Source organism: Streptomyces sp. NPDC054047 (assembly GCF_055585065.1).
Genome location: NZ_JBVJKV010000002.1, coordinates 202,116 through 259,786, shown reverse-complemented (window position 1 = coordinate 259,786; position 57,671 = coordinate 202,116). Strand labels below are relative to the sequence as shown.

Annotated in this window: 39 protein-coding genes (2 of these 39 cut by a window edge); 27 read left to right on the top strand and 12 right to left on the bottom strand. The window is 73.3% G+C overall.

The genetic code is table 11. The features are described 5' to 3' along the window. A protein-coding gene (gene glgX / locus ACZ6ZP_RS07825; RefSeq protein ID WP_351158511.1) for a glycogen debranching protein GlgX crosses the window boundary here: on the top strand, window positions 1-506 show its 3' portion. Its footprint begins 1,603 nt before the window's first position; only the last 506 of its 2,109 coding nucleotides appear in the window; its start codon lies off the left edge, out of view; its stop codon occupies window positions 504-506. Here glgX and ACZ6ZP_RS07820 read toward each other — a convergent pair. Continuing rightward, a complete protein-coding gene (locus ACZ6ZP_RS07820; protein WP_469405988.1) occupies window positions 481-1,788 on the bottom strand; it encodes an MFS transporter in 1,308 nt (435 codons plus the stop codon). The two genes, glgX and ACZ6ZP_RS07820, sit on opposite strands and share 26 nt — an antisense overlap. An 81-nt stretch (window positions 1,789-1,869) precedes the next feature. On the opposite strand from ACZ6ZP_RS07820, the gene treY reads away from it, so the two are divergent. Next, complete coding sequence (gene treY / locus ACZ6ZP_RS07815) at window positions 1,870-4,308, top strand: malto-oligosyltrehalose synthase (protein WP_469405986.1); 2,439 nt, start codon at window positions 1,870-1,872, stop codon at window positions 4,306-4,308. On the opposite strand, the gene ACZ6ZP_RS07810 is transcribed toward treY, so the two are convergent. Further along, window positions 4,276-5,307, bottom strand: coding sequence for a cytochrome P450 (locus tag ACZ6ZP_RS07810; protein WP_366463902.1), 1,032 nt, complete (start codon window positions 5,305-5,307; stop codon window positions 4,276-4,278). The genes treY and ACZ6ZP_RS07810 overlap by 33 nt on opposite strands. A gap of 379 nt (window positions 5,308-5,686) precedes the next feature. Between ACZ6ZP_RS07810 and ACZ6ZP_RS07805 the strand changes: the two genes are divergently transcribed. Beyond that, window positions 5,687-6,937: a M14 family zinc carboxypeptidase gene (locus ACZ6ZP_RS07805; protein WP_469405984.1), complete on the top strand. Its 1,251-nt coding sequence runs from the start codon at window positions 5,687-5,689 to the stop codon at window positions 6,935-6,937. 50 nt (window positions 6,938-6,987) lie between these two features. On the opposite strand, the gene ACZ6ZP_RS07800 is transcribed toward ACZ6ZP_RS07805, so the two are convergent. Then, complete coding sequence (locus tag ACZ6ZP_RS07800; protein ID WP_351158500.1) at window positions 6,988-7,539, bottom strand: DUF1707 and FHA domain-containing protein; 552 nt, start codon at window positions 7,537-7,539, stop codon at window positions 6,988-6,990. A 157-nt stretch (window positions 7,540-7,696) separates the two neighbouring features. On the opposite strand from ACZ6ZP_RS07800, the gene treZ reads away from it, so the two are divergent. Then, window positions 7,697-9,442: a malto-oligosyltrehalose trehalohydrolase gene (gene treZ, locus ACZ6ZP_RS07795; RefSeq protein WP_468612625.1), complete on the top strand. Its 1,746-nt coding sequence runs from the start codon at window positions 7,697-7,699 to the stop codon at window positions 9,440-9,442. A 15-nt stretch (window positions 9,443-9,457) separates the two neighbouring features. Here treZ and ACZ6ZP_RS07790 read toward each other — a convergent pair whose 3' ends face one another. The 3 genes from ACZ6ZP_RS07790 to phsA form a co-directional block, all read right to left on the bottom strand. Beyond that, entirely contained in the window at window positions 9,458-10,594 is a 1,137-nt protein-coding gene (locus tag ACZ6ZP_RS07790) for an aminopeptidase P family protein (protein WP_469405982.1), read from the bottom strand. 107 nt (window positions 10,595-10,701) lie between these two features. Next, on the bottom strand, window positions 10,702-11,526 hold the full coding sequence (locus ACZ6ZP_RS07785) for a PDZ domain-containing protein (protein ID WP_469405981.1): 825 nt from the start codon (window positions 11,524-11,526) through the stop codon (window positions 10,702-10,704). A gap of 117 nt (window positions 11,527-11,643) precedes the next feature. Beyond that, on the bottom strand, window positions 11,644-13,590 hold the full coding sequence (phsA, locus tag ACZ6ZP_RS07780) for an O-aminophenol oxidase PhsA (RefSeq protein WP_469405980.1): 1,947 nt from the start codon (window positions 13,588-13,590) through the stop codon (window positions 11,644-11,646). Window positions 13,591-13,826: 236 nt separating this feature from the next. Between phsA and ACZ6ZP_RS07775 the strand changes: the two genes are divergently transcribed. From ACZ6ZP_RS07775 to ACZ6ZP_RS07725, 11 genes are all read left to right on the top strand, one after another. After that, a complete protein-coding gene (locus ACZ6ZP_RS07775) occupies window positions 13,827-15,047 on the top strand; it encodes a hypothetical protein (protein ID WP_361470731.1) in 1,221 nt (406 codons plus the stop codon). Window positions 15,048-15,119: 72 nt separating this feature from the next. After that, a complete protein-coding gene (locus tag ACZ6ZP_RS07770) occupies window positions 15,120-15,596 on the top strand; it encodes a hypothetical protein (RefSeq protein ID WP_469405978.1) in 477 nt (158 codons plus the stop codon). 25 nt (window positions 15,597-15,621) lie between these two features. Next, window positions 15,622-18,156: a hypothetical protein gene (locus ACZ6ZP_RS07765; protein ID WP_469405976.1), complete on the top strand. Its 2,535-nt coding sequence runs from the start codon at window positions 15,622-15,624 to the stop codon at window positions 18,154-18,156. 9 nt (window positions 18,157-18,165) lie between these two features. Next, complete coding sequence (locus ACZ6ZP_RS07760) at window positions 18,166-23,961, top strand: CHAT domain-containing protein (protein WP_469405974.1); 5,796 nt, start codon at window positions 18,166-18,168, stop codon at window positions 23,959-23,961. Continuing rightward, window positions 23,958-24,326: a hypothetical protein gene (locus ACZ6ZP_RS07755; RefSeq protein ID WP_351158477.1), complete on the top strand. Its 369-nt coding sequence runs from the start codon at window positions 23,958-23,960 to the stop codon at window positions 24,324-24,326. Before ACZ6ZP_RS07760 ends, ACZ6ZP_RS07755 begins: the two co-directional genes overlap by 4 nt. 66 nt (window positions 24,327-24,392) lie before the next feature. Further along, on the top strand, window positions 24,393-24,848 hold the full coding sequence (locus tag ACZ6ZP_RS07750; protein ID WP_351158474.1) for a nucleotide exchange factor GrpE: 456 nt from the start codon (window positions 24,393-24,395) through the stop codon (window positions 24,846-24,848). Continuing rightward, complete coding sequence (locus ACZ6ZP_RS07745; RefSeq protein WP_351158472.1) at window positions 24,845-26,986, top strand: Hsp70 family protein; 2,142 nt, start codon at window positions 24,845-24,847, stop codon at window positions 26,984-26,986. Before ACZ6ZP_RS07750 ends, ACZ6ZP_RS07745 begins: the two co-directional genes overlap by 4 nt. After that, window positions 26,983-28,785 carry an Hsp70 family protein gene (locus ACZ6ZP_RS07740; protein ID WP_469405972.1) on the top strand — a complete coding sequence of 601 codons (1,803 nt, stop codon included), beginning with the start codon at window positions 26,983-26,985 and terminating at the stop codon, window positions 28,783-28,785. The genes ACZ6ZP_RS07745 and ACZ6ZP_RS07740 overlap by 4 nt, the downstream gene beginning before the upstream one ends. After that, the gene (locus ACZ6ZP_RS07735; RefSeq protein WP_469405971.1) at window positions 28,782-30,275 is read left to right on the top strand and encodes a hypothetical protein; all 1,494 of its coding nucleotides are present in this window, start codon (window positions 28,782-28,784) and stop codon (window positions 30,273-30,275) included. Before ACZ6ZP_RS07740 ends, ACZ6ZP_RS07735 begins: the two co-directional genes overlap by 4 nt. Further along, window positions 30,272-30,754, top strand: coding sequence for a hypothetical protein (locus ACZ6ZP_RS07730; protein WP_351158465.1), 483 nt, complete (start codon window positions 30,272-30,274; stop codon window positions 30,752-30,754). Before ACZ6ZP_RS07735 ends, ACZ6ZP_RS07730 begins: the two co-directional genes overlap by 4 nt. 3 nt (window positions 30,755-30,757) lie before the next feature. Further along, a complete protein-coding gene (locus tag ACZ6ZP_RS07725; RefSeq protein WP_469405970.1) occupies window positions 30,758-32,866 on the top strand; it encodes a hypothetical protein in 2,109 nt (702 codons plus the stop codon). Window positions 32,867-32,911: 45 nt separating this feature from the next. Here the strand turns inward: ACZ6ZP_RS07725 and ACZ6ZP_RS07720 are convergent, their stop codons facing one another. From ACZ6ZP_RS07720 to ACZ6ZP_RS07705, 4 genes are all read right to left on the bottom strand, one after another. Next, window positions 32,912-34,270, bottom strand: coding sequence for a protein kinase domain-containing protein (locus ACZ6ZP_RS07720; RefSeq protein ID WP_351158460.1), 1,359 nt, complete (start codon window positions 34,268-34,270; stop codon window positions 32,912-32,914). After that, window positions 34,264-35,193, bottom strand: a complete 930-nt coding sequence (locus ACZ6ZP_RS07715) for a PP2C family serine/threonine-protein phosphatase (RefSeq protein WP_361470746.1) — start codon at window positions 35,191-35,193, stop codon at window positions 34,264-34,266. Before ACZ6ZP_RS07715 ends, ACZ6ZP_RS07720 begins: the two co-directional genes overlap by 7 nt. Further along, window positions 35,190-35,849: a vWA domain-containing protein gene (locus ACZ6ZP_RS07710; protein WP_351159337.1), complete on the bottom strand. Its 660-nt coding sequence runs from the start codon at window positions 35,847-35,849 to the stop codon at window positions 35,190-35,192. The genes ACZ6ZP_RS07715 and ACZ6ZP_RS07710 overlap by 4 nt, the downstream gene beginning before the upstream one ends. 126 nt (window positions 35,850-35,975) lie before the next feature. Continuing rightward, window positions 35,976-38,318, bottom strand: a complete 2,343-nt coding sequence (locus ACZ6ZP_RS07705) for a GTPase-associated protein 1-related protein (protein ID WP_469405969.1) — start codon at window positions 38,316-38,318, stop codon at window positions 35,976-35,978. A 204-nt stretch (window positions 38,319-38,522) separates the two neighbouring features. Between ACZ6ZP_RS07705 and ACZ6ZP_RS07700 the strand changes: the two genes are divergently transcribed. The 9 genes from ACZ6ZP_RS07700 to ACZ6ZP_RS07660 all read left to right on the top strand — a co-directional run bounded on the left by ACZ6ZP_RS07700 (window position 38,523) and on the right by ACZ6ZP_RS07660 (window position 49,558). Continuing rightward, window positions 38,523-39,314, top strand: a complete 792-nt coding sequence (locus tag ACZ6ZP_RS07700) for an alpha/beta fold hydrolase (RefSeq protein WP_351159335.1) — start codon at window positions 38,523-38,525, stop codon at window positions 39,312-39,314. A gap of 76 nt (window positions 39,315-39,390) precedes the next feature. Continuing rightward, entirely contained in the window at window positions 39,391-40,656 is a 1,266-nt protein-coding gene (locus ACZ6ZP_RS07695; RefSeq protein ID WP_361470761.1) for a cytochrome P450, read from the top strand. A gap of 108 nt (window positions 40,657-40,764) precedes the next feature. Continuing rightward, window positions 40,765-42,039 carry a DUF1266 domain-containing protein gene (locus ACZ6ZP_RS07690; RefSeq protein ID WP_469405968.1) on the top strand — a complete coding sequence of 425 codons (1,275 nt, stop codon included), beginning with the start codon at window positions 40,765-40,767 and terminating at the stop codon, window positions 42,037-42,039. A gap of 169 nt (window positions 42,040-42,208) precedes the next feature. Then, window positions 42,209-43,225, top strand: a complete 1,017-nt coding sequence (locus ACZ6ZP_RS07685; RefSeq protein ID WP_351158449.1) for a LacI family DNA-binding transcriptional regulator — start codon at window positions 42,209-42,211, stop codon at window positions 43,223-43,225. Next, complete coding sequence (locus ACZ6ZP_RS07680) at window positions 43,222-44,838, top strand: sugar ABC transporter ATP-binding protein (protein WP_469405966.1); 1,617 nt, start codon at window positions 43,222-43,224, stop codon at window positions 44,836-44,838. Before ACZ6ZP_RS07685 ends, ACZ6ZP_RS07680 begins: the two co-directional genes overlap by 4 nt. Further along, entirely contained in the window at window positions 44,828-46,777 is a 1,950-nt protein-coding gene (locus ACZ6ZP_RS07675; RefSeq protein ID WP_469405964.1) for an ABC transporter permease/substrate-binding protein, read from the top strand. The genes ACZ6ZP_RS07680 and ACZ6ZP_RS07675 overlap by 11 nt, the downstream gene beginning before the upstream one ends. Before the next feature lie 55 nt (window positions 46,778-46,832). Further along, window positions 46,833-47,825 (top strand): ribokinase, encoded by a 993-nt coding sequence (locus ACZ6ZP_RS07670; RefSeq protein ID WP_469405962.1) that lies wholly within the window; start codon window positions 46,833-46,835, stop codon window positions 47,823-47,825. Then, the gene (gene rbsD / locus ACZ6ZP_RS07665; protein ID WP_361467874.1) at window positions 47,822-48,211 is read left to right on the top strand and encodes a D-ribose pyranase; all 390 of its coding nucleotides are present in this window, start codon (window positions 47,822-47,824) and stop codon (window positions 48,209-48,211) included. The genes ACZ6ZP_RS07670 and rbsD overlap by 4 nt, the downstream gene beginning before the upstream one ends. A gap of 114 nt (window positions 48,212-48,325) precedes the next feature. After that, the gene (locus tag ACZ6ZP_RS07660) at window positions 48,326-49,558 is read left to right on the top strand and encodes a hypothetical protein (RefSeq protein ID WP_469405960.1); all 1,233 of its coding nucleotides are present in this window, start codon (window positions 48,326-48,328) and stop codon (window positions 49,556-49,558) included. A gap of 375 nt (window positions 49,559-49,933) precedes the next feature. Here the strand turns inward: ACZ6ZP_RS07660 and ACZ6ZP_RS07655 are convergent, their stop codons facing one another. Continuing rightward, a complete protein-coding gene (locus ACZ6ZP_RS07655) occupies window positions 49,934-52,408 on the bottom strand; it encodes an ATP-binding protein (protein ID WP_469405958.1) in 2,475 nt (824 codons plus the stop codon). A 240-nt stretch (window positions 52,409-52,648) separates the two neighbouring features. Between ACZ6ZP_RS07655 and ACZ6ZP_RS07650 the strand changes: the two genes are divergently transcribed. Together ACZ6ZP_RS07650 and ACZ6ZP_RS07645 are read left to right on the top strand one after the other, a co-directional pair. Further along, a complete protein-coding gene (locus ACZ6ZP_RS07650) occupies window positions 52,649-55,666 on the top strand; it encodes an AfsR/SARP family transcriptional regulator (RefSeq protein ID WP_351158431.1) in 3,018 nt (1,005 codons plus the stop codon). Between the two features lie 168 nt (window positions 55,667-55,834). Continuing rightward, complete coding sequence (locus ACZ6ZP_RS07645) at window positions 55,835-56,002, top strand: hypothetical protein (RefSeq protein ID WP_361467885.1); 168 nt, start codon at window positions 55,835-55,837, stop codon at window positions 56,000-56,002. Between the two features lie 42 nt (window positions 56,003-56,044). Here the strand turns inward: ACZ6ZP_RS07645 and ACZ6ZP_RS07640 are convergent, their stop codons facing one another. Further along, on the bottom strand, window positions 56,045-56,929 hold the full coding sequence (locus tag ACZ6ZP_RS07640; RefSeq protein ID WP_351158429.1) for a GHMP family kinase ATP-binding protein: 885 nt from the start codon (window positions 56,927-56,929) through the stop codon (window positions 56,045-56,047). Window positions 56,930-57,161: 232 nt separating this feature from the next. Here ACZ6ZP_RS07640 and ACZ6ZP_RS07635 point away from each other — a divergent pair, with 232 nt between their 5' ends. Further along, window positions 57,162-57,671, top strand: partial view of a pyridoxal-phosphate dependent enzyme gene (locus ACZ6ZP_RS07635; protein ID WP_469405956.1) — the 5' portion only. 480 nt of this gene lie beyond the right edge of the window; only the first 510 of its 990 coding nucleotides appear in the window; its start codon is at window positions 57,162-57,164; the stop codon falls past the right edge of the window.

Genomic DNA, 57,671 nt, shown 5'->3' with positions numbered 1-57,671 from the left:
CCTACTGCCAGGACAACGAGATCGCCTGGGTGCGCTGGCCCGAGGGCGAGAGCACGCAGCTGGAGTTCACGCGCGCGATGGCCTGGCTGCGGCGCGACCACCCCGTCTTCCGCAGGCGGCGGTTCTTCCACGGCCGCCCGGTCGAGGGCACGCACGACGAACTCTCGGACATCGCCTGGTTCACGCCGGAGGGCGAGGAGATGACGCAGGAGGACTGGGACGCGTCGCAGGCACGGGCGCTGACGGTGTTCCTGAACGGCAACGCGATCTCCGAGCCGGGCACGCGCGGCGAGCGGATCACGGACGACTCGTTCCTGTTGATGTTCAACGCGTCGGCGGAGCCGCTGGAGTTCGTGGTTCCGGTCAATCACGGCCGCCAGTGGCAGGTGGTCGTGGACACCGCGCGGACGGAGGGCGTGCCGCCGGACACCGGGCCGAAGGCGGGGGCGGGCGAGCGTCTGACGCTCGCCGACCGGAGCCTCACGGTCCTGCAGCGCCCGGCGTGACCGGAGGGGTGGTGTTCGCGTGGTCGTCCGCCGCGGGGCGGGCGACCAGCGCGACCAGGAAGGCGACGGCGGCGGCCGCGCTGCCGAGCGCGAACGCCGCGCCGGGGCCGTGGGACTCCGCCAGGCGTCCCGCCACGGCGAGCGTGATCGCCTGGCCGCCGACGAAGGCGCTCGCGGCGAACGTCATCCCCTCGGCGAGCCGCTGGGGCGGGCAGGAGCGCTCGGTGAGCGCGAAGCCGGTGATCAGGTTCGGGGCGAAGACGGCGCCGAAGACGGTCACCACGAGGTACAGGCCCGTCATGCTGTCGATCCACACCAGCGGCAGCGAGAGCAGCGCCGCGGCCGCCGTCGCCAGGCGCCAGCGCGCGTACAGGCCGAAGCGCTCGGGCAGCGCGGCCATGGAGAGCCCCACGACGGCGCTCATGACGCCCATGGCGGCGTAGACGAGGCCCGCCTGGCCCGGCGCGCCCAACTCCTCGGTCAGGGCCGTGATGCCCGCTCCACAGGCGCCGAGCAGGACGCCGACGAAGACGAGCCCGACGCGTACGACGACGACCGCGCGCGGGAGGCGCGGACGGCCGCCACGCGCGCGTGCCGCCCGGTCCGCTGTCCGGTTCGCTCGCACCGTACGGCCCGTGGGGTGCAGCGCGAAGCCGGAGCCGCAGACGGCGACGAGGAGCGCGGCCGCCCCGAAGGCGTACGCCGGATGGCCCGCCACGGCCGCGAGGCCGACGAAGGCGGGGCCGAGCACGAAGGACAGCTCGTCCATGGTGCTCTCCAGGGAGAGCACGGTGTTCACCAGACGGTCGTTCCCGCCCGCCCTTCGGACCAGCGGGACGGCGCGTGCGCGGGCCAGCGGGCCGATGCCCGGGATGCTCGCGCCGGCCAGCACGGCGAGGACGACCAGCGCGGGCGTGGGCAGCTGCAGGAGGGCGCCGAGCGTGTACACCGCGATCGCCACGGCGTTGAGCAGCGAGAAGCCGAGGACGACGGCGCGCTGGCCGTGCCGGTCGGCGAGGCGGCCGACGAGCGGTCCCATGGTCACCTGGCCGAGCGCGAGCGCGCAGGCGACCACGCCGCCCGTGGCGAGCGATCCGCTGGTCTCGGTGACCAGCAGGACACTGCCGAACTGGATCATGGCCACGGGGAGCCTGCCGAGGAACGAGATCACCGGAAGGAGCGCTCCGGTGTGCCCGATCACTTCGCGGTAGGTCTCCAGGAGCCCGGGGGCACCCCGGTCCTCCCGCGGCCCGTCCCGTACGACCTGTGCTTTCGCAGCCATCGTCCGAAGCTAACGACCCCGAGGCGCCCAGAAGCATGAGGCGATGGCACGAAAGCCCGCCAGGCGGGTACGTACGTTCGCATGACGCCTGAGCGCTCAGAGCCCGCGGTTCCGCCACCGCCCACCGCCACCTACCGGCTGCAGCTCCAGCCGGAGTTTCCGTTCGCTGCCGCCGAGGCGGCCGTCCCGTATCTGGCCTCGCTGGGAGTCTCGCACCTGCATCTGTCGCCGGTGCTTGAGTCCGTGCCGGGGTCCACGCACGGCTACGACGTCGTGGACCACGCGCGCGTGCGCGACGAGCTGGGCGGCGAGGAGGGGCTGCGGTCCCTCGCGCGCACCGCGCGGGCGCACGGGCTCGGCCTGGTCGTGGACATCGTGCCGAACCACATGGCGGCGGTGCCGCGCCACAACCACGCCCTCTGGGAGGTGCTGCGGGAGGGACCCGAGTCGCCCTACGCGCGGTGGTTCGACATCGACTGGGACGCGGGCGGCGGGCAGGTGCTCCTGCCGGTGCTCGGGCGCGGCGTCGGGGACGAGCTGGAGCGGCTGCGGGTCGACGGGGACGTGCTGCGCTACCACGAGCACGCGTTCCCCCTGCGCGAAGGCACCGGGGAGCTGCCGCTGCCGCGGCTCCTGGACGCCCAGTGGTACCGCCTCTCGTGGTGGCGCCTGGCCCGCACGGAGCTCAACTACCGGCGCTTCTTCACCATCTCGGACCTCATCGGGGTACGCGTCGAGGACCCCGAGGTGTTCGACGCGACCCACGCGAAGATCCTCGAACTGCTGCGGGAGGGAGTCGTGGAGGGGCTGCGCATCGACCACCCCGACGGGCTCGCGGACCCCGGGGCGTATCTCCAGCGGCTCCAGGAGGCCACCCGCGGTCGCTGGACGGTCGTCGAGAAGATCCTCGGCGACGGTGAGCAGCTGCCCGCCGCGTGGCCCGTCGCGGGCACCACCGGGTACGACGCGCTGCGCCACCTCGACGGCCTGTTCACGGACCCGGCGGGGGCGGGTGAGCTCCTGGGCCAGTACCGCAGGTTCACGGCGCCCGCGGTGGACCGGGGCGGCGACTGGGACGCGACGGTGCGGCGCGCCGCGTACAAGGTGCTCACCCATGAGCTGGCCGCCGAGACCGACCGCCTCACGCGCGAGGCGACCGCGCTCTGCGCCCCGGACCCCGCACTGCGCGACCACGCGCCGTGGGCGCTGCGCACCGCGCTCCTGGAGCTGCTCGTGCGGCTTCCCGTCTACCGGCCGTACGTCTCCGGGGGCGCCGAACCGGCTTCGGTGCTCACCGTGCGGGCCGCCGACGAGGCCAAGGCCGCCTTCGCGGTGCGCGAGGAGGCCGAGGCGGTCGACGTCGTACGGGACCTGGTGCTCGGACGGCTCGGGTCCGGGCCCGCTCTCGACGGCTTCCGCGCGCGGTTCGCGCAGACCTCGTCGGCGCTGCGCGCCAAGGCGGTCGAGGACACGGCCTTCTACCGGCACGCCCCGCTCCTGTCGGCGGCCGAGGTGGGCGGCTCGCCCGAGCGTCCCGCGGTGGCCCCGGAGTCCTTCCACGCCTACTGCGCGCGCGTGCAGCGCGACTGGCCGTACGGGGGGACGGTGCTCACCACGCACGACACGAAACGCAGCGCCGACGTGCGGGCGGGCATCGCCGTGCTCACGCAGTGCCCGGAACTGTGGGCCGACCTCCTGGTCGACGTGACCGAGCAGACCGCCCGCGTGGGCGGCGCCAGCGCGCCCGATCCCCAACTGGCGTGGGCGGCCTGGCAGACGGCGGTCGGCTTCGGCTTCCCCTACGACGAACGGCTGCAGAAGGCCCTGCTCAAGCACGTGCGCGAGGCGGGCCTGCACACGAGCTGGACCGAGCCGAACGAGGCGTACGAGAAGGCCGTGACGGCGTTCGTGGAGGCCGGTCCCTGCGGGCCGCCGCTCTACACGGTCGCGGAGTTCGCGGGCGAGCTGCGGCCCCACGTGCGGGCGAACGTCCTGGGGGCCACGCTGCTCCAGCTGACGATGCCCGGGGTGCCCGACCTCTACCAGGGCACGGAGGGCGAGTACCGGGCCCTGGTGGACCCGGACAACCGGCGGCCCGTGCGGTTCCAGGCGCATGTCCTGGAGTACCTGGAGCAGCACCGCGACCGCTGGGAGCTCTCCGAGGAGAAGCTGGCGGTGACGGCGGCCGCGCTGCGGCTGCGCAGGCGGCGCCCGGAGCTGTTCGGCGGCGCGGCGACGTACGAGCCGCTGGCGGCGCGGGGCCCCGGCGCGGCGCACTGCGTGGCCTTCACGCGCTCCGGAGAGGTGATCGCGGCGGTGACCCGGCTCTCCTTGCGGCTGGAGGAAGCGGGCGGCTGGGGCGCGACGGAACTGGCGCTTCCGGAGGGGCGGTGGGCGGATCTGCTCACCCGGGGGCGGGAGTTCACCGGGCACGCGCGCGTGGCGGAGCTTTTCGGGGAGCTGCCGGTGGTGCTTCTGGAGCGGGTCTCAGAAGGGCCCTTGGGAGGGGCGGACGAGTAGCGCTCGCGGCGCCCGCGCCATGAGTCCGCTGGGCGCGGGCCGGAAGCCGGGCGCCCAGCGCAGGCCCGGCATGGCGTCGAGCAGGGCCCGAAGGCCGCACTCGGCGGCGAGCCCCGCCAGGGTGGCCGCCAGGCAGAACCGCCGTCCCGCGCCGAACGCGAGGTGCGCCGGGTCCGGGCGGAAGATGTCGTAGCGGTCGGGGTCCGCGTAGCGGAAGGGATCGCGCCCCGCGGAGCCGACGAGGCAGGCCACGGCGGCTCCCGCGGGCAGTGTGGTGCCGCCCAGGGTGATCGGCACGGTCGCGCGGCGCAGGACGACGGGGGTGGGCGGATCGCGCCGCAGGGACTCCGCCCACGCGCCGGGTATCAGCCCCGGACGGGCGCGTACGAGGTCCAACTGGGCGGGATGGTCGAGGAGGTTGGCCAGGAAGGAGGCCAGCGCGAGGGCGGTGGCCTCGCCGCCGCCGGTGAGCAGGGTGCCCGCAAGGCCGGTGACGGCCTCGTCGGAGAGCGCCTGCCCGGCCACCCGGGCGCCGCACAGCGCGGAGAGCAGGTCCGCGCCGGGATGCGCGCGCCGCCGGGCGACATGGGGGCGCAGCAGCCCCTCCAGCTCCGGGTGGGAGCCGCCGGGAGGCACGGGCCCCGTACGGCACCACTCGTGCACCCGCGCCGCGTCCTCCCAGGGCAGCCCGAGCGCGGCGGCGGCAGCGGCCGCGGGCAGCCACCCGCTGAACTCGGCGACGAGGTCGACCTCGCGCCGCCCGCCTATGCGCCGGGCGAGGACGTGGGCGGTGCGCTCGGCGGCGGCGCGCAGCGCGGGCTCCAGGAGCCCCCGGTAGGCCGGACTCAGCCCGGTGTCCACCGAACCGAGCCGGGTGTCGCCGAGCGCGGCCCGCACATCCGCGTACCGGCTGAGCAGCCAGGCCCCCAGAAGCTCGTCGCGCACGAGGGGAAAGCCCTCGCGGAGGGTGCGGTAGAACGGATAGGGGTCACGCTCCACGCCGGGGTCCAGGAGGCTGACCGGAGGAGCGGGCCCGGCGGGCGAGGCCGTGTCGGCCCGTCCGGCCTTCGAGGACGAACTCGGCGAAGCCGGTGACCGACGGCGCCCACGAGGGGCCGGGCTCGGCGGCACGGCTGGCACTGCGGGCACTGCGGGCACGGCAGGCACGGGGGGCACTGGGGGCACGGCAGGCTTCCCTTCCGCGGGGCGCCCCCGCCAGATCAGAGGACCACCGCAGCGCCGCTCACGCAGTTCCCGTAGCCCATTCGGGTGACGCTGCGGGGCGCGGCCAGCGCGGGATGACATCCCTTGGGTCGCACGCTTGACACCTGCCCGACCGCGTGGCGTACTGCGGATTGCGTCAGCGGACAAGACGGGGGTGAGTCAACTGGCGGAGCAGCGGTATCCCAATGTGGCCGAACTCGTGCTGTCCGCCCGGGAGTTGGTCGCCCACCGTCCCGAGTTGAGCACCCTGCGCCAGGTGGGCTCCTCGCGCGCCGGCCGACCGCTGCACCTGCTGTCCGTCGGCCGCTCCCCGCGTTCCGTCCTGATCGTCGCGGGCGCGCACGCGAACGAACCGACCGGCGGTTCCACGCTCCTCCGCCTCGCGGAGTGGGCCCTGCGCGACGAGGACCTGCGGGCCGACACCTCCTGGCACTTCCTCCTGTGCGCCGACCCGGACGGAGCGAACCTGCACCGCACGCCGGCCCCGCGCACCCTGTTCGACTACCACCGGCACTTCTTCCGCCCCGCGGGACCCGAGCAGCCGGAGTGGTCCCCCTCGGTCCTGCCGCCCGACCGGCTGCCTCCGGAGACCCGCACCCTGACCGGCGTCATCGACGAACTGCGGCCCTACCTCCAGGTGTCGCTGCACGGAACCGATCTCGGCGGCAGCTGGGTGCAGTTGACGCGGGACATACCGGGGCTCGCCGAGCCGTTCGCCAAGTCCGCCGCGGAGCTGCACATCCCGGTGGAGACGGGGGCCTCGGACGCCGCGGGCTGGCCGGTGTCGGGGCCGGGGGTCCATGTGCTGCCGGGACCCGGTTCGGCGGCGGCCTATCCGAGCCTGCCCGAGGACGCCCGGCACACCACCTGGCACCACGCCCACCGGTACGGCGGTCTGACCGCCATCGTCGAGGTCCCGATGTGGGCGAGCGACCTCGTGGACGACCTGACCGTCCATCCCGCCCCGGTCCTCGCGCTGCGCGGCTTCTCCCAGCGGCTGCGCCACGACGCGGGCCTGGTCGAGGAGATCCTCAGCGAGGCGCTGCCGAGGCTCCCGGAGGCGCAGGGGCCGCTGCTTCGGGCGGCGCGCTGGGCGCTCGACCTGGTGCCCGGCCTCGCGGACGACTGGGCCAGGCTGCCGCCCGCGGAGACGTCGATGGCGTACATCGGCAGCGTCGACGCCTTCGGGCGCCGCCTTCCGCTGCGGGCCGCCGCGATGCTGCTGCGGGTCCTGGACGCGGCGGGCGATCGCGCCGCGCCCCGTCTGGAGCGGCTGGTCCTGCACTGGAGCGACGCGTTCGCCGAGCGGTTCAGGGCGCGCTGGGTGCCGCTGGAGGACCAGGTCGAGCACCAGTCACGCACGACGGTCGCGGCGGCGCGCCACGCGCGCGTGCAGGGCGGCTGAGCACACGTACGACACGCACCGCTCCCCCGAAGGGGCATGACGAAGCAGCCTCACGAAGAGGAGAGCCGGAAGCCCATCTTCCCGAAGCTGACCTGATCGCCGTCCTGGACGACGGCCGCGCCGATCACCCTGCGGCCGTTCACGGACGTGCCGTTGGTCGAGCCGAGGTCGCGCAGCACCCACGTGCCGCCCTGCCTGCTCAGCTCGGCGTGCACCCGGGAGACCGTCTCGTGGCTGAGCCTGAGCCCGTTCGCGGGATCGCGGCCGATCCGCAGCGGATGCGGGTTCGCCGGCACCGGAAGCAGCAGCTTCGGCAGCTTCTCGGCCTGCCAGGCCCTGCGCAGCCGGACCGTGAACCCGGAGACCGCGCCGACGGTGCCGAACACCGCCCGCGAGAAGCGGCTCTCGGTCCGCAGATCGGCGGTGAGCGCCGCGAGCTCGTCGGGCTGCCGGGCGGCGAGAGCCAGCTCCATGCGCCGCACGAACGTGTCGTGCGACAGCTTGCCGAGTGCGGCGCCCTCCCTGAGCACTTCCAGCGCCCTGTCGCGCTCGGCGTCGGTCAGCCGCGCGGGGTACGTGTGGATCTCGAAGGACGACGTCACCCTGCTGATTGTCGGTCAGCTCGGCCGGGGTGTCCAGAAAACGCGGAACGACCCCGAGCCGATCACTTCTGAAGCACGATGGACGGACGTCACCAGGTATGACGTAGGGATGAAGACGGATGGCCGACAGCGGATGACAGACAAGGGGGAACTGTCAGTGGAGTTCGAGGTGTGGGCACCGCAGGCCGAGCGTGTCGAGTTGCGGTGCGAGGGCGCCACGCGCGCGTTGGAGCGCGCGGCAGGCCGGGACGGGTGGTGGACGGTGGAGGCGGACGCGGCCGACGGGGCGCGCTACGGCTTCTCGCTCGACGGCGGCCCCGTGCTGCCCGATCCCCGCTCACGGCGGCAGCCGGACGGCCCCGACGGGCTGAGCGCCGTCGTCGACCACGACCGGTACGCGTGGCGCGCGCCCTGGGCGGGGCGCGGGGTGCGGGACGCGGTCCTGTACGAGCTGCACGTGGGGACGTACACACCGGACGGCACGCTCGACTCGGCCGCGGGGCGGCTCGGCCACCTCGCCGAACTGGGCGTCACGCACGTGGAGCTGATGCCGCTGTGCCCCTTCCCCGGGCAGCACGGCTGGGGGTACGAGGGTGTGTCGCTGTGGGCCGTGCACGAGCCGTACGGCGGGCCCGAGGCGCTGAAACGGTTCGTCGACGCGGCACACGCGCACGGCATCGGCGTCGTGCTCGACGTCGTCCACAACCACCTCGGTCCGTCCGGCAATTACCTGCCCGCGTTCGGGCCCTACTTCACGGACACCCACCACACCCCGTGGGGCGCCGCGGTCAACCTCGACGCCCCCGGCTCGGACGAGGTCCGCGCCTTCCTGATCGGCAGCGCGCTCGCCTGGCTGCGCGACTACCGCCTGGACGGGCTGCGCCTGGACGCCGTGCACGCGCTCATGGACACGCGCGCGTGCCACTTCCTGGAGGAGCTCTCGGCGGCCGTGGACGGGCTGGCCGCCGAGCTCGGCAGGCCGCTCTCGCTGATCGCCGAGTCCGACCAGGGCGATCAGCGGCTCGTCACCCCGCGCGCGGAGGGCGGACTCGGGCTGCACGCGCAGTGGAACGACGACTTCCACCACGCGCTGCACACCGCGCTCACCGGCGAATCGCACGGCTACTACGCGGACTTCGCCCGCGCGCCCTTCGCCGCGCTCGCCAAGACGCTGACGGGCGCCTTCTTCCACGACGGCACGTACTCGACCTTCCGGGGCCGACGGCACGGCCGTCCCGTGGACCGCGCCCGGACGCCCGCGTACCGCTTCCTCGGCTACACCCAGACCCACGACCAGATCGGCAATCGCGCACAAGGAGACCGGCTCTCCGCCACTCTCTCCCCCGGTCTGCTCGCCTGCGCGGCCGCGCTCACCCTCACCGGGCCCTTCACGCCGATGCTGTTCATGGGCGAGGAGTGGGGCGCCGCCACGCCCTGGCAGTTCTTCACCGACCACACCGATCCCGACCTCGCGGACGCCGTACGCCGGGGCAGGCGGCGGGAGTTCGCGGCGCACGGATGGGCCGAGGACGACATCCCCGATCCGCAGGACCCCGCCACCAGGAACCGCTCCTGCCTCGACTGGGCCGAGCCGCTGACCGACCCGCACGCGCGCGTGCTGGCCTGGTACCGCGAGCTGATCGCCCTGCGCCGCGCCCGCGGCGACCTCCTCGACCCCGACCTGGCGGCGCTGCGGGTCGCGTACGACGAGCAGGCGCGCTGGTTCGCGGTCCGGCGCGGTGATCTGCGGATCGCGGTGAACGCCGGCAAGGAGGCGGTCGACGTCCCGTTGGGCGGCCGGGGCGCGCGGGTGCTCGCGGCGTGGGAGCCGGTCACCGCGCCGGGCGCGGACGGGCTGCTGCGGCTGCCCGCCGAGTCGTGCGCGGTGCTCGCGACGCCATGAGGCCTACAGGGGGCTTCAGTTGACGACCGCCAGCTCGCGCGGCGTGGAGTTGAGGCGGCGTACGCCGTCGTCGGTGACCGTCACGATGTCCTCGATGCGCACGCCGAAGCGGCCCGGAAGATAGATGCCGGGCTCCACGGAGAAGCACATGCCGGGCACAAGCGGCAGCTCCTCGCCCTCGATCATGTAGGGCGGCTCGTGGGTGGTGACGCCGATGCCGTGCCCGGTGCGGTGGATGAAGTGATCGCCGTAGCCCGCGTCGGTGATCACCGCCCGCGCCGCCCTGTCGACGTCCTGGCAGGCGGCGCCGGGCCGCACCGCGCGGCAGCCCGCCTCCTGCGCCTCGCGCACTATGTCGTGCACGCGCTGCTCCTCGGACCCTGGCTCGCCCACGTGCACCGTGCGCGAGGTGTCCGAGCCGTAGCCGTGCAGCAGGCCGCCGAAGTCGAGGACGACCATGTCGCCGTTCTCGATGACGCGTCGGCCCGCCTCGTGGTGCGGGTTGGCGCCGTTCGGGCCGGAGCCGACGACGGTGAAGTCGACCTGGGAGTGCCCGAACCGCCGCAGCAGGTCGGCGAGATCGGCGGCGACGTCGGTCTCCTCGCGGCCCGCGAAGGGAACCTTCTTGATCTCTTCGTACGTCGCGTCCGCGGCGGCACCGGCCGCCGCGAGGCGCTCGAGTTCCGCGGCGTCCTTGACGGCGCGCAGCATGGGGAGCGCTTCGGTGAGGGACACGTAGGAGGTGTTCGGCAGCTCCTTCTGGAAGCCGAGGAGATGCATGGCCCAGGAGTTGTCGCTGATCCCGAAGCGGCCGTCGACGTCCAGGAGCGGCGCGGTCGCGGCGTAGGGGTCCTTGCCGTCGGTCCAGTCGCGCAGCGAGAGCGCGCTCGCACCTGCCGCGCGCTCCGCGTCCGGGGCCTCCAGGGTGGGCACCACGAGCACCGGCTCCTGGCCCGCGGCGAGCACGAGGACCGTCAGGCGTTCGGTGGCGGCGGTGGGCTGATAGCCGGTGAGCCAGACCATGTCGGGGCCCGGCGCGACGAGCAGCCCGGCGAGCCCCGCGTCCGCCGCGGTGGCCGCGGCGCGGTCCATGCGGGACTTGTAGTCGTCGGCGGTGAAGGGCGCGGGGGCGCCTGCGGGGGTGCCGGTCATGGGGGCCTCCAGGGCTGCTCACTGCTGCGCGTACGGCGCTGCCGATGGAGCCGATCCTGCCCGCACCGCCGCGCGTGCGCGACCCAGTTCTGGCCGTCACCGTCACCTCACGTGACGAAGCCCGGCGTCACCGAGAGGGCCTGCCGCTCGCCGCTCGCGTGGCGGACGGTCACCCTGACGTTCCTTCCCGGGTCCGCGGCGGCGACCGCCACCGCCAGGGCCTCGGCCGAAGCGATGCGGGTCCCGCCGAAGGCGAGCAGTACGTCGCCGCGTACGAGACCTGCGGTGTATCCAGGACCCGGGCTGTGCACCCCGACGAGCAGGGCCCCGCGACCCCCGGGGGCGTCGACGGCCTCGACACCGAGGGCGGGACGGGCGGCGGCTCTCCCCTCTGCCTTGCCGGGCTCCTTCCGAGGCGGCTTCGGCGGGGCCGCGGGCTCGGACGCGGCGCCGGGAGCGGCCGGTCCCCCCGGCTCCGTCCGGCCACCCTGCCCCGCCTGTCCCGCCTGACCTGCCTGACCCGCCTGACCTGCCTGCCCCTTGGCGCCGCCCTGCGCCTTCGCCGCCTCCTTCTGCATGTCGGCGAGCTTGCTCATGCCGATGACGGTGGCGCTGACCGTGCCGAGCCCCACCCCCGACAGCACGAGGACGGCCGAGAAGAGCAGCCCGAAGAGCAGGGTGACCAGCCGCCTTCCGCGCCGCCGCGCGGCGTGCGGACGGCGGCCCGGCCCGGACCTGTGGCCCGTGCCGGACGTCCGGCCCGCACCGGCCTTACGCCCGGCGCCGGCCTTCACCCCGCCTCCGAGCCTCCGCCCGATGCCGAGCTTCCGGCCGATGCCGAATCTGCCGCCTCCGCCACCTCGGCCGAACGTGACGCCTCCGCCGGGATCCTGTCCGGGCATCGGCTTGGGACGCAACGCAGTCTGGTCCATGGCTCGCCTCCGGCCACAGCCCTACCCGGCGTGAACCGGCGCGACGATTCACGAACGAGTGACGTCCAGGTGTGCGGCCACAGAAGCGGGCGGCCCGCGGACCGACCGCGCGCTCCGTCAGCCCGCGTGCCCTCCCTCGTGCCCGCCCCCGCCGTGGCCTCCGTCATGGCCCCCGTGCCCCGCCCCGTGGTCGAACTTCAGGGCCTCCTTCGGCATGACCACGAAGGGGCGCATCATGCCCATGTCCTCGTGCTCCAGGAGGTGGCAGTGGTACATGAAGCGGCCGTACGCGCCGTCGAACTTGCCCATCACCCGCAGCAGTTGACCGCCGGGGACCAGAAAGACGTCCTTCCAGCCCCGCTCGTTCGGGGCGAGGGGGATCTCCGTCTTCGGGTCGAAGGTGATCGGGGTCCGGGTGCCGCCCACCGTGACGTCGAAGCCTGACGCGTCGTACGCGTCGCGGCCCAGGAGCTGGAAGTCGGCCAGGTGGATGTGCATGGGGTGGGTCACCGGCGGGTTCACCGCGAGGTTCAGGAAGCTCCACTGCTCGTGGCTGCCCTCGGCGATGGTGAAGCCCAGGCCGTCGTTGAAGGTGCGGGCGGTGCGGCGGTAGGTCTTGGTCTTGCCGTCCGCGCCCGTCAGCTGGATGATCCCCTCGGTCGGGACCCGGATGTCGCCCGCGCCCTTGACCTCGGTCATCTCCCAGATCTCCGGGTGGCCCCCGCCGCCCTTCGTGGCGGGCGGCGTCAGGACGATCAGGCGGTGGCCGTGCTCGACGTCATGGCTCAGCGGGCGGAACGAGCCCGAGAGGATCTCCGGGAGCGAGAAGCTGTCCTCGCACCCGGTGTCCCGCACGCGGAACTCCATGACCTGCGGATAGCGCACGTCGTTCGCCGGGTCCGGCACCCCGGGAGCCTGCCCCCTGCCCTTGTTCACGAGCCGCACGCGCGTGCCCGCGAGCGCGCGGAAGTCGATGAGCAGGTCCATCCGCTCGGCCGGGGCGACGGTGAGCGTGGGCAGCGCCTCGTCGAAGTCGACCGGCACGGGACGCGGCAGCAGACCGCCGTCGCTGCCGATCTGGTGCAGGACGCCCGGCACGGGGTTGTTGTCCTCGTCGACCAGGACGAGGTCGTAGATCCGGGCGTTCGACGCGTTCACCAGGCGGAAGCGGTGCCAGGCCGCGTCGACGTCCGCGTACGGCCAGATGCGGCCGTTGACCGTGCTGTACGGGCCCGTGAAGGGCAGCGAGACCGGCTTGCGCGTCTCCGGGTTCTCGGCCTGGACGATCACGGTCTTGTGCAGCAGACGGCCGTTCAGCCGTCCGTCCTCGTCCGTGTCCAGGTTCCGGTCGGCGAGCAGCAGCGGGATCTCCCGCTCCCCGGAGGGGAGGTGGAGTGCGTCCTCTTCGTCGTCCCTCACCAGATACGTGCCGTAGAGACCCGCCTGGACGTTCCACCGGGTGATGTTCATGGCGTGGTCGTGATACCACCACTGAACCGCCTGGTGGTCGTTCGCGTACTCGGAGAGCTGGGCGTCGCCGGTCCCCACCGCGTTGTCGGCCCATCCGTCGTTGCCCCCGCCGGTCTGCGCGCCGTGCAGATGCGTGACCGACCAGGGCGGCAGCGCGGCAACGTCCTTGTTCGGCTCGACGCCCGCCCGGCCCGGCAGGGTGGACGGGCTCGGGTCGGCCCGCGGCACCTCCACGGAGGTGACGGGATACTCGCTGCCCTTCGGGATGCGGTTGGTCCAGGCGATCCGGATGCGCCGGCCGCGCCGCACCTCGATCGTCGGGCCCGGCACGGAGCCGTCGTACCCCCACATCAGGGTCGGCGGCAGCTGCGGGTGCAGCCTGATCCAGGCCGGCCGCAGCGCGATCTCGGTCTCCGCGGGCACATCGGTCTCGTCCCGCACGTCGACGGAGTCGGGCCGCAGGACCGGCGGCACGGGCAGCGGCGCTACGTACGGCGTCAGCTCCCCCGGTGCCGCTGTCGCGTCCGTGTCCGCGTACGCATCGGCCGGCGTGCCCGTCGGGCGGTCCGTGATGCGCTCGATGATGTCGGTCAAGGTGAACACCCCCCGTGGTGATCAGTGCAGTTGATCAATGCAAATGCAATGGCCTCTGTCGTGCTGCCAGTTGGGCGGTCCTGGTCGACGGGCCGCCCCTCACGACAGAAGACTCGCGGCACCTCAGCCAAGTTCCATGAATCCCCCATTCCACAAGAAAAGTATCGGAAACCGCATATGGAATTGGGCAGTCCTGTTGTGGGTCTGGTGTCAGTGACCGCTGTTACTTTCGGAGCATGACCGAACGTGCACTCCGTCTGCTGCGACAGGACCCGCGTCTGGCCGAGCTGGCCGCGTTCCCTTTCGCATTCGACCTGTCCCGCGCGGACCACGTCGAAGAGGTCCGCCTCGCGTCGGGCGGCCCGCTGGAACCGATCGCGGGGGACGATTCCGGGGGCACGTATTTCGTGTGCGGTGACGGGTCCGTCCTGTACGCCGACTCCGAGGGCTCCGCCGGGACCATCGGGGAGAGCGTGGACGAAGCCCTGGAGATCCTCGTCGGCCTGCCCGGCTGGCAGGACTACGTAGGCCTGTCGCCGACCGACGGCGAGGCGCGGATACTCGCCGAGATCGCCGACACGGAGGGTGACTTCCGCGAGGACTGCGTGCCCGACCTCGACACGCGCCGCGCCGAGCTGCGGACCGCGCTCGGATTCCCCGAGCGCTCCCCCGTGCAGCTCGTCGCACGCCTGCACGCCGCGCTCCTGCGCACCGAACCGGACCACCTCCTCCTGAACGCCGTCGAGCACCTCGCGTACCAACGGCTCGACCCGCATCCGCGCCCGCCCCTGTGGGAGCAGGTGCTCGCCAGGGGCCGCACCGACCTGGCCCTGCTGCGGACGGGCGACCGCACGGTCTGGGAGGGCGTCGCCGGGGACCGGCCGCGCAGAGTGGCGGCGCTGCGCTGCGCGCAGTACGACCGGCGGAACACGGACCGCGCCCTCCTGCGCCACCTCCTCAAGCACGAGGCGGACGCCTCCATGTCCGACGAACTGCGGCTCGCCGTCGTCCTGGTGGGGCTGCACTGCCTGGCCGAGGACCTGCCGCTGCTGCGCGAGGTCCATGAGACGACGTACGACACCTGGTGCGGCCTCGGCGGACTCCCGGACGAGGCCGGTCAGGTCCAGGAGTGGGCGCGCTCGTTCGACGATTCCAACTACGGGGTGGACCCCGACGACGAACCGGAATCCACCTGGCTCGAGCTCGCACGGGAGCAGGGAATGGTGGAGGCCGCCCGCACCTATCTGATCCGCGAACTGGACGACACGGGCCCCGACGCGGCGCAACTGGCCGTACTGCGCGACGAGTTGACGCTGCTCGGCGACTACACCCAGGCGATACGGGCCCAGCGTCTGCACCGGTCGCTGCAGGACACCGCCGAGGGCCGCGCCGCGGCCGACGCACGCCTTGCCGAGCTGGAGCGGATGGCCGTCGAAGCGGCGGGGGCCGAATCGTAGATTTCCCCGCACCGGTGCGGTCGGCGCCTCTAGGCTGCGGGACGGAGATCAGCTCCGGGAAGGACCGTCCATATGACCGACACACCGCTGCCCGCGGAGCTGCTCCTCGACCGGGACGCCTCCGACGAACTGCGGCGGGACCTGGTCTCCGCCCTCGAAGGCCTCGGCGTCCGCACGGCGCGGGTGCGCCGTGCGGTCGATCACCGGGGCGCCGCGGACATCCCCTGGATCATGCTGGCGTCCCTGCCCCTGCAGGCGTTCCTGAGCGGGCTCGGCGCCGAGGCGGTCAAGGACTCGTATGCGGCGCTCAAGGATGTCGTGCGCCGGTCCGCGCGCGCCGCCGACTCCACCGCCGCCGCCTCGTCTCCCCGGCCGCTGGTGCTCCAGGACCGGCGTACGGGACTGCGCGTGGTCCTGGAGCCGGGCCTGCCGGGCGAGGCGTACGACCAGCTCCTGGGCCTCGACCTCGCGCGGTTCGGCGAGGGCCCGCTGCACTACGACAAGGAGCAGGGCCGCTGGCGCTCCGAGCTGGACGAAGCCGCCGGCTGACCCGCCGGGGAACGGGGGTGGTGACGTGGGGCCGCATGCCGACCTGAACCGTGCGGAACAAGCCTGCGCCAGGGGCGAGTCGAGCCTGGCGCGCCGCGACGGCGAGGCCGCCGAGCGGGACTTCCTGGCGGCGCTTTCCCTGGTCGGGAACGCGGCCGGTGACGGTGCGGGGGACGAGACGCTCCGGGGGCGCGCCCATGTGGGGCTCGGGCGGGTCCGCCTCGCGGCGGGGGACGCCGCGCAGGGGGCCGTGGAGTTCGGGCGGGCGCATGAGGTGCGGCCCGATGAGGCCGAGCCGCTGCACTGGCTGGGGTGCGCGGCGGCACACCGGGCGGCGTACGAGGCCGCGGACGAGTACTTCACCTCGGCGCTCGAATGCGTGCGTCCGCACCGCCGATCGCTGATCCAACGGGCTTACGTACGGGTGCGGTTGAGGCGGTACGCGGACGCGCTGGACGATTTGCGCGCGGCGAGCGGACGGGGCGCGCTGGACGCCGATGCGCGCTGGGTCATGGCGGTGCTGTCCGGCGGTGGTGCGACTGGGGGCGCCGGCCTGCTGTTGCGGAGGGCGGCGCTGGGCGAGTTGGGCGGGCTGGGTGAGTTGGGTGGGCCGGCCGGGCTGGGCGAGTTGGGTGGGCCGGCCGGGCTGGGCGGGCCGGCTGAGCTTGCCGGGGCGGCCGGGCCGGCTGAGCTTGCCGGGGCGGAGGGCGAGGGCAGCAGGCACGCGCGACCCGCCCCGGGGCAGGCTCGCGCCGCGCACCTGATCGCCGCCTCCTGGCAGCTGTCTAGCCCGGCGGAGGGCCCGGTGGAGCGCCCGGCGAAGCGCGCGGCAGAGCGCCCGATGGAGGGTCCGGCGGAGCGCCCGGCCGAACGCACGATGGAGGGCCCGGCCGAACGCCCGGCCGAACGCACGATGGAGGGCCCGGCCGAGCGCCCGGCCGAACGCACGATGGAAGGCCCGGCCGAGCGCCCGGCCGAACGCACGGCGGAACGCCCGATGGAGGGCCCGGCCGAACGCACGGCAGAGCGCCCCATGGAGGGCCCGGCGGAACGCCCGGCCAAACGCCCGGCGGAACGCCCTGCCGAGCGCCCGATGGAGCGGGAGTTCGTGCCGCTGTACGCCGTCGCTCTCCTCCTCGGTGGACGGCGCGAAGCCGCAGTCGGGCTCCTGGAGGACGCCGCGCGGCGCCACCCCGCCGACCACCGGATCACCCACACGTTGGCGCTCGCCCTGCTCAACTCCCCTTTGGATCAAGGCCGTACGGATGACGACGCCGCGCGGCGCTGGGAGCGGTGCGTCGCCGCCTGGGGTGCCCTCCTGCACGACGACGCCTTCTGGGAGCACCGGCGCGCCTCGGCCGAGGCCAGGTTCGGCGTGCCCGTGGAGGAAGCACTCGACGCGGGCCTCCGGGCCGACCTGCGGGAGCTGCTGGAGCGGCGGATGCCGGAGGGCGACGTCGGCGGCCGTGTGCCGCCGGGGGCGCTGCTCCAGCGGGAGGCGGACGCCGCGAAGATCCTGGCCGGGGTGGGCGGGTTCCCGGGGGGAAGCGGCGGAGACCCCCTGATGGGCGGGCCCTTACGCATCGCGGGGCTCGGCCTGGTCGACGCGTTCGGCACCTTCGCCACTACCACCACCCACACCACTACCACTGCCGCTCCCGACGCCGACGCAGGTGCCCCCGACAGGGCCCAACTGACGTACGCCTTCTCCGAACTCGGCTTCGCCCAGCTCCTGCTGAAGCAGGACAAGCCCGCCGACGCCCTCGCGTCGCTCACCGAACTCCGCTGCCGCCGGTGCCGCGAGCGCAAGGACGGAGCAGGGGCACCCGGGCCGGGAGCGTCCCCCGTGGCCGCCGCCATCTGCGAACCGGGCTGCGGCCGTTTCGACGAGCTGAACCCCGCCTACGCCGGACACCCCGACAAACACCACCGCCTCGCGCGCGACGCCCGAGGCCTCGCCCTGCGGGCCCGACTCGATCTGGGACGCGGCCAACTCACCGCTGAACGACCCGACTTCGACGCCGCCGCCGCGTCCTGGCGGCGCGCCCTCGTGCACGGCAGGGAGCTCGAACGCTACCGCGAGACCCAGGCGGCCGTCGTCGACCTGGCGCTCGGCGCGGCGCGTGCGGCACACCGGGCGGGGGACCCGACGCGAGCCGTGGACACACTTGAGGCGGTGCACGCCATCACCGGAGCCAATGAACGCGGGCGACTGGAGGGACAGTTGGCGCGTCTGCTCGCTGACCGGGGCATCTCTGCGGTCAACAAGGACGCCTCCCTGCTCGACGCGCCCGCAGCGGACCTGAGACGCTCCGTCGCCTTCAACCCGCACCTGCTGCGCGCCCAGGTCAGCCTCGGAGTCGTGCTGCGCGGCCTTGCTGCTCGGCGGTGGCGCTCGGGGAGCGTATCCGGGGCCAAGGCGACCTTGCAGGAGGCACTGGACCGACTCACCGCAGCCCTCGCCCATTTCCCCGACGATCCCGAGCTGACCGAGCAGCGCGATGCGACCCTGGCCGACCTGGACCACGTGACAGCAGAGCAGCAAGAGAGCGGGAGGTGACGGCAGTCGATGCTCCACTACGAAGAACTCCGCATCCGCATCCGCCCCATCGGCACCTCCCGCTACCTCGTCACCGCCAACGGCCCGGCGACCGCCACCGAAGTGATCGCGGTGAACGGCGAGCCCGCAGCGTTCCGCGCCCAGTGGGACCAGCTGATCTCGGCCGAGCTGGGCCTGGCCCCCATGGGCGAGCAGCACACGGTGGCGCAGCTGAGGGGTCTTGGCCGTGCCGTCTTCCGGCTGCTCTTCGGGGAGGGCAGGTGCGCAGGCGAGCCGCTCCCTGAGGGCGTCGGCGCCTGCGTCGGCCTCGCGCTGGAACGGGCCCAGCGGATGCGGCCCGCGCGCGGGCTGCGAATCCGGTTCGACGTGCCGCGAGAGCTGCGCGACCTGCCGCTGGAGACGCTGTGCGCGCCGCCGGGTCAGCCGCAGCAGTCGCTCGCCCTCCATCACGGCTACTCACTCGTGCGTTCGCTGCCCGGTGGCCCGCTGGGCCAGCGGCTCCCCGAACCCGCGGACGAGCCCAGTCTGATCCGGCTGCTCGTGGCCTGCGCGTCGCCCGTCGACCCGAGCCTGCCGCCCCTGCGACCCGACACCGAAGTGGCGGCCCTGCGGCACGAGTTGCCCGAGGTGGCCGTGCAGACCACGGTGCTCGAACGGGCGACGCGCGAGAGCCTGGAGGCGGCCCTCGGCGCCCACTCCCCGCTGCCGACGGCCCTGCTCCTGATCGCGCACGGGACGTACGACCACGAACTCGGCAAGGGCGTGGTGGCCCTGGAGACCGAGGGCGGCGGCGTCGACCGCGTACCCGCCGACCTGCTCAGCGGAATCCTCCTGAAGGCGCCGGGGCTGCGTCTCGTGGCGCTCAACCTCTGTTCCGGCGCGGACAGTTCGCTCGCCGAGCCCTTCTCCGGGCTCGCCCAGGCGCTGATCGGCGGGGGCGTGCCCGCCGTGGTGGCGATGCGGGGGCGGGTGAGCGACGTGTCGGCGGGGCAGTTCAGCCCGGAGCTGTTCAAGGGGCTCGCGGCGAACCGCACCGTCGACGAGGCCATGGGCGCCGCGCGCCGCCGCATCTCGCATCTGCCGGGACACACGGCGGTGGAGTGGGCGACGCCCGCGCTGTTCCTGCACGAGTCCTGCCGGCAGGGCTGGCTGTTCAAGGCGCGGGAGGTGCGGGACGACGGCGGCGCCGTGGCCGATCCGCTGCGCGAGGGCGCGGAGGCGCTGCGGGCCTTCCAGAGCCCGGTCGGACACGTCGACTCGACGGTCCTGATCGGTGCGGCGCGGTTCCAGCGCGACCTGGGACAGTGGGCGCAGGTGCAGCGGACCCTGCGGGCCGAGACCCGCCAGTTCGAGGACGAGCAGCGGCGGCTGCGGGCGGAGTCGGCGTTCGAACTCGCCTGGGGGGAGGTGGAGAAGCTCTGCGTGCTGCTGGCGGCGGAGCGGGACACGGACGCCGTCGTGGAGCAGTTCGCGGCCCTCCGTGACGCGCTGCCAGGGCCGCCCCCGGCCTGCCTCGCGGCGGAGGTGGAGCGGCTCCGGCACCTCTCCGGGCTCGCCGAGCAGGCGCGCGCCGCCGAGGAGGCCGGGGACTGGGCCGAGGCGATCGCGCGGTACGAGGAACTGCTCGCCGCGCACCCGGCGGGCATCAGGGACACGGCGTCGCGCCTCGCCGCCGCCCGCGACGAACTCCACCTGGCCGAGGCCTTGGCGACCGCCGACCTTGCCCGCCACCGCACCGACTGGGCGGCCGCCGCAGCCGCGTACGCCGGTGTCCTCGTCCGGCGCTCCGACCATGCGGGCGCCATGGCGGGCGCCGCCTACGTGGACGGCCGGATCGCGCAGGAGGCCGGGGAGTGGGCCGCCGCGCAGGCGGGGTACGCGGCGTGCCGGGGAGTTGCGGACTCCGTGGCTCGGGCGGCGTACGTACGGGGGCGGGCGGCGGCCGATGCGGAGGATTGGGGCGCGGCGCGGTCGGCGTTCGCGGAGGCGGAAGCGGAGGCCGAGGCGCTCAGGGGAGCGGAGGCGCTCAGGGAGGGCGAGGCGCTCAGGGAGGCCGAGGCGCTCACGGAGGGCGGCGGCGTGGCGCGGCCCTGCGAAAGCCGCGGGGAGGGCCCCGCCGAGAGCCCCGGCCCCGACCCGACCTCCTGGCACGCCTACGCCACCGGACGCCTCGCCGAGGCCGGGCAGGCCTGGGCCGAGGCGGCCGAGGGATTCGCCGCCGCCGGTGGCTTCCTGGACGCGGGCGTACGGCTCCGGTACGCGCGGGGCCGGGGCGCCGCCGACCGGGAGGCCTGGCCGGAGGCGCTGGTCGAGCTGGAGGCCGCCGCCGCTCAAGGATGGGACGCGGAGCCGTGGTTGAGCGGGCTGCGGGAGCGGACGTACCAGGGGGCGCTGGCCGCGGCGGGCGTCGGGAGCTGGGCCGACGCGCTGGCGGGCCTCGATCTGCTGCCCCCCGACTTCCGCGACGTGCGGCCACGCAGGTGCTACGTCCAGGGCCAGATGGCGGCCGGCGGCGGCGACTGGACGAAGGCGGCGGACGCGTTCGCGGAGTGCGTCGCGGCGGGCCCGGCCCCGGCCGGCTGCGGGTTCGAGGACGCCGACGCGCTGCGGACGTACGCCCAGGGGCGCCACTGCCAGGACGAGTCGCGCTGGCAGGACGCGCTGGACTGCTTCACCCGGCTGTCGTCGGACCTCCTGGACGTGCCCGACCGCCTCCTGTACGCGCGCGGGCGGGTCGCCGACGCCCGCGCCGAGTGGGCCGGGGTGATCGACGGCTTCGGGCGGCTGCCCGACACGTACGCCCACGGCGAGGTGCGCGACCGCCGCCGCTACGCGCGCGCCCGGGTCGCCGCCGAACTGCGCGGCGACTGGGGCGCGGTCCTGAGCCTGCTGGCCGACGTCCCCGACACGGGCCGCGCCGGAGCGGTCGGCGCCCTGCGGCGCAAGGCGGAGGGCCGCCTCGCGGAGGCGTCGGGCGACTGGGCGGGCGCCTGCGAGATCTACGCACGGGGGCTTCCCGCGGAGGAGGCAGAAGGAGAGGCAGAAGGAGAGGCGGACGGCGGCGACGACCGCGAACCCCACCACCTGCACCGCTACGCCCTCGCCCGGACCCACGAGCTCGCCGACGCCTGGGGCGACGCCTTCCTCGCCTACGAGGCGCTGCCCGACGGCTGGGCCGATGCCGTGGTGCGGCGGCGGTACGCGCGGGCGCGGATCGCCGAGGCCGCCGCCGCGAGCGCCGTGGAGTGGCGTGCCGTCATGGCGGCCTTCGGCGCCGTGGAGGCCGACGTCAGTACCGTGGAGGCCGGGCCCGGAGCCTTCGGGGACGCCGCGGGGCGCAAGAGGTACGCCCGGGTGCGGCTCGCCGAGGCCGAGGGGGACTGGGCCCGCGTCCAGGAAGAGGCCGCCGCGCTCGGGGACCACCGGGACGCCGCCGCGCTCGGCGCCTACGCGCGCGGGCGCCTGGCCGACGCCCACCAGGACTGGCGGCAGGCGGTCGACGCCTTCCGGCGGTGTGCGGGGCACCGGGACGCCGAAGCCCATCTCGCGTACGCGCAGGGGCGGATGCTGGAGTCGGACGGACGGTGGAGCGATGCCGTCGCCGCGTACGAGCGGGCCGGTGGCGGCCTCGACCGGGCCGACGCGCGGTGCCGCAGGCTCCGGCGGCTGCTCGAACTGCTGCCGTGGGCCGACGGGCTCACCAGCGCCCCGCTCGTGGCCGACCCCTTCGCGTCCAGTGATCACACGTATCCGTACTTCGCGCTGCGGGACGCGGGCGTCGATCCCGGCGCGACCATGGACGTCGTCAACGACGCCTCGTACACGCTCCTCGAACGCGGCGGCATGACCTGGTCCGAGCGCGTCGCCTGGGACCGGCTGCGGCTTCCGGGACGGCGGCTCCAGCTGGACGCGCTCCTGTACCGGTGGCACTCCCCCGCCGCGCTGCGCGACGCGATGGCCGGGCTCTCGCCGGACGAGGGCGCGGGGGCCGGGCTGCTGGGGGATCTGTGCGAGCGTTTCCCGCAGGACGCGCCGCTTCTGCTGCTGCTCGCCCGGGACAGGGAAGCGGCCGCCGCCGAGTGGGAGCGGCGGCTCGCGGCGGCTCCGGGCGACATGGCCGTCGTCCATGGACTCGCCGCCGCCCGGCTCTGGCAGGCGCAGGAGCTGGAGCAGAGCGGGGCCTGGGAGCACGCCGTCACCGCCTGGGAGTCGGCGCTCGCCTACTGGGCGACGCTCCTGAGCGACGACGAGTACTGGGACGGCTGGCGCGCCGAGCGCGCCGCCTGTTACGAACGGGACCTGCCGGGCGAGGACATGGCCCAGCTGCGTCTCGAACTGAGCCAGCACCTCTTCGGGCAGCTGTCCGTCTGCGAGCAGCGCCACACCGAGCAGGACCGGCCCGAACAGGCCGCCGCCTACCAGGAGTTGGCGGCCGTCCTCGAAGCCGAGCTGGGCGCGGCCCGCGTACTGAAGGACATGGGCGGCCTGCGCGACATCCCGGGCGCGGGCTCCGCGCCCGTCGCCTGCGGCCCCCGCTACCTGCGCCTGCTCCACCTGGAGGCACCGCTCGGCGCGCTCGCCGCCGCCCTGGACGCGGCGGCCGAGCAGGGCAGGGACCCCGGCGTCTACGCGGTACGCGAACTGCGCTGGGCCTTCTCTGAGTTGGCGCGGAGCTTCGGCCTCTCCGAAGTCCACAAGTTCGAGCCCGCCCTGCGCGCGCTGCCCGCCTTCGCCACCCTCACCACGCTGCCCGCCGACTGCGCGGGCCCGGCGTCGGACCCCGTGCCGGCCGAGCACATCGAGGCGTGCGCGCACTGCCAGGACTTCCTGCGCCGCAATCCCGCGTACGTCCATCTGCCGGAGCGGCGGACCAAGCTGCTCCAGGACGGCGTCGAGCTGGCCGTGCGGGTCCGTCTCGCGCTCGCCCGCACCGCCCTGGCCGACGGCGCGGGCGGCCTCGACCGCGCGCTCGACGAGTGGGCCGAGCTCGTGCGCGTGTCCCGGCACGCCGGGATGCAGGCCCGCAGCAAGAAGGCGGTGGTCGGCACCGTGCTCGGCCGTGTCGAGGCCCTGGCCGACCGGGACGGCGCGCAGCGCGGCGAGTGCCTGGACGAGGCCGTCACGCTCGTCGAGGCGGTACCGCCCCTCCTGCACCCGCTCGACCGTGACCTGGTTGACCAACTGGACGCGAAACTCTCGGCGTTGCTGTCCATGCGCGGGGTGTGGCGCGGCTACACCCGGACCAAGTACGGCATGCGCTCCGACGCCTATGGAGCCGAGGCCGACCTGCGCCGTGCCCTGACGCTCAACCCGGCGTCCAGCCACGCCCGCGACAACCTGGCGCGCGCCCTGGTCTTCACCCTGGACGCGCACACGTACACGATCCCGGGCCGCCTGAAGATCCTCCACGAGGCGCTCGGCCTCCTGGACGTGGGCCTGGGGCAGGCCCTGACCCACGGCTACCGGGAGACGCTCGGCGAGGCGCTCGACGAGCTGGAGCGGCTCCTGGCGCAGGACCTCGGGGTGGACGGGCTGCGCGACCTGATGCGCAGCGACAGCAAGGAGACGCCGCCCGACGAGGGTGAACTGGCCGCCTGGGCCGCGTGGTTGACGGACCGCGCGGAGGAATCCCTCGGCCGGGGCGACATCCAGCGGACCCTGCACCACCTGATCCGCGCCACCCGCGCCGACCCGACGAACAGCCGCATCCGGCGCGCCCTGCTCGACGCCGTCCTGCGCAGGCTCGACGCGCTGACGCACGACAACGAGGACCACGAAACGCAGGAAGGGGTCGAGGCTCCGTGATCAAGGACCCGGCGACGAGCTGGGACGGCGGCCCGTTCCCCTACGACGCGCTCGCCGAGGTGGGCGTCACCCCCGGCACGTCGCACGCCGACCTCCAGGACGTCTCCTTCGAGCTGCTCGCCCGGCGCCTGATGACGCCGGTCACCCAGCAGGCGTGGGACGAGTTGCGCGTCGTACGCCGCCGCATGGTGGCCGAACTGCTGCTCTACGACGTGGACTTGGCGACGGAGCTGCCCGCGGCGGTCGCGGAGCTCGACCGCGCGCTCGCGGCGGCCGGGCCCTCCACTCCGGCCGGCCCGCCCGCATTCCCGCTCCCGGAGGAAACCGCGTGCCTCCTCGACGACCTCATCACCTTCGACATCTGATGCCCGCCCCTGAGCCCCCGAGACCCCTGAGTCCCCCGAGTGAGACCCCCGAGGAGCCCGCCTTCGATGAGTACGCAGGACCCGTCCCCCGCGACGACGGCCACCGCCGCCCGCCTCGCCTACGAGAACTCCCTGGCCATCGCCGCGCGGGACGCCGCCCATCGCGCGCTGACCGAACAGCTGCTCCTCGTGCTCGCCGACACCCTGGACTCCTTCGACCGGCTGCTCGCCGCGGGGACGGCGCCGGACCCGGCCGCGTACCGCGGCAGCCTGGAGCTGATCGCCCGGCAGCTCGAAACGGCCATGGCAGGACAGGGGGTCGAGCCCGTGGGCCGGGTCGGCGAGCGCGCCGATCCGGCGACCCACCACGTCGCCGAGGTCCGCACCGCGCCCGGAGCGGCCGACGACGAGGTCCTGGAGATTCTGCAGCGCGGATACCGATACCGGGGGCACGTCCTGCGCGCCGCCCGGGTAGTTGTCGCCGTGCCCGGCGACGCCGAGCAGGGAACGGAGCGTTCATGAAGGCCATCGGCATCGATCTCGGCACCACGAACAGCGCGGTCGCCGCCCACGACCCGCACCGCGCGGACATCGCGGTGCTCACCAACAGCAAGGGCGAGCGGCTCACCCCGTCCGTGGTGGGCCTGGCCCGGCAGGACCGCCCGCACCAGCCGCTGGTCGGCGAGGACGCGCTGAACTGGGCGATCAGGCAGCCCAAGGACACGGTGGTGTCCGTGAAGCGCCTGATGGGCCGGGACTTCGCGGACACCTCGGTGGCGGAGGCGCGCGGCAGGCTGAGCTACGAGATCGTGCCGGGGCCCGACGACGACCCGCGCGCCCACGTGGTGCTCGGCGAGAAGACGCTGACGCCCGCCGAGGTCTCCCGGATGATCCTGGAGAAGCTCGTCCAGGACGCGACGCGGACCCTGGGCGAGCAGGTGACGCACGCCGTGATCACCGTGCCCGCGTACTTCCGCGACGCCCAGCGCGCCGCGACCCGGGAGGCGGCCGAGCGTGCGGGCCTGGTGGTGAAGAAGATCGTGGACGAGCCGACGGCCGCCGCGGTCGCCTTCGGCCTGCACAAGCCGGGCGGCGAGCGCAGCCGCGTCCTGGTCTACGACCTGGGCGGCGGCACCTTCGACATCTCGGTCCTGAACGCGGTCAAGGACCGGGAGGGCAACAGCCAGTTCCAGGTGCTGCGTTCGGCGGGCGACATCTGGCTCGGCGGCGACGACTTCGACCTCGCCATCGTCGAGCGGATCATCCAGTGGATGCGGGACGAGCACCAGGTCGATCCTTCGGGCGACAAGGCGTTCCTCTTCCAGGCGAAGAAGGCGGCCGAGCGCGCCAAGCGGGAGCTGAACGATCTCGACGAGACGTACATCGTGATCCCGGCGGCCTACCGCAGCCAGAAGGGCGTGCTCGACGTCGAGATGACGCTCTCCCAGGGCGAGTTCAACGCGATGATCGCGCCGCTGGTGTCCCGGACGATGGACCTGGTGAGGGAGACCCTGGGCCGCTACGAACTGGCGCCCACGGACATCTCCGACGTGCTCCTGGTGGGCGGCGGCACGCTCACGCGGCCCGTCTACGAGGCGGTCGAGGCGTTCTTCGGCAAGGACAAGGTCCGCAGGAACATCAACCCCATGGAGTGCGTCGCGTTCGGCGCCGGGGTGCTCGCCGAGACCCTGGACGGTGTGGAGTGCCCGGACCCGCAGTGCGCGAAGGTCAACGACGACTCCGCGCAGACCTGTGAGGACTGCGCCGAGAGCCTGGTCAACGCACGCCCGGTCGGCTCGACGGGCCTGTACGAGTCGACGCCCATGGCGATGGGGATCGCCGCGGTCAAGGGCTCCCAGCGCGACGTGTTCGTCGAGATCATCCCGGCGGGATCGCCCTATCCGCTGCCCGAGCCCCGGCAGCGGACCTTCCACGCGACCGACAGCCGCCGCATCCGCGTCCCGGTCTACGAGGGCGACAGCCAGGTGGCGAGCGAGAACCACGAGCAGGGCGTCGTCGAGTTCGACCTGCCGCAGGAGATCGAGGTCAACCGGCACGTGGACGTGTCGTTCAACTACTCCGCCGACCGCATCATCACCGTACGCATCAGTGTGCGCGGCACGGACATGACCCTGGAGGCGACCCCGAACCGGGAGCGGCCGCGGACCCCGCCGCCGGAGACGGGCGCGGAGGTCGACAGCCATGTGCTGCGCGAGGAACTGGGGTACGCCGAGCGGGAGGCCGACCACTTCCTGAAGCGGTACGGCACCTACATCGAGCCGGTGCAGGCGATGAAGGTGCGCAGGGACATCGAGCAGGCGCAGCGGGCCGCGGCGATGGGTGACAGCGGCGAGTACAAGCGGCTCACCGAGCTGCTGCTCGACGACGTGTTCCACCAGTGCGGTCTGGCGAGCCAGTTCCGGCAGGCAGAGCTGGCCTCGGAGGGCGCGCCGCCGGACACGGTGCGGCAGATCAACGAGGCGGTCGACTTCGTCAAGCAGGCCCACCGGCAGGGCAACCGCGTGCAGACCGCGCAGCAGGCCCGCAACCTGCGCAGCCTGGTGGCGGTGGCCCAGTCCGAGCGGCGGGTGCAGCAGCTGCCCGACCGGCCCGACTACGGCGGCATCCTCCAGGTCGGGGAAGACACGGTCGACGGATGACACAAGCGGTGGGGCGCGCCCCCGTGTGCCTAGGGCTCGACTTCGGCAGTACGGGCCTGCGCGCACTGTTCGCGCTGCCCGGCCAGCCCGCGCGGCGGCTCGACGCGGTGGTCGGCGACTGGCCGTGGCCGCTGTGCGAGCCGGCGCCCGCGGGCGTGCTGCCCGTCTCCTTCCCCGGCCTCAAGAGCAGGCTGGGCAGCGGGCGGCCCGTCCGGGTGCGGGGGACGTCGTTCCCGCCGGAACGCCTGGTGGTGCGGACGCTGGGGCTGCTGCGGGAGCGTCTTGAGGCGGAGGCGGAGGGGACGGTCGCGCAGACCGTGATCAGCGTGCCCGCGGGCTATCAGTCGGCGCAGCGTGCGGCGCTTCGGGACGCGGCGCGGGAGGCGGGGCTCGGGCCCGCTCGGCTCATCAGCGACGCGATGGCCGCGGTCGTCGGGCACGCGTCGGAGCGGGACAGCGGCACCTTCCTCGTGTACGGGATGGGGTACGAGGGGTTCGAGATCGGCCTGGTCCGCGGTGTGCGGGGGCACTATCGCGCGCTCGGCCACGAGGGGGCGGCGACCTCGGGCGGGCGCGCCTTCGACGGGGAGGTGCTTTCGTCGGCGGTACGACTGCTGCGCAGGCACCGGGGCCCCGGATCGGTGTCGGGGGTGGACCCGGAGCTGTGGCTCGCGCTACGGGCGGGGGCGCAGGAGGCGCGGGAGGCGCTGAGCAGGCCGGGGAGCGCGGGGGCCGCCGAGCTGTCCCTGGACGTCGGCACCGGGCCGCCGTTGGAGGTGCGGATCACGCGGCCCCATCTGGACGCCTACCTCGCGCTGCACGTGCGCCGCACGGTGGACCGCGCGCGGTCGCTGCTCGACCAGTCGGGGATGACGCCGGCGGACGTCGACACGCTGCTCCTGACGGGCGGCAACACCCTGATGGAGCAGGTCGGTTCGGGGGTGGCGGAGCTCGGCGGGCACCGGGTGCAGGCGCCGCCCGAGCTGCTCGCCCTGGGGGCGCTGAAGCACGCGGTGCGGCTCGCGGGCGGCGCCGCCGGGGCCGCCGCGCTCGAGGAGGGCCCGCTGGAGCCCGCCGATCCGGCCGACGACACGCTTTCGGAGGCGCCCGCCCTGACGGCCACGCTGGTCGGGGTCGGGGTCGGGGTCGGGAGCGGGAGCGGGAGCGGGGAGCCGGGGCGGGGGGCGCCGCTCGGGGACGTGGAGCGGGCGCGGGCCCTCGCGGGGCAGGGGCGCACGCAGGAGGCGGTGGCGCTGCTGCGGGAGATCGCCGCGGAGGCGGGGGCGCTGCTGAAGACCCTGGCAGCGGAAGCACGCCAGGTGGCCGATGAGCCGGACACGCCGCCGCCCGCCGACCGGTTGGCGCTGCGTCAACTGGCGCGTGCGGAGAGCCTGTTGGAACTCGGACGGTACGACGACGCCGTGCAGGCCTCGCACGCGGCGTGGCTGGGGGTGGCCACCCAGGCCGCCGGTGCCGACGTGCTCGACGCGATGATCGACGTGCACTGCGCTGCCGCGATGGCCGACACGGCACCCCGGCACTTCCCCGACGCCGAGCGGTGGCTGCGGTGCGCGTACAGCCACGACCCGACCAGTGAACGCGTGCGCGGGCTGCTCGCCGAGCGCACCTACCGGCACGCGGTCGAAATACAGCGTCTCGGGGGGCGCGATGAGGCGATTGAGGCCCTGGGGAAGTGCCTCACATGGAATCCTGAACACGCCGATGCCGAGGCCCTGTTGCGGCGGTTGAACCGCGACGGGAGCAACCGGCGAGGCCCGAGAACAGGGGGAAGCGTTTGACGCCCGCAGAACTGCTGGACAAGCAGAGACTCGTCGACGAGTTGCAGCGTCTGGCAGCCCATCCATCACTCGCGCCCCGGTCGGCGGAGCTGAAGGTCCTCGCGCAGGACTTGGAGCCGGAGCACCAGCTCGACCGGTGGGCCGAGGTGGACCTCGTGGACGCCTACGTACGCCCGGAGAGCGTGCTCACGCCGCCCACCGGGCAGGCCGTGCGGCACGACGGGCGCCTGGAGGCCGCGCTCGGCATCCTCGTCTTCATCCCGCTCCTGGTGACGTGGTTCGGGCTGCGGGAGGCGGTGCGTGCCTACGGTGAGCTGAGCAAGGAGGACCCCAAGGAGTCGACGCGGCCCTTCCTCCAGCTGTGGCAGTCCGGCTTCGGCGGGCACCTGTCGGCCCTCGGCCGCTTCGAGAACGTCGCGCTGATGGCGGTGCTCCTGATCGCCCTCCTCGTCCTGCTCTCGGTGTGGCACGCGCGGGTGCGGGCTCGCACCGACCGGGAGGAGACGGAACAGCAGGGCGAGCGGGAACGGCTGCTCGCCGAGCTGGCGTCCGTCCTCACGCGTACGCAGATGCTGCTCGCCCCGCATCGGAGCGCGTCTCCCCAGCAGTTCACCTCAGAGCTGACCAAGGCGGCCACGCAGATGCGGCAGCTCGCGTCGAAGGCGGAGACCAGCCACAGGGCGCTGACCGGCACGACGACGGCGGTGAGCAGGTCCATCGACGCCCTGAAGGCCGCGGCGGACGCGCTCACCCTCGAAGTGCCGAAGCTGGGCGTCGCGGCATCCCGTATCGAGCAGACCTTGCGCGACGGCCGGACGGCGGCGGACAGGGCGAGCGTGGCCGAGGCGGACGCGGCGCGCGGGATCGCCGACCGCGTCAAGGCGGCGGGCGACACCGTCGAGACCTCCCTGCGGTCGCTGATAGCGGCCCAGCAGTCGCTGGTCACCAAGTCGGAGTCGGTGGCCGCGGCCACCGACCGGGCCTCGCAGGCGCTGGTCGCGAGCACCGGGCGCACGGGCGACGCGGTGGACGGGATGCGCGAGGCGACGGAGCGGTGGGACGCGGCGGCGGCGCACTGGCAGGACGCGGCAGCGCGGCTCGACGCGCGGATCGGGGTGCTGGTGGGGGCGTCTGCCCTGCCGGAGGCGTCTGCCCTGCCGGGGACGGCGACCGTGCCCGCGTCGACCGGAGGCGAGGGGAACGGGTACGCCTGGGGCGGCAGTTCGAGCGCCGGCTCCAACGGCGACCCCTTCGGGGGCCATGGGTACGGAGCCGACATGAACGGCGGCGCTGCGGGCGGCGGCTCGAACGGGCAGGGCGCCGACGGGCCCGCCGATGACGCCGACGACAGCCTCCGCAGCGAGGCGACCCGCGTCCTGCCCGCCCGGGGGCGTCGCATCCCCTCCCCCGCCGAACCAGTCGACCCCGTCGAGCCCGCCGACGCGCCGCCGCAACCCCCGCACCAGGCGCCCGGCAGGAGTGACGCGTGAGCCGACCGCGGCGCCGGGGGCGGATCAGCGTGGTGGTCCTCGCGGGGTGGCTCTTCGCCGATCTGCTCCTCGTCCTCGCCCTGGTGTCGATGGCCGACCGCCCCGACCCCCTGGCCGACCGCCCCAGGGCCAAGGACGGCACGAAGCCGTCGCCGTCCGCGTCACCCACCCCGACGGGCCCCCGCTCGGTGGAGCTGCAACCGGAGGAGTTCCGGGTCAAGGGCACCGACAAGGGCGATCTCACCGCCCAGATCCACAAGAACACCGGGAAGTGGGCGGACCGCGAGGCGGCGCTGGTGCTGACGTTCGGCGGCTCCAGGAACGGCGAGGCGTACGCGCACCGCGTCAACTCGCTGCTCGGCAAGGGCCGTCCGGGCATGTTCACCAAGAAGACGGCGACGGACGACTTCCACAACCTGGGCGACCCCGCGTCGACGGCGAAGGTCAGGGTGTACTTCTACACGACGCCGGGCGGCTGACCCATGACGAACTGGCACCCCGGCGATCGCCCGCCGGACGACGGCCTCTCCGGGCTCCCCCTGCCGAGCCTGCCCGCCTTCCCCGCGATGCGCGGCTACGTCCAACTACACGCGACCATGAGGAAACTGGGCTTCCGGCACGCGGCCGACGCCCTGCGCGCCCCCGCGCCCGCGCACGCGTCGGGGAAGTCGACGCAGGCGCTGTTCGGCACCCTGCCGCAAGCCGAGACCGACGACGGCTTCCGCGTCCTCGACGGCCTGTGGTTCCCCGCCCGCGGCGGCCTGTGGCAGCGCGTCGACCTGGCGTACGTCCAGCAGTCCCGCGCCCGGTGGCTCGCGTCGGCGCACCCGCGCGCCATGGACGCGGCGGCCGTCGTGGACGTCCTGGAGACCGTCGTGCGCGACGACCCGATGGGCCTGCGCCGCATCGTGCTGTGGGAGCTGTGCTGCCGGCTGAGCGACGGCACCACGGAGAGGAAGTCCGGGGCTTCGCCGCCCGCCGCCGCGCACGCCGTCGCCCTCGGCGTGCACCGCGCCGAGGCGGGGCCGCTCGTGGACGCCGTCGCCGCGGTCCGCTTCCCGGCGGCGGGCGAGGCCAGGGACGCCGCCGAGACCCTCAACGACATCTGGCCGGGCACCCGTCTCCGCGAAGCCGAGCGGCTCGCGCGGCTGATTCCCCCGGCCCCCACGGATCACGTGCTGGCCGCCCTGCTCGACGCCCTCCACGCCCGGTCCACCGAGGTCCACCACCTCACCTGTACCGCAGCCGAGTCGGCGAGCCGGGGCGACCTCCGGTCCGCCGCCGACGCCTGGCTCGGCGCCCTGCGGCAGGCGCGCGACGACGTGGACGCGCAGGCGGGTCTCCTGGGCGTCGCCGCGCTCCTGGCCGACGGACCCGGCACCTCTGTGGAGTCCGAGGTGACGGCCGCCGTCGGGGACCGGACCGTACGACTGTCCTGGCGCGCCCCGAGCCGTGGCCGGGACACGGTGTCGTACCGCGTGCTCCGGTACGTCGAGGGCGCGCCCGAGCACGCCGTCGAGGTGTCGGCGGACGGCACCGCCCTCGCGGCGGTCGACCTCGATCCCCCCACCGGACGGCCGTTGCGCTACGCCGTGTTCCCCATGCTCCGGGGCCGCGTCGCCGGGGTGCCGCGCGTCACCGCGCGGGTGCTGCTCACCCCGGACGTCGCGGAGCTGCGCGTCGAAGCGGTGCCGGACGGCGTGCGGGTGCGGTGGCGCCCCGACCCGGCGGCCCTGGAGGTCCGTGTCGTGCGGACGGCCGACGGCGACAGCGGCCCGGCACAGCGGGTGTTCTGCGAGCACGACCAGCTCCTGGACACCCCGCTCGCCGTCGGCCTGTACGTCTACGAGGTGCGGTGCGGCTACCCGGGGCCCACCGGCCGTCTCGTCTGGTCGCCGGGGCGCACCGTCACCGCCCGCGTCGAGCGCTGGCCCTCACCGGTGGAGGAACTCAGCGTCCGGCGCCTCGACGACGGCCGCGTGCGCATCGCGTGGCGACCGCCGTCGCGCGGTGAGGGCCACCTGGTGCCGTGGTTCACGCACCCCGTGCCGCCGGGCGCGGACGTGTCCGAGCATGTCGGCCGCCTCGCCTCGCCGGACGGGGCGCCGGCCACCTCCGTCGACGTGCTGCCGCCGCCCCGTGAGCGGCTGCGGATGACGGCCGTGAGCGTTCTTGGCGACCGCGCCGTCTCCGGACCGAACGTCGTCGTCGAACGGCAGGGCGAGGTACGGGACCTGGAGGTGCGGCGGGTGGCCGCCGACCGCGCCGAGCTGCGGTTCGACTGGCCCGAGCCCGCCGTGCTCACGCTCATCTCCTGGGAGGACGGCGTACGCGGCGGTGAGCGGCGCGTGGCCCGCAGCCAGCACCTCTCGGGGCAGGGCGTGGCGCTCCAGGTCTCCCCGGCGGAGTGCCGCTTCACCGTGACCGCGCTGCCACGGCCGGACGCCGTGGCCATCGGGGCGCCCTCCGCGCTGGCCGTGCTGCCCGCCGCGCCGCCACCGGTGCCGGTGGCGGCGCCCACGTCCGCCCCCTGGTGGCGGACGTGGTGGCGGCGGTGGCGTCCGAAGCAGACACCCGCCGCCCCCTTCTAGCCCCGCCTGGCCCCGCCCACCCCTTGCAGCCCCGCCTGGTCCCGCCTAGTCCCGCACCTCCGCCTCCGCCCCGCCCCCGAACTCCAGGAGCAGCCCGGCCCGCAGGGCGATCGTCCGCCCCGGCTCCACGTCCCGCACGGTCCCGTCGTCCTTGCGCGCGGTCCACACGTCCTTGGTGTGGTTGGTGAGCCCGAACCTGCCCCGGTTCTGCGGGTGTTCGGTCACCTCGCCCACGACGGCCCGGAAGTCGTGCCGCTCGGGGTACTCGACCAGGTGATGGGCGTAGACCCGCGCGTTCGGGGCGAGCCGGATGCCGCGCCGGGTGCGCGACGTCCCCGTACCCGTGACCAGTTCGAGCCGGGGCGGAAGCACCAGCGTGCGACCGCACTTCCAGCAGTCGGGGGCCGCGCCGTCCGGTTGCGTGAGGTTCTGCTTGCCGCACGAGCCGCACTGGGTGATGGCGTCGAGGACCTGGCTCAGGGCGTCGCACCACTGCGACTCGCGCACCCGCTTGACCGGTGTCCGTACCCCCTCCGTGAAGGTACGGATGAACAGGTCGCGCAGGATCGGCGGCAGCGCGCCCCAGGTGGCGAGCACGGTCGGCTGCTCGCCGGGGACGGGGCGGTTGCGGGCGTCGGACGGGTCGTAGACGAAGACCGGATCGGTGCCGTAGAGGCGGCGCTTGGCCGCTTCGTCCATGCAGCGGATCTGCAGGGCCTGCGCGCCGTTGAACGGGTGGTCGTTCATCAGGAGCAGGAAGAGCAGCACCGCGAGCGAGTGCAGGTCGGTCTGTGTGCCGGGCTGGGCCCCCTTGTCGCGGCGGACCAGCTCGGGCGCCATGAAGTCCATCGTCCCGGCGACGGCCGCGGACTCGCCCTCCACCACCGCGTTGTCGTTGTCGCAGACCAGGACGTCCCCGGTGCGCGGGTCGAAGAAGATGTTGCCCCAGTTGATGTCGCGGTAGGCGATGCCCCTGGAGTGCAGCGAGCGGTAGGCCTCGACGGTGTGCAGCGCCACGGTGACCAGCGTGCGCATCGTCGCGGCGGACACCGAGGGATCGCGGCGGAACAGCGCGGGCAGGTCCTGGAAGCGGGCGGGCCGTACGTCCATGAGATAGCCGAAGCCCGCCGCGCCGCTCTTGGGGCCCTCGGGGTCGAGGACTATGGCCGTCGGCCACAGGAAGCGGTCGTCGCTCCAGCCGCGTGCGATGAGCCCTTCGAGGATCTGCCGCTGGCGGGCGTCGGCCAGCTGCGGGTAGTACCACTTCAGCGCGCGATCGCCCTGTGGTGTCGTCACGCGGTAGACCTCGCCCTGGCCGCCGGAGCCGAAGAGCTCGGCGACCGTCACCTTCTCCCCCGACTCGGCCACCAGGGTCTTTCCGGCGGCGAGCATGCCGTTCACCATGCGGTTCCTTTCTCGGCTTCCTGTTCGGCTGAGCCTTCGGGCCCAGCGGGTGCCGTGGCCGCGAACGCGCCCACGAACGTCGTGTCGTCGCCGGAGTACTTGGCGGCGCGCTCCAGCCAGTCCGCCAGCTGCGCCTGCACCGCGGGCACGCCCTGCCCCGCGGCGCGCTCGGTGACGCCGGTGGCGAAGTCCAGGAACCCCTGGTGGTCGGCGAAGCTCTTGGAGAGCCCGTCGGTGGACATGAGCACGGCCGGTGGCGCACCCGCGGTGAAGGGCTGCCAGTGCGACCGCATCTTGCGCCAGGGCTCCGGTTCGCACAGCGAGTCCGTCTCGTCCCCCATGTCGGGCCCCGTCGAGAGCGGTGTGTGCGGGGTGCCGTCCGCGTCGACCAGGACGATGTCACCGTCGCCCAACTGCCAGCAGAACAGCATGCGTTCGGTGAGGACGGCGCCGATGAGAGTGCTGCCGTACACGGCGAGGTCGGGCGCATCGCGGGCCGCGTCCGGCAGCAGGCGTCCGCCGTGCGCCGGGGAGTTCCAGTCGTGCAGGAGCACGCGCTCGCGCCAGCGGTGCGCCACCTGCTGCGGCAGCCTGCGGGCCTCGGCCCGCAGGCCGGTCCAGCCCGTCGCGTCGGCGCCGACCCGCACCACTTCCCGCGCGAAGTCCTCGGCGCACGCGGTGAACTCCTCGACGGCCCACTGGGAGCCGAGGTCGCTGCGGAAGTGCGCGCCGGAGCCGTGCCCGTCGGCGACGGTGAGCACCGCGGCGCGTCCCTCCGCCACGGAGAAGGCGCCGCCACTGTCCTGGCTGTACTTCTTGCCGACTCCCTTGACCGTGGCGCCGATGATGGCCCAGCCGCCGGTCCCCGCCCGAGTCCGCTCCGGTGCCGAAGGCGCACCTTCCGGTGTCGAGGGCCCGCTCACCAGATGTCGTCTTCGTCGTCCTTGGTCAGCGGCGCCGGTCCCAGCGGGGACGCGGGCCTCGCGTCCTCGACCTTCGGCGTCGACGCGTCCTTCACGACGGCCGTCGACATCCAGCGGATGGCCGCGGCGAGCTGGCGGGGGTTCTTGGCCTGGAGGGGCTCGAGCTCCGGGTTGCCGAGGAACTCCTTGAGCATGCTCTTGTCCGCGTCGTCCCCGATGGCCACCGCGACGCGTACGGCACGCTTGCCCCACGGCGTCGCGTCGATCTCGCGCAGGCCCGCCCGCCAGTCGTCGGTGGGCTGCCCGTCGGAGGCGAGCGCGAGCACCGGGGGCAGCGCGCGCTGCGGCATCGGCGGGGTCTGCAGCGCGCCCGCCGCGAGCCTGAACGCCGCGCCCATGTCGGTGCCGCCGTACGTGTGCACGTCGTCCCACGCGAACTGGTCCACCGGGGTCGGCTCGCCCACGTGCCAACTGGCACCGCTGGCGAAGGAGATGGCGCGTACGAGCAGGGAGGCGGCGGGGTTGGACTCGGCCGCCTGCTGCATCTCGGGGATGGCCTCGCGGATGGCGAAGTTCAGCTCGCCGATCTTGCCGTTCACGCCCATGGAACCCGAGCAGTCGAGCATCCAGATGAAATGGACGGGGCGGTTCGCCATGCTGCCGCCGGGGAAGTTGTCGGCGGCCTGGGCGGCCTTGACGGTCACACTGGTGTCGCTGGTCTTCCTCACGCTGGTCCTCTCGCGCGTTCTCTGTGGATCAGGTCTTTTTCGGGGGCCGAGGTTCTAGGGGGCCGGGTGGCCGCAGTCGTGGCCGGGGCAGGATCCCGGCGGTCCCTGCGGCTTTGGCGGGCCCTGCGCCTCCGTCAGCCGGTTGCGCCACGCGTTCCACTCCTGGACGCGCTGCTGCCCCCGCCCGTGCGCGAGGCGGGCCAGCTCCGTGGCGACCTGGCTCAGCGTCCACTCGTCGAGCCCGGGCATCACGGGAGCCAGGATCTGCGACAGGAGTTCGTCGCTGACCCGCTGCCAATCCACCGTGACTCCGCGCCCGTGGCGCGGGCGCCACGCCTGGTAGAGCGCGGCGATGTGCGCGGGCTGGTGCGGCAGTGCGTGGATCAGCCCCTCGCGTACGCCGTCGTCGAGGAGCCGCGCGCGGTACTGCCGCAGCAGGCCGCTCTCCGCGTTCATCAGGAACCGCAGCCCCTGAGAGCGGCACAGGTCGACCGGATCCAGCCGGGAAAGGCCGCGGGCGACCAGTTCGTCGATCCCCTTGCGCAGGACGACATGGACGGGGGACGCCCGCCGCATCCGGCCGATGAGCTGGTCGACGGCGCGGTCCACGGGAACCCGCATCTCGGCGAAGTCGGCGGCCAGTACCAGGAGTTCGGCGGTGGCCTGCTCGCGCGGGCCGAGGCGCTCGGCGAGCAGCGCCCGCGCCAGGTCCACCAGCTCGTTGTCGACCCGGTCCGGCTCCTTGAGCCAGCCCACCAGACGGATGCCGAAGCCCGCTTCGATGATCAGGCGCGCCGTGCAGGTCCTTGCGAGCCGCATCACGTCGACCCGGTCGGGCTGCCGGCCGCCCCACACCAGGCGCCACAGCAGCCGCAGCGTCTCGGCGTCGTTCACCCGCCGCCCCGGCAGCAGCTCGGTCAGCGCGCCGAAGAGCTCGGCGCCGCGCGGCCCGCCGGGCTCCCTGCGCCAGCGTGCGGCCGCCTCGGCGAGACGGACGGCGAGGGGGGCGTCGTCGATGTGCTTCAGCAGCCACCTGCCCTGCGGCGCGTCGGCCAAGTCGCGCAGCCGGTCCAGCTTGTGACCCGTGAGGTTCTGGGCGAGCAGCTTCAGGACCCGCCGGTTCAGACCGGTGTGGCCAAGGGCCTCCAGGACCTCGACGGCTTCGGCGCACTCGCGCCGCCCGGGGTTGAGCAGCGCCCTCGCGAGCCGCTCCATCGCCTCGTCGAGGCCGCGCCCCGCGTCCGCGCCCATGGCGAGCGCCAGCCGCAGCGGCTCGGTCCAGGTCCGCACCGGCTCGCGCAGCCTGCGGCGCAGCGCGTCGTCCGCGCGCCCGCCGAGCTCGCCGCGAAGGCTCAGCCAGGCCTCGGTGCTCAGCGGGAGCCGTTCGCAGGCGGCGATGTCGGGCAGCGTGCCCTGGTCCTCGGCCACCGCCGCGTAGTGCCGGACCAGGGCGAGGGCGAGCGGCTCGGCCGCGGCGCGGTCCTCGTCGCCGAGGTCCCGGCACAGCGCGTACAGCTCGTCGACGACGGGACTGCCCGCGCTCTCCCGCGCCACCGACGCGGCATGGGCGCTGACGATGTCGCGGCGGGCCTCGCCGGACATCGCGGCCAACTGCCGTACGTCGAAGGTCGGGCCGGTCAGCGCGAACGGGTCGTCGTCGGCGCCCGGCTCGGGCGGTGTCCCCTCGATCCACTGCCGGGCGGTCACCTCGGCCCAGGTGTCGGGCACCGGCGTGCTTCCCTGGCCGCCGACCCCGTCGTGCACGCGGTAGAAGTGGTCGAGCGTCGGCCCGTCGAACCGGTCGAAGTCCGCGTCGGGTCCGATGCCGAGGATCTGCTGCGGCGCGCGCCGCGGCTTCGCGGTCCAGGTGCTGAACGTCAGCGAGGCGGCGTACGCGTCGGGCAGCGAGGCACAGGCGAGGGCGACCCAGTGGGCCACGGCCTCCGGTTCGTGCTCGGCGACGACGATCTGCCGGCCGGCCCGCTCGTCGAACAGCCGGCGCACGTCGGCCAGGAAGGGTTCTACGCGGTCGGCGTGCGCGCGGGCGAAGGCGGTCAGGCTTTCCGGGGCGACATCACGTAAGGGCCGGGGAAGTTCGGCGGGGCTGTCCGCGTACGCGACGTCGACGCGAAGCCCGCCGGACGCACCACCGGCAGTCGTACGGTCGGCTTTCGTACGATCGGCGGCCGTGCTGCAGAGCAGGCTGCCGCCGTCCGGGAGCCTGCTGCGGCTGAGGCCTTGACGGTGCCCGACGGCCAGCACGAGGGCGGCCAACTCCGTTGGTTCCAGGCTCTGTTGTTTCTCCTGCTCCTGCGGTCCCTGCGGTGCGGGGATCAGACGGACGGCTCCGGTGTCCGGCTCCTCGTCGAGCCGGTAGCTGAGACGGCGGATGGCCATGCCACATTCTGACCACCCGCGCGCCCCGATCGCAGGCCGTCCGCCAAGTTTCCCCTTTCCACGGGACGCACGTGACTCACCCGTGTCCCACTCCCGGGTGACGCCGTGCGCCCTTGCGGTACGGGTGCGTTGGGGCCACGGTGGTGCGCGGGCCCATCCACCGGCCCGTTCCCGACGTTGGTGCTGACGCTGATCGGAGTCGCCGTGGCCTCCTTCCCGCTCCCCCATGCCCTGTTGGGTGACGGCCCGCACAAGGTGATGGCCGTGCACGGCTGGTTCGCCGACCGCTCGGCGTACGCGCCGGTGCTCGCGGACCTCGACCTCGCCTCGTTCCAGTACGCGGTGGTCGACCTGCGCGGGTACGGCGACGCGAAGGACGCCACCGGCGCGTACACCACCTCCGAGGGAGCCGCCGACGTCGTCGGCCTTGCCGACCGCCTGGGCTGGGACCGGTTCTCGCTGATCGGCCACTCGATGGGCGGCAGCGTCGCCCAGCGGGTCCTCGCGGCCGCCCCGCACCGGGTCCGCAGGCTGGTCGGCGTATCGCCCGTTCCCGCCTCGGGCCTCGAACTTCCGCCCGAGCAATGGGAGTTGTTCTCCGAGGCGGACCGGCTGCCGGAGAACCGCCGCGCGATCCTCGACGTCACCACCGGCGGCGTACGCCCCGCGGCCTGGCTCGACCGCATGGTGGCGCGCTCCCTGGAGGTCAGCGACGCGAAGGCCTTCCGCGCCTGGCTGGACTCCTGGGCGCGCGAGGACTTCCACGAGCGGATCGAGGGAGCGACCGTGCCGGCGCTCGCGGTGGTCGGGGCCCTGGACCCGGCGCTCGGCGCGGATCTGATGCGCCGGACGTGGCTGCGCTGGTACCCGCGCGCCGAGCTCACCGAACTCCCCGAGGCGGGCCACTACGCGATGGACGAGACGCCGCTCGCCCTCGTCCGCGCCGTGGAGGACTTCCTGCGGGCGGACGGCGAGGACGGCGGCGGCGCGTCATGAACGTACGAGCGCTTCATGGGCGTACGGACACGTGAACCGGCCGCCGAGCGAGGCGAGCGGGCCGATCCCCGCACCCGTGGACGGTGAACTCACCGCCGTGCCCGATGTGTTCGACCCGCGGCAGTACGCGGCCGGGGTCCCGCACGACCGCTACCGCCTACTCCGCGACCTGCACCCCGTGGCGTGGCAGGACGAGCCGCCGGTGCTCGGCTGGCCTGCGGGGCCCGGCTTCTGGGCGGTCACGCGGCACGCGGACGTCGTCCGCGTCCTGAAGGACTCCACCACGTACTCCTCGCACCTGGGCGCCACCCAGATCCGCGATCCCGACCCGGACGACCTGCCGTTCATCCGCCGCATGATGCTCAACCAGGACCCGCCGGACCACGGTCGGCTGCGGCGCCTGGTCAGTCGCGCGTTCACGCCCGGACGCGTGGAGCGCTTCGAGTCCCTCGCCCGCGACCGGGCCCGCACCCTGCTTGCCGGGGCGGCGGCCCGCGCCCGTGCCCACGACGGAACCTGCGATCTCGTCACCGCCGTCACCGACGACTACGCCCTGCTCAACCTCGCCGACCTGCTCGGCGTGCCCGAGAGCGACCGCGGTCTGCTCCTGCGCTGGACGCAACGTGTCATCGGCTACCAAGACCCGGACGAAGCGGGAGAGTTGAGACTCGACACGGACGGCAAGCCACTCAATCCCCGCTCGCCCGCGATGCTGCGCGACATGTTCGGTTACGCGCAGGAGCTGGCGGCGCACAAGCGCCGCGCGCCCGCCGACGACATCATGACCACCCTCGCGACGGACCCCGAACTGACCGGTCCCGAGCTGGAGATGTTCTTCTTCCTGCTCACCGTGGCGGGCAACGACACCGTGCGGGGCGCGGCGCCCGGCGGTCTCCTCGCGTTCGCCGAGCATCCGGACGAGTACCGGCGCTTCCGCGCGGGCGAGGCCCCGGTCGCCTCGACCGTGGACGAACTCCTGCGCCACCACCCTCCCGTGCTCACCTTCCGCCGCACGGCCGCCCGGGACACCACGCTGGCGGGCCGGGCCGTCCGCGCCGGGGACAAGGTGGTCGTCTTCCACGCGTCGGCCAACCACGACGAACGCGTCTTCGCGGACCCCCACCGCCTGGACCTGTCCCGCTCCCCGAACCCCCACGTCTCCTTCGGCGAGGGCCCGCACGTCTGTCTGGGCGCACACTTCGCCCGGCTCCAACTCCGCGTCCTGTACGAGGAGTTCCGCGCCGCACAGCCCGCGCCGCCCCAACTGGCGGGCCCGCCGGTGCGGCTGGTGTCCAACTTCATCAACGGTCTGAAGTCGGTGCGGGTGGGACTGTCGGCGTAGGCGGCACCGGCGCGAGTGGCACCGGGCAGGCGTCGGATACGGTGCAAGATCCGGTTTGATGCCCTCCGCGCGCACCCCGCGCGCGCCACCCACGACGGAGACCCCCGCATGCACGGCGCAGCCGCCCCCGCAGCCGAGGACGAGCACCACGACGACGTCTTCCCGAACGTCGAGGCCCCCGAGGACGGCACTGCCTGGCAGGCGCCCGCCGACCTCGAAGAGCACCTGTACGAACTGTGCGAGGCCGACGACGGGTACACCTACCTGCGGGCGATAGCCGTCACCGGCCTGTACCGCCCGGTGTCGGTGGCCGACGTCGAGCCGGGCGCGACCGAACGCCCGGTCCTCACCGTCGACCTCCCCGACGGCCGCCGGATCGCGCAGATGTACACCGTGGGGCTGCTGCCGCGCCCGCATCCCGAGGTCGTGTACGAGTTCGTCACGCTGGGCACGCTGGCGGCCGAACTGCCGGACGACATCGACATCCTGGTCGTCAACGCGGCCACGCCCTGCCAGCAGTTCTATCTCACGACGGAGGACGAGCGGGAGGTCTGGGCGGACCTGCACGCCGATCTCTACGTCGACGGCCGTCTGCACGACCGCGTCGACACCCGCCGCACCGGCGCCCCGGAATCCCCCGTCCTGCTGCACGGCCTGGCCTGCGGCGCCCACCTCTGCTTCGCCAACGGCGACGCCTGGAACACCCTCGACTGGCACGGCGCGGGCTACAACTCCGAGGTAGAGCGCCTTGCGGAATGGTGGGGCGTGCACGGCCGCGCGGACTGGCTCGACGTGCAGGAGCGGCTCCTGAAGCGTGAAGTCAGCCCGTGGTACTGGGACTTCGTGCTCGGCGCCCGTACGTCGCTGATCGAGCAGTTCGGCCCGCGCGTCGACCCCGAGCTGTGGCGCCGGTGCGTGGAGACGACGATCCGCGACCGCGTGGCCGAGACCGGCGGCCACGACTCCCCGCACAGGACTGGCGACGACCCCGACCTGGACGACTTCGTCGCCGCGCTGCGCGGACTCGTCGGAAAGATCGTCCGCTACGAGTCGCGCTTCCGCGCCGACGGCCTGCTGCCGCCCGACGGCCACGTCCGCACGGTCGCGGCCTGGGACATCGGCCGCGCGTCGAAGATGGCCCGCTGGGGCAGGGGTGCGCGGTACGCGTCCCACGCCGAGCTGGAGGCGGCGATCGAGCGCGCGAGCCATGCGGCCAGGGCGGCGTACGCCTCCTGGGAGGAGTTCTCCGCGGGCTACGTCCTCGGCCGCTGCCTCCACTTCGACGAGGAGCAGTTCGGCGACTGGTACACGACGGTGCTGCGGGCCCACCGCGAGCTGGTCTCGGACCCGGACAGCCCGTGGCTGACGGTGCCGTTCGCGTGAGACGGCGGAGCCCCGGCCGCCGCTGCCCCGAGGCGCCCGGGACCACCCCGCTCACCTGAGCACCCCGCATCACAATCTGGTCTCGCTGCCCCTCCAGGGTCTTGCCACCCACCCGTGTAATCGATTCCAATCCTCCGTGTAATCGATTCCACAAGGAGGTGGACCGGCGATGGCGAGCATCAAGGACGTCGCGGCCGAGGCAGGCGTATCCGTCGCCACGGTCTCGCGCGTCCTGAACAGTCACCCCTCGGTCAGCCCTGCGGCCCGGGCCCGCGTCCTCGCCGCGATAGAGGGCCTCGGCTACCGCCCGAACGCCGTCGCACGCTCGCTGCGCACCGCCCAGACCCGCACGCTCGGCCTGGTCATCAGCGACGTACTGAACCCGTACTTCACGGCTCTGGCCCGCTCCGTCGAGGAGGCGGCCCGCGCGCTCGGCTACAGCGTGATCATCGGCAACGCCGACGAGCGGCCCGAGCTGCAGGACCACCACGTGCGCACGCTCCTGGACCGCCGGATCGACGGGCTCCTGGTCTCCCCCACCGACGGCGGCTCCCCGCTGATGCTGGAGACGGCCCGCTCCAGCACCCCGATGGTGTTCGTGGACCGCTGGATCCCGGGCGTGGACGTCCCCGTCGTCCGCGCCGACGGCCGCGAGGCCGTCCGTGACCTGGTCGCCCACCTGCACGCCATCGGGCACCGCAGGCTCGCGATCATCGCCGGGCCCGCGGCCACCACCACCGGCAGCGAGCGCGTCGAGGCCTTCCGCGAGGCACTGGGCGCGTACGGGCTCCCCCTGCCCGACGACCACATCGGGCAGGGCGACTTCCAGGCCGACAGCGGGCGCCAGGCCACCGAGCGGTTCCTCGCGCTGCCCGAGCCGCCGCACGTCATCTTCGCCGCCGACAACCTGATGGCACTCGGCGCGCTCGACGCGATCCGCGCGCACGGCCTGCGCGTCCCGCACGACATCGGGCTCGCCGCCTTCGACGACATCCCGTGGTTCGTGCACACCGATCCGCCGATCACCGCCATCGCCCAGCCGACCGGCGATCTGGGCCGGGCCGCCGTGCAGGCGCTGGTCGACCGGATCGAGGGCCGCAGCCCCCGGTCCGTCACCCTGCCCGCCCGCCTCGTCGTACGCCGCTCCTGCGGCGAGTCCCCCACCGACCAGAGGAGCACCACGTGAGCAGCCAGGACGAGTTGCCGCGCGACGCCGAGCGCGGCACCGACCGCACCCCGGACGAGCTGCTGCGGATCGAAGGCATACGCAAGACCTTCCCCGGGGTCGTCGCGCTCGACTCCGTGGACTTCGACCTCCGCCGGGGCGAGGTGCACGTCCTGCTCGGCGAGAACGGCGCGGGCAAGAGCACGCTCATCAAGATGCTCTCCGGCGCCTACCGCCCCGACAGCGGCCGCATCCTCGTGGACGGCAGGGAAGCGCGCATCCACGGCGCGCAGGACGCCGAGCGGCTCGGCATCGCCACGATCTACCAGGAGTTCAACCTCGTACCCGACCTCACCGTCGCCGAGAACATCTTCCTTGGCCGCCAGCCGCGCCGCTTCGGGATGATCGACCGCAAGGCGATGGAGGAGGCAGCCGAGAAGCTGCTCAAGCGGGTCGGCGTCCAGGTGTCGCCGCGTGCCAAGGTGCGTGAACTGGGCATCGCCCGGCTGCAGATGGTGGAGATCGCCAAGGCGCTCAGCCTGGAGGCCCGCGTCCTGATCATGGACGAGCCGACGGCCGTCCTGACGAGCGAGGAGGTCGACAAGCTCTTCGCCATCGTGCGGCAGCTGCGCGCGGACGGCGTCGGCGTCGTCTTCATCACCCACCACCTGGAGGAGATCGCCGCGCTCGGCGACCGCGTGACCGTCCTGCGCGACGGCCGCAGCGTCGAACAGGTGCCCGCCTCCACCGCCGAGGACGAGCTCGTACGCCTGATGGTGGGCCGCAGCATCGAGCAGCAGTACCCGCGCGAACGCCCGGACGCCGGGGGTGCGTTGCTCACCGTCAAGGGCCTCACCCGCGACGGCGTCTTCCACGACGTCAGCTTCGAGGTGCGGGCCGGTGAGGTCGTCGGCCTCGCGGGGCTCGTCGGAGCGGGACGGACCGAGGTGGCGCGTGCCGTCTTCGGCGCCGATCCGTACGACGCGGGCTCCGTCGACGTACGCGGCGAGCGGTTGCCCCGGCATGACGTGATCGCCGCGATGGGCGCCGGCATCGGCCTCGTACCGGAGGACCGCAAGGGCCAAGGGCTGCTGCTCGACGCCTCCGTGCAGGAGAACCTCGGCCTGGTGACGCTGCGTTCGGCGACGCGCTCCGGGCTCGTGGACCTCAAGGGGCAGCGCGTCGCGGCGGCGAGGATCGCCGAGCAGCTCGGCGTGCGGATGGCCGGGATCGGCCAGCACGTGCGCACGCTGTCCGGCGGCAACCAGCAGAAGGTCGTCATCGGCAAGTGGCTGCTCGCCGACACGAAGGTGCTGATCCTCGACGAGCCGACGCGCGGCATCGACGTGGGCGCGAAGGTCGAGATCTACCAGCTCATCAACGAACTGACGGCCTCCGGCCACGCGGTCCTGATGATCTCCAGCGATCTGCCCGAGGTCCTCGGCATGAGCGACCGCGTGCTCGTCATGGCGCAGGGCCGCATCGCGGGCGAACTCGCCGCGGACGAAGCGACGCAGGACGCGGTGATGGCCCTGGCCGTCAGCACCACCGCGGCCGTGAGTACCACCACAACGGAAGCACCCGCAGCAGTCCGGAACGGAACAACCGAAGGGGAGGCCTCCCGTGGCCACTGAAACGCTGAAGAGCAACGCGGGTGGCGCCACCGGTCTGCGCCGCGTGCTCCTCGACAACGGCGCCCTGAGCGCCCTGGTCGTCCTCCTGGTGGCGATGTCGCTGCTTTCCGGGGACTTCCTCACCACCCAGAACCTGCTCAATGTGGGCGTGCAGGCCGCCGTCACCGCGATCCTCGCGTTCGGCGTCACCTTCGTCATCGTCTCGGCGGGCATCGACCTGTCGGTCGGCTCGGTGGCCGCGCTCTCGGCCACCGTCCTCGCCTGGACGGCGACGTCGCAGGGCCTGCCGGTCTGGCTCGCGGTCGTCCTCGCGGTCGGCACCGGCATAGCGTGCGGATTCGTGAACGGCCTGCTCGTCTCGTACGGCAAACTCCCGCCGTTCATCGCGACGCTGGCGATGCTGTCGGTGGCCCGCGGCCTCTCCCTGGTCATCTCGCAGGGCAGCCCGATCCCGTTCCCCGACTCGGTCTCCAACCTCGGTGACACGATCGGCGGCTGGCTGCCGGTCCCGGTCATCGTGATGATCGCGATGGGTCTGATCACGGCCGTCATCCTGGCCCGTACGTACATCGGCCGTTCCATGTACGCGATCGGCGGCAACGAAGAGGCGGCCCGTCTCTCCGGGCTGCGCGTCAAGCGGCAGAAGCTCGTCATCTACGGCCTCTCCGGTCTCTTCGCCGCCGTCGCGGGCATCGTCCTGGCCTCCCGTCTGGTCTCCGCGCAGCCGCAGGCCGCGCAGGGTTACGAGCTGGACGCGATCGCCGCGGTCGTCATCGGCGGCGCGAGTCTGGCGGGCGGTGTCGGCAAGGCGTCCGGCACGCTGATCGGCGCGCTGATCCTGGCGGTCCTGCGCAACGGCCTCAACCTCCTCTCCGTGTCCGCCTTCTGGCAGCAGGTCGTGATCGGCGTGGTCATCGCGCTGGCGGTCCTCCTGGACACGCTGCGCCGCAAGGCGGGGGCGACCCCCGGTGCCTCGACGGGCGCGGCGGCGGGTGGCGGGAAGAAGGGGCCGCAGGTCCTGAAGCTCGGTATCGCGGCCGTGCTGGTGGCCGCCGTCATCGGCGGCATCTCCGTCTTCAACAACGGCTCGTCCTCCGGTACGACGACGAAGATCGGCATGTCGCTCTCCACCCTCAACAACCCCTTCTTCGTCCAGATGAAGGAGGGCGCGCAGGCGGAGGCCGAGAAGGCCGGCATCGACCTCACGGTCACCGACGCGCAGAACGACGCGTCGCAGCAGACCAATCAGCTGCAGAACTTCACCGGCGAAGGCATGAAGTCGATCATCGTCAACCCGGTCGACTCCGACGCGGTGGGCCCCGCGGTGCGCGGCGCCAACAAGTCCGACATCCCGGTGATCGCCGCCGACCGCGGCGTGAACAAGGCGAAGGCGGCCACGCTCGTCGCCTCCGACAACGTCGCCGGCGGCAAGCTCGCCGCGAAGACCCTCGCGGAGAAGCTGGGCGGCAAGGGCAAGATCGTCACCCTGCAGGGCGTGGCGGGCACGTCCGCGAGCCGCGAGCGCGGCAAGGGCTTCGCCGACGGCATCAAGGAGTACCCCGGCATCAAGGTCGTCGCCTCCCAGCCCGCGGACTTCGACCGCACCAAGGGCCTGGACGTCATGACGAACCTGATCCAGTCCAACCCCGGCATCGACGGCGTCTTCGCCGAGAACGACGAGATGGCACTCGGCGCGGCCAAGGCTCTCGGCGGCAAGGCGGGCAAGTCGGTCTCGGTGGTCGGCTTCGATGGAACCCCGGACGGACTCAAGGCGGTCGAGTCGGGGACGCTGTACGCGTCCGTGGCGCAGCAGCCGAAGGAGCTGGGCAGGATCGCCGTGCGGAACGCGGTGAAGGCTGCGCGCGGCAAGGACGTCGAGACGATGGTGAAGGTCCCGGTGAAGGTGGTCACGAAGACGAACGTGGCCGACTTCTCCTGAACCCCGACTCCATCGCGCCCCGCCGGACGAACGAACACAGGAGCTGGACCCACAGATGCACGAGCACGCCCCCGACGCCGACATCGACGACGCCACGTACGACCTCCTGGTCGTCGGGTCGGCCAACGCCGACCTGGTGATCGGCGTCGAGCGCCGCCCCGCCCCCGGCGAGACGGTCCTCGGCTCCGACCTCGCCACGCATCCCGGTGGCAAGGGCGCCAACCAGTCGGTCGCGGCGGCCCGCCTCGGCGCCCGCACCGCCCTGCTCGCGCGGGTCGGCGACGACGCGCACGGCAGGCTCCTGCTCGACTCGCAGCGCGCGGCGGGCGCGGACACGGTCGGCGTCCTGGTCGGCGGGGCTCCCACGGGCGTCGCGCTGATCACCGTCGACCCGTCGGGCGACAACAGCATCGTGGTCTCGCCGGGCGCCAACGCCCGGCTGGCCCCCGAGGACATCCGCGCGGCGGGCAGCCTGCTCGCCGCGTCCCGGGTGGTCTCCACCCAGCTGGAGATCCCCGTCGAGACGGTCACGGAACTCGTACGCACGCTTCCGGCGGCCACCCGCTTCGTGCTCAACCCGTCACCGCCGGCTCCCCTGCCGCGTGAAGTCCTCTCCGCCTGCGACCCGTTGGTGGTGAACGAGCACGAGGCGCGCTACATCCTGGGCACTTTGGGCGACGACGCGAGCCCCGCGGACTCCCCCGCGCACTCCCCCGCGGACTGGGCGCGGGCGCTGCTGGACCTCGGCCCCCGCTCGGTGGTGATCACCCTGGGCGCGGAGGGCGCCCTGACGGCGGACGGCAGCGGCTCCCCCGTCACCGTCCCCAGCCCGAAGGTGGACGCGGTGGACACGACCGGCGCGGGCGACGCGTTCACGGCGGCCCTGGCCTGGCGCCTGGGCCTGGGCGACGACCTCCCCACGGCGGCGGCGTACGCGGCGCGCGTCGGCGCGGCGTCGGTCACCCGGCAGGGCGCGCAGGAGTCGTACCCGACGGCGGCCGAGGTCCCTGCGCACCCGGCCCGAGGAACGGCGGCTCCCTCGGCATGAAGAAGACCGGCATCCTCAACCGCCATCTGTCCGGCGCCCTGGCCGAGTTGGGCCACGGGGACACGGTCCTGATCTGCGACGCGGGCATGCCCATACCGCCCGGGCCACGCGTCGTCGACCTGGCCTTCCGCGCGGGCGTGCCGTCCTTCGCCGAGGTCCTGGACGGGCTGCTCGCGGAGCTGGTGACGGAGGGCGGAACGGCGGCGGAGGAGGTCCGGGAAGCGAACCCGGCGACGGCCGCACTCCTGACCTCCCGCGTCACCCCCCTCACCCTGATCCCGCACGAGGAACTCAAACTGCGCACGGCGGGCGCCCGCCTGGTGATCCGCACGGGCGAGGCCACCCCGTACGCGAACGTGCTGCTGCGGTGCGGGGTGTTCTTCTGACGGCTCGGCCCTCGGCTTCCTGCAAGCTTTGGGCAAGCCCCGGGCAAGGCTTCCTCCCGCGCCCCCGGGCATCCCTGGCCGGAGAGTTGTTCTCACACAACACCGGGGGATCCCATGCCATCCGACACACGCCCCGCAAGCCCACGGTCCGCACAGTGGCTGACCCTGCCCGGCTGCAAACGCGTCCTGGTCGTCGTGCACACGGAGGTGTACGGCCGCCGGCTGCGGGACCTGCTGCCGCTGCTGGAGGCCGACCTGCGTGTCCAGGTCGACTTCACCATCGCACCGCACGCGTTCAACGCCGGCGCAGAGCGCTCCCTGCGGGACCTGGACAGCGCGGTCCTGCCGTGGGAAGTGGCGCTGCGCGCCGAGTACGACCTGGTGCTCGCCGCCGGTTCGCAGGGCGTCGAGCAGCTGCGCGGTCCGCTGGTCCGACTGCCGCACGGCGCCGGGCACATCAAGCTTTCACGGACGACCGACGACCGGGACCCGGGGGCGTCGCGGACCGTGAGCGGGATGGGGCGGCAGTATCTGGTGCGGGAGGGGAAGGTCGTACCCAGGGCGATGGCCCTCGCCCACCGCGACGACCTGGCCACGCTGGAACGGACGTGCCCGGAGGCGCTGCCCATCGCCGAGATCGTCGGCGACGCCACCCATGACCGAATCGTCTCGAGCCTTCCGCTGCGGCGGCGCTACCGAGCGGCACTGGGTCTGCGCCGCGGCCAGAAGCTGCTCCTCGTTTCCTCCACGTGGGGTGTCGGCTCGTCCTTCAACCGTCTCGACGCGCTGCTGCCGCGTCTCCTGACGGAACTCTCGCCCGCCCGGTACCTGATCGCCGTACTCGTCCACCCCAATGTCTGGTCCGGTCACGGCGACTGGCAGGTGCGATCGTGGCTCTCCGCCGCCCGGCGCCGCGGGATCGTGGTCATCCCGCCGGAGGCCGATTGGCGCCAGCCGCTGATCGCCGCGGACTGGGTGATCGGTGACCACGGCTCGGTCACGCTGTACGCGACGCTGACCCACGCGGCGATCCTGCTGGCCCGCTTCCCCACGGCCGACGTCGATCCCGCCTCCCCGGGCGCGGAACTGGCGAGGACCGCACCTGCCCTGTCCCCGGCCCACCCCCTGCCGGAACAGCTCGCCTACGCGCGCGCCGAGTACCCGGCGGCGGCGTACGCGCGCATCGCCCACCGCATCTCGTCCGAGCCCGGCCGCTTCGGCCGGAACACCCGGCGTCTGATGTACGGGCTCCTCGGCCTGGGCGAGCCCGCCTACGCGCCGCTGCTGCCTCCGCTGCCGCTTCCCACGCCTTGGGTGGGCGCTGGAGTGGGCGAGGTACCGGTGTGAGCGAGTCGCTGGTCGTCTGCTTCGAGGACCGCGGCTTCGAGGACCGCGGCCGATTCGACGCACGCACAGGCGAGACCTGGCGACAGTGCGCGGATGTCCTGTACGGATGCCGTCCGCGTTCCCTGCCCGACGCGGTGGGGCTGATACGGAAGGTCTTGGAGCGTTACCCGGGCTGTGCCCTTGCCATGGCTCCCAGCACTGACGGCTGCTGGGTGGCACGCGCCCGTCCCGGCACGCAGGCCGTGGTCGGTCCGCTCCTCCCCCGGCAGGCGGCGCGGACCACCGTCGACGTCGTACGTCTCGCCTCCGCGCTGTACGCGTCGTTGCTGCCCGAGTGCTCACGGCTCCGTCTGCCGCACCCCTGCCGGGGACGCGTCACCCGAGGGCGCTCAATCGCTCCTCCAGGCGGCGCGCGTCGGCTGCGCTGACCGCCGCATAGCGGGCCAGGGACGCGCCGTACCACTCCCTGGCCCGTGACTGGTCGCCGCGCTCTGCGGCGCCTTCGCCGAGCATTTCCAGTACGCGGCCCTGCCAGTGCACGGAGCCGGTTGCCTCGAACTCGGCCAGGGCCTGCGTCAGTTGCCCTTCCGCTCGTTCGAAGTCGGCACCGTCGCAGCGTGCATGGGCCCGCCCCAGGAAGGCCAGGGCCCGCGCCGCGTCGTACGGGTCGTCCTCGGCGAGCAGATCCGCGCGGGCGCGGGTGAGGTGGGGCAGTGCGTCTTCGGGGCGGTGGGCGGCGAGGGCGACATCGCCCAGACAGAGCCGGGTCAGGGCGGCACCACGGCGGTATCCGATCTCCTCCCGCAGCGCGAGGGCCAGGTGGAAGTACCGGGTGGCGTCGGTGAGCCGTTCGGCGAGCCGGTAGGTCTGCCCGAGCCCGTGCAGGGCTTGCGCCTCGGCCTTGCGCGCGGCGGCCGGCCGGCCCGGGTCTTCGGCCTCCTGGCCTTCGGCCAGCCGTGCCACTTCCTGCCGCGCGAGGTCGAGCGCCTCGCCGAACCAAGCGGCGGCTTCGTCGTGCCGACCGATGTTGCGCAACCCCGTGCCGCCCGAGGTCAGCATCCGGCCCAGGCCTTCTCGGTCGCCCGCACGGCGCGCCGCCGCGAGTCCGGTCTCATGGGCTTCGATCCACAAGTCGTACGGCCGAAGGCGCAGGAACAGCGGCCAGAGCGCGTCGGCAAGCATCCATGTGCTGGCGTCCCAGCCCCTCTCGGCGGCGGTGCGCAGCACCGCCATCAGGTGCGCCCGTTCGGCGTCCAGCCAGCGCAGCGCGCTCGGCGCGTCGGCGAAGGGCGGCGGCTGGCCGACGGGGTGTTCGTACGCACGGCGCAGTGTGCGGTGGCCGGGCGTCAGAAGTGCCTCCGCGGCCGTCGCGGCCGACAGGCAGAAGTCGACGACACAGCGGACCGTCGCTTCCGCTGCCGCGGGTGTCTCCGTCTCCTCCGCGACCTGGCTGGCGTGCGCGCGGACCAGATCGTGGAAGCGGTACCGCCCTTGCCCCGTACGGGAGTCAGGACCGAGGTCCTCGATCAGATTGACTTCGGCCAGCTCGTCGAGGAGCCGCTCCGCCACCACCGGGGGCACCTCGCAGACAGCGGCGGCGATCGGGACGCCGAAGACAGGGACCGGCGCAAGGCCCAGTCTCCGGTAGCAACGAGCGAGGTCGGGACCGAGAAGGCGGTACGACGCGTCGAGGGCTCCCCGCACTGCGTACTCCCCCTCCACCCACAGCGCGTCCAGGGTCCCCCCGGGGTCACCACCCAGTGCCCCGGCCATCACTGCGAGGGGTTGCCGGGGGCGAGCCGCCACCCGGGCCCCCGCGACGCAGACGGCAAGCGGCAGTCCCGCGCAGGCCTTGGCCATCGCCAGCGCCGCCTCCGGCTCCCGGCCCACTCGGTCGGCGCCGATCCGGCTGCGGAGCAGTTCCACCGCATCGCCCGTGGCGAGCACGCCCAGCGGGTGGAAGGCGGCTCCGTCCATCCCCAGGCCGGTCAGCCGGGCCCGGCTCGTCACCGCAGTCAGCGCGCCCGCCGCCCCGGGAAGGAGCGGACGGACCTGGGCGGCGCTCACCGCGTTGTCCAGAAGCACGGCGATGCGCGCACCCGCTGTCGTCGAACGCCACAGCGCGGCCTGCTCATTCAGCTCCACCGGGACCTGCTCATGACCGAGCGCCCGCAGGAGCTCGCCCAGCAGCTCGGTCGGCCGCGCGGGGCCGCCCCCGGAGTGGCCCCGCAGATCGGCGTACAGCTGCCCGTCGGGGAAGGCGTCGGCCAGGCCGAGCAGCCAGCGCCGGGCCAGCGTCGTCTTCCCGACCCCGGCCGGTCCGCTGATGACGGCGAGCACCGGCCCGTGCCCGACGTTGCGCGCAAGCCGATCGAGGCCGGCGAGCTCACGGCTGCGGTTGGTGAAGTGGGCCGGAACGGGCGGCAGTTGCCGAGGCACCGCACGGTCCGCGGCCGAGTGAGGCGCGGACGGCGAGTGGATGTGGATCCCACCGTGGATGTCGTGGGCCTGCACCACGGGGCCCCCGATCCGGGCGGAAGCGCCGATGGCGTTGTCCACGCGGTGGCCGCCGGCGACGGCGGCCTCGTCCGCCTCTGCGAGCAGCCATCCCCTCAACTCCCGTGCCAGCGAGGGCCGCAGAGCCGCTTCCCGGGCGAGGACCTCGGCCAGCTCCTCGACGGGGTTCCCGCCGCCGGTCCCCCCTTCCGGCATCGCCCACGCGCGCACCAGTCCGGCCGTCTCCGGCGGCGCCGCCTCGCGCACCCGCTCCAGGAGGGCACGTCTCGCCCGTGGCCGGGGAGAGGCCGAGGTGAGGGCAGCCGTCAGTTCCCGGGCCGTCACGTGGTCCATTCCCCCGCCTCCCACTGATCCGCCGGTCTCCACCGCCTTCCTTACCCGTCCGCTGTTCTCTCCAGACCGAATGCCCCTCCAAGTCGAGCGTTTAAGCCAAATGCGGCCAATACAACTGACCGGACAGCATCACTATTTGAACGTTTCTGAACTCATGCGATTCTTTGACGTCACCCAGCGGCACAGGCCGACCTGCGGACGGGGGCACTGGTGGACGTGCGGATTCGCATCCTTGGTCCCGTGGAACTGCGGACGGGCGGACACACCGACGCACTCGGTTCGGCAAAAGAACGGCTGATGCTCGCGGCCCTCGCCCACGACGCCGGCCGGCCGGTCTCCCTCGACACCCTGCTCCACCGGCTGTGGGACGACGCGCCGCCCGCCAAACCCCGCGCGAGCCTGCACGCGTACGCCGCGCGCATCCGCCGAAGACTCCGCACCGCCGGCTGCGATGAACGACTCGTCCAGCAGGCACACACCTACACGCTCGACGTCCGCCCTGGCCTTGTGGACTGCCATCACTTCAAGGACCTGGCGGCCCGAGCCCTCGCCCTGACCGACGGCGGCGACGACACCGAGGCGCTCGGTCTGCTGCGGGAGGCGGAAGAGCTGTGGCGGGGCGAACCACTCACCGGGCTGCCCGGCCTCTGGGCGGAACGTGTCCGCACCAGCCTGACGGAGCAACGCCTCGGCGCCCAGCTCACCCGGATCGGCATCGAGCTGCGCAGGGGCCACTTCGCCGAAGTCGCCGTCGAGGTCGCCGCGTTGCTCGAACAGCGCCCCAGCGACGAGACCCTCGCCGGGATGCTGATGACCGCGGCCTACGGCTGCGGGCGCCAGGCCGACGCCCTGCGCGTCTACGACACCGTCCGGCGCCATCTGCGCGAGGACCTCGGCACGGACCCGGGCGAGCCCCTGACCCGGCTGCACGGTCTCATCCTGGACGGAGCGCCGGTCAGACAACTCCTGCCGGCCCCGGAACCCGCGGTGACGGCTCCCCACACCCTGCCCAGCCATGCCGACATGGTGGGCAGGCAAGCGGAGCTGGACGCCATCATCCGGGCCTCCACCGCACCCCACAGCCCGCATGTACCACGTACGGTCATCGCGCTCCAGACCATCTCCGGCATGGCGGGAGTCGGCAAATCACTGCTCGCCGTACACGCCGCGAGCCGCCTCGGCCGGCACTTCCCCGACGGCCAGATCCACCTCGACCTGCGCGCCCACTCCGTGGGCCAGGAGCCGCTGACCGCGCGGGCCGCGCTCACCGCACTCCTGCGGGTCCTGGGCGTTCCCGCGAGCACGCTCCCCGAGAGCCTGGACGAACTCGTGGCCCTCTGGCGCACCTTGCTCAGCACCCGCCGCGCCATCGTCGTCCTCGACGACGTGGCGGGACCCGACCAGCTCCGGCCGCTTCTGCCCGGCCCCTCCCCCTCCCTGGTCATCGTCACCAGCCGCCGCCGGATCACCGGACTGCCCGGCGTCCGGTCTGTCCTGCTCGACGTACTCCCCCCTCGGGACGCCGTCGCGCTGTTCAGAAGGCTGGCCGGGGAGGAGCGCACCACCAGGGCGAACGAGGTCGCCGACATCGTCCGGCTCTCCGGACACCTCCCCCTGGCCATCGAACTCGCCGCGGGCCGCCTGGCCTCCCGTCCGACCTGGACGACGGCCCACCTCCTGCACCGGCTGACCCACGGACACGGCAGGCTGAAGGAATTCCGGGACGGCTACCAGGAGGTGGCCCGCGCATTCGAAATCTCGTACCAGACACTGACTGTCGAAGAGCAAACAGTCTTCCGGCTGCTCGGCCTCCAACTCGGCCCGAATATCGACGCGTTCGCGACGGCGGCACTTACGGATCTTCCGCTCGACAGCGTGGAACGTGTTCTTGAATCGCTCCTCGACGCCTACCTCATTCAGGAGCCGTCACCCGAGCGGTACGCATTTCATGATCTGCTCGGTGAATACTCCCGGACGCTCGCCACATCCGAAGATCCACCGGCCGCCCGCGAACGCGCCCTGCACCGGCTGATCGTCTTCTACATTCAGGCGTCCGACGCCGCGGACCGAATGATCCATCCCCGCCGACTGCGCGGCGGCCCGCCCCGTCCCACCCCGTCCGGCCCCGTTCCCCGGTGGCCGAGCCCGGCAGCCGCGAGGCAGTGGCTCATCTCGGAGCGCGCCGCGCTCATCGCCGCGGAACGCCACTGCCGCACGCATGGCCGCCCACGCGAAGCCGCTCTGCTCGCCGGCACCCTGGCGGCCTTCCTCGTCGAGGAGGGCTACACGGCGGAGTCCCGCCGCATGCACGAGTCCGCCGCCCGGTACTGGGGCGCCGCAGGTCAGCACCGGGCCCAGGTGCGTGCGCTGCTCGACCTCGGCACCGCCCTGTCGCACTGCGGGCGGTACGACCCGGCGCTCACCGCCACCGAGCGCGCGCTCCAGATCGCGACGGACTCCGGGGACGCCGAGGCGAAGGCCGAAGTCCTGCATCTGCTGGGCGTGTTGCACTGGAATCTCGGCAGCCTCTCCACGGCACTCTCGCACCAGAGCGAGACGCTCAGCCTGCGGCTCGACTCAGGAGATCTCTGGCAGACGGCCAGATCCCAGAACAACCTGGGAATCACACATCTCTATCTCGGGAATTCCGTGAGCGCCGACGAACATTTCAACGCGGCACTGGCGGGATTCCGAGCCACGCACGACGCCCGCGAAGAGGCGCACGTACTGAACAATCTCTCCGACCTCCATGCGCAGAACGGCGACCCGGAGTCCGCACGGCGATTCCTGCACGAGGCCCTCGACATCCTCGAAGATTCCGGGAGCCAAGGGGACCGCGCCATCACTCAGGTGAACCTCGCGAACACCATGAATTCCCCGGACGAATTGAATGCGATGCTGGATCTCTACCGGGATTCGCTCACCGCGTTCCGCCGTCTCGGAGACCGCAGGAACGCGTCGAACACCCTGCACGGCATGGGCAGCGCCCTGCACGCCGCGGGGCGGTTCCGCGAGGCGGCCGCGCAGCACAGGAGAGCCCTGGACCTGGCCAGGAGCATCGGGGCGGCCCACGAGGAGTCCCAGGCACTGCACGGCCTCGGCCTCGCCGAACACGGCCTCGGACACGCGTCGGCCGCCGCCGGGCACATCAACGCCGCCATCGAGACGGCGGACCGGATCGGAGCGGCGCGGGAAGCCGCGCGGGCGCGGGAGAGTCTGGCGGCCGTCGCCGGAACAGCGGCGAATCGTTCCTCTTGACACTACTTCCAGTACCGGATCTCCAGTACCAGATCCGGACCGCCCACGGGACCCTCAAGCAGGAAGTCACGGGCACGTTTGCAGATTTAATCTCCGTGCTGCAAAATCCCGCCGAGGAAGCAATTATGCTTCCCGCACACCTCGATATCCCATGGAGAAAGTCCAACGATGAAAGATGGCATCATCAGGCGAGCCGTCAGAAACGGGCTGTTCGTCGCCGCCGCGATGGGGATAGCTATCTGTATCCCGTCGATGGCCGACTCCTCGACGGAATCAACCGCACAGAACCACCGTTCCGTGACGGTCACGCACTCGGTCACAGCCGACCGCGCCTGACGCACCTCCGGCCCGGCGGCGGAACCCCGCCGCCGCGCCACCTCACCCCGCCCGCCCCCGGCCGGGAAAACTCAGCGTCCGGTACACCGTCACTCCTCCCGCCAGCTCCCCGCAGGCCCGTGCCGCCGCGCTGACGCGTTGGGTGTACGAGGGGTCCGCGGTGTCGAGGAGGATGCCCAGCGTCGTGCCGCTGTGCGCCACGGCCACGCCCAGGCCGCCGACCTCCCGGCAGATCTCCCGCATCGGCTCCAACGACCATTTGTGGCGCAGGAGTTGGTTCATCCGCGCGCTGCGCGTCGCGACCCTGCCGACCTCCGCCAGGTCGCGGCGGCGGACGGCGCCCGTGAGGCGGTCGAGCAGGCGCGCGTACTCGTGGCGGTCGGCCAGGGTGAACGGCTTGGGGATGCGGTTGAAGTCGACCGTGTCGACCGAACCGCCCTCGTCGATCCCCACCACGGCCATCACCGGGAGCGATCCGAGGACGCCGCGCAGCCGCACGGTGCGGTGGTGGAAGGCGACGATGGCCGGGTAGAGCACCCCGTCGGTGGGCTCGATGTCCGCGAGCAGCCGCTCGATCCGGGACGGCGGCATGTCGACCCGCAGCGCCTGCCCGACCGCCCGCGCGGTCGCCACCAGGTCGGCGGACGAGCTGGCCAGCCCCTTGCCCTCGGGGATGACGCTGTTGACGTGGAGGGTTCCCCCGGCCGGTACGCCGGTCCGCCGCTCCGACAACTCACCGATCGTGCGGGCCAGTTGGAGCGCCTTGGTCTTTCCGGCCGGACGGACCACCACCTCCCCGGAGTCGGGCTCCTGCCGGAACGTGGCCATCGTCCATCGCGCCACGGGCAGCGTCACCAGGAAGTCCCCGTCCTCCTCCGGCAGTACGCCTTGCAGCAGCTCGCCGAAGGTCCCGAAGGCGGCGCCCACTCCGGTCCCGGCCGCTACGCCCGGCCTCGGGCCACCCGACCTCGCGGCCGGTCCCGTACCTGCCGGGCTGGGTCGTGGCCCGGCCTCCTGGGACAGCTTCACAGGTCTCCTCTCAACGTCCCGACGCCTCCAGTGCCCACAGGCTGCCACAGCACTAACCGTCTTGACAATCATTTTCATCTAGTGTGATGCTCTCGGCTCGGCGACCGAACACAGGGGGCAGAGGGCTGACATGCACGACCACATAGCCGAAGCGGTGAAGAAACCCGATCTCATATCCCTGGAGCCGGACTTGGTCTGTCTCCGGTTCGAGACGATGAAGATCTATTCGGCTCTGGGGGCCGTCCGTCACCTTCTTGATTCGGGTGCCGTGAAGCCGGGCGACACCCTCATCGACAGTTCGAGCGGCATCTACGCACAGGCCCTGGCACTCGCCTGTCACCGCTATGGAATGAAGTGCCACATCGTGGGTTCCACGACCGTGGACCACACCCTGCGCATTCAGCTGGACATACTCGGCGCCACGCTTGAACAGGTGCGGCCGTCGAAGAATCTCCGGCTCGACCAGGAGCTGAGGGTGCGGCGCATCGCCGAGATACTCGAGGCGAATCCGTCGTACCACTGGATGCGGCAGTACCACGACAGCATTCATTACTACGGCTACCGCGAGGTGGCCCAGACGATCGACACCGAGGTCCCCCAGGGGCCGCTCGCCCTGGTGGGCGGGGTCGGCTCGGGGGCC

What these genes read in the sequence shown, in the direction of transcription:
- ACZ6ZP_RS07820 (WP_469405988.1), bottom strand. Translation starts at nt 1,788, where the DNA reads ATGGCTGCGAAAGCACAGGTCGTACGGGACGGGCCGCGGGAGGACCGG.
- treY (WP_469405986.1), top strand. Translation starts at nt 1,870, where the DNA reads ATGACGCCTGAGCGCTCAGAGCCCGCGGTTCCGCCACCGCCCACCGCC.
- ACZ6ZP_RS07790 (WP_469405982.1), bottom strand. Translation starts at nt 10,594, where the DNA reads ATGACCGGCACCCCCGCAGGCGCCCCCGCGCCCTTCACCGCCGACGAC.
- ACZ6ZP_RS07785 (WP_469405981.1), bottom strand. Translation starts at nt 11,526, where the DNA reads ATGGACCAGACTGCGTTGCGTCCCAAGCCGATGCCCGGACAGGATCCC.
- ACZ6ZP_RS07775 (WP_361470731.1), top strand. Translation starts at nt 13,827, where the DNA reads ATGACCGAACGTGCACTCCGTCTGCTGCGACAGGACCCGCGTCTGGCC.
- ACZ6ZP_RS07770 (WP_469405978.1), top strand. Translation starts at nt 15,120, where the DNA reads ATGACCGACACACCGCTGCCCGCGGAGCTGCTCCTCGACCGGGACGCC.
- ACZ6ZP_RS07760 (WP_469405974.1), top strand. Translation starts at nt 18,166, where the DNA reads ATGCTCCACTACGAAGAACTCCGCATCCGCATCCGCCCCATCGGCACC.
- ACZ6ZP_RS07750 (WP_351158474.1), top strand. Translation starts at nt 24,393, where the DNA reads ATGAGTACGCAGGACCCGTCCCCCGCGACGACGGCCACCGCCGCCCGC.
- ACZ6ZP_RS07745 (WP_351158472.1), top strand. Translation starts at nt 24,845, where the DNA reads ATGAAGGCCATCGGCATCGATCTCGGCACCACGAACAGCGCGGTCGCC.
- ACZ6ZP_RS07740 (WP_469405972.1), top strand. Translation starts at nt 26,983, where the DNA reads ATGACACAAGCGGTGGGGCGCGCCCCCGTGTGCCTAGGGCTCGACTTC.
- ACZ6ZP_RS07725 (WP_469405970.1), top strand. Translation starts at nt 30,758, where the DNA reads ATGACGAACTGGCACCCCGGCGATCGCCCGCCGGACGACGGCCTCTCC.
- ACZ6ZP_RS07720 (WP_351158460.1), bottom strand. Translation starts at nt 34,270, where the DNA reads ATGGTGAACGGCATGCTCGCCGCCGGAAAGACCCTGGTGGCCGAGTCG.
- ACZ6ZP_RS07710 (WP_351159337.1), bottom strand. Translation starts at nt 35,849, where the DNA reads ATGGCGAACCGCCCCGTCCATTTCATCTGGATGCTCGACTGCTCGGGT.
- ACZ6ZP_RS07705 (WP_469405969.1), bottom strand. Translation starts at nt 38,318, where the DNA reads ATGGCCATCCGCCGTCTCAGCTACCGGCTCGACGAGGAGCCGGACACC.
- ACZ6ZP_RS07690 (WP_469405968.1), top strand. Translation starts at nt 40,765, where the DNA reads ATGCACGGCGCAGCCGCCCCCGCAGCCGAGGACGAGCACCACGACGAC.
- ACZ6ZP_RS07685 (WP_351158449.1), top strand. Translation starts at nt 42,209, where the DNA reads ATGGCGAGCATCAAGGACGTCGCGGCCGAGGCAGGCGTATCCGTCGCC.
- ACZ6ZP_RS07670 (WP_469405962.1), top strand. Translation starts at nt 46,833, where the DNA reads ATGCACGAGCACGCCCCCGACGCCGACATCGACGACGCCACGTACGAC.
- rbsD (WP_361467874.1), top strand. Translation starts at nt 47,822, where the DNA reads ATGAAGAAGACCGGCATCCTCAACCGCCATCTGTCCGGCGCCCTGGCC.
- ACZ6ZP_RS07660 (WP_469405960.1), top strand. Translation starts at nt 48,326, where the DNA reads ATGCCATCCGACACACGCCCCGCAAGCCCACGGTCCGCACAGTGGCTG.
- ACZ6ZP_RS07655 (WP_469405958.1), bottom strand. Translation starts at nt 52,408, where the DNA reads ATGGACCACGTGACGGCCCGGGAACTGACGGCTGCCCTCACCTCGGCC.
- ACZ6ZP_RS07645 (WP_361467885.1), top strand. Translation starts at nt 55,835, where the DNA reads ATGAAAGATGGCATCATCAGGCGAGCCGTCAGAAACGGGCTGTTCGTC.